The 57,671-nt window shown below is 68.7% G+C and carries 33 protein-coding genes and 1 tRNA gene (2 of these 34 running past the window's edge); 15 read left to right on the top strand and 19 right to left on the bottom strand.

All coding sequences use genetic code 11. The annotated features are described in order from the left end of the window. The 3 genes from EEB19_RS01470 to metH all read right to left on the bottom strand — a co-directional run. Positions 1-1,452 carry the 5' portion of an MFS transporter gene (locus EEB19_RS01470; protein ID WP_187582450.1) on the bottom strand. 12 nt of this gene lie to the left of the window's left edge, so the window shows 1,452 of its 1,464 coding nt (coding positions 1-1,452); its start codon is at positions 1,450-1,452; its stop codon lies beyond the left edge, outside the window. Further along, the gene (locus EEB19_RS01465) at positions 1,449-1,904 is read right to left on the bottom strand and encodes a MarR family winged helix-turn-helix transcriptional regulator (RefSeq protein ID WP_187582449.1); all 456 of its coding nucleotides are present in this window, start codon (positions 1,902-1,904) and stop codon (positions 1,449-1,451) included. The genes EEB19_RS01470 and EEB19_RS01465 overlap by 4 nt, the downstream gene beginning before the upstream one ends. Positions 1,905-1,990: 86 nt before the next feature. Continuing rightward, the gene (gene metH, locus EEB19_RS01460) at positions 1,991-5,632 is read right to left on the bottom strand and encodes a methionine synthase (protein WP_187582447.1); all 3,642 of its coding nucleotides are present in this window, start codon (positions 5,630-5,632) and stop codon (positions 1,991-1,993) included. A gap of 51 nt (positions 5,633-5,683) precedes the next feature. Between metH and EEB19_RS01455 the strand changes: the two genes are divergently transcribed. Next, on the top strand, positions 5,684-6,583 hold the full coding sequence (locus EEB19_RS01455; RefSeq protein ID WP_187582446.1) for a PAC2 family protein: 900 nt from the start codon (positions 5,684-5,686) through the stop codon (positions 6,581-6,583). Between the two features lie 64 nt (positions 6,584-6,647). On the opposite strand, the gene EEB19_RS01450 is transcribed toward EEB19_RS01455, so the two are convergent. The 6 genes from EEB19_RS01450 to EEB19_RS01425 form a co-directional block, all read right to left on the bottom strand. After that, the gene (locus EEB19_RS01450; RefSeq protein ID WP_187582445.1) at positions 6,648-6,956 is read right to left on the bottom strand and encodes a hypothetical protein; all 309 of its coding nucleotides are present in this window, start codon (positions 6,954-6,956) and stop codon (positions 6,648-6,650) included. Between the two features lie 42 nt (positions 6,957-6,998). Then, entirely contained in the window at positions 6,999-8,246 is a 1,248-nt protein-coding gene (gene mshC / locus EEB19_RS01445; RefSeq protein ID WP_187582444.1) for a cysteine--1-D-myo-inosityl 2-amino-2-deoxy-alpha-D-glucopyranoside ligase, read from the bottom strand. A 112-nt stretch (positions 8,247-8,358) separates the two neighbouring features. Further along, entirely contained in the window at positions 8,359-9,177 is an 819-nt protein-coding gene (locus tag EEB19_RS01440) for an SCO1664 family protein (RefSeq protein ID WP_262365393.1), read from the bottom strand. An 85-nt stretch (positions 9,178-9,262) separates the two neighbouring features. Then, on the bottom strand, positions 9,263-9,985 hold the full coding sequence (locus EEB19_RS01435; RefSeq protein ID WP_187582443.1) for a DUF3090 domain-containing protein: 723 nt from the start codon (positions 9,983-9,985) through the stop codon (positions 9,263-9,265). A 25-nt stretch (positions 9,986-10,010) separates the two neighbouring features. Continuing rightward, positions 10,011-10,814 (bottom strand): MSMEG_4193 family putative phosphomutase, encoded by an 804-nt coding sequence (locus tag EEB19_RS01430; protein ID WP_187582442.1) that lies wholly within the window; start codon positions 10,812-10,814, stop codon positions 10,011-10,013. Positions 10,815-10,831: 17 nt separating this feature from the next. Further along, entirely contained in the window at positions 10,832-11,674 is an 843-nt protein-coding gene (locus tag EEB19_RS01425; protein WP_187582440.1) for an undecaprenyl-diphosphate phosphatase, read from the bottom strand. Positions 11,675-11,857: 183 nt separating this feature from the next. On the opposite strand from EEB19_RS01425, the gene EEB19_RS01420 reads away from it, so the two are divergent. From EEB19_RS01420 to EEB19_RS01410, 3 genes are read left to right on the top strand one after another with little or no spacing between them, the layout of a single operon-like run. Beyond that, positions 11,858-12,925, top strand: a complete 1,068-nt coding sequence (locus tag EEB19_RS01420) for a YncE family protein (RefSeq protein ID WP_187582438.1) — start codon at positions 11,858-11,860, stop codon at positions 12,923-12,925. A gap of 2 nt (positions 12,926-12,927) precedes the next feature. Next, entirely contained in the window at positions 12,928-13,242 is a 315-nt protein-coding gene (locus EEB19_RS01415) for a DUF5703 family protein (protein ID WP_187582437.1), read from the top strand. Further along, on the top strand, positions 13,236-14,348 hold the full coding sequence (locus EEB19_RS01410) for a quinone-dependent dihydroorotate dehydrogenase (RefSeq protein WP_187582436.1): 1,113 nt from the start codon (positions 13,236-13,238) through the stop codon (positions 14,346-14,348). The genes EEB19_RS01415 and EEB19_RS01410 overlap by 7 nt, the downstream gene beginning before the upstream one ends. Before the next feature lie 247 nt (positions 14,349-14,595). On the opposite strand, the gene EEB19_RS01405 is transcribed toward EEB19_RS01410, so the two are convergent. Then, the gene (locus EEB19_RS01405) at positions 14,596-15,144 is read right to left on the bottom strand and encodes a YbhB/YbcL family Raf kinase inhibitor-like protein (protein WP_187582435.1); all 549 of its coding nucleotides are present in this window, start codon (positions 15,142-15,144) and stop codon (positions 14,596-14,598) included. A 73-nt stretch (positions 15,145-15,217) separates the two neighbouring features. Next, entirely contained in the window at positions 15,218-16,564 is a 1,347-nt protein-coding gene (locus tag EEB19_RS01400; protein ID WP_187582434.1) for a M20/M25/M40 family metallo-hydrolase, read from the bottom strand. A 68-nt stretch (positions 16,565-16,632) separates the two neighbouring features. Between EEB19_RS01400 and EEB19_RS01395 the strand changes: the two genes are divergently transcribed. Then, a tRNA-Leu gene (locus EEB19_RS01395) sits at positions 16,633-16,718 on the top strand. 50 nt (positions 16,719-16,768) lie between these two features. On the opposite strand, the gene EEB19_RS01390 is transcribed toward EEB19_RS01395, so the two are convergent. Next, positions 16,769-17,713, bottom strand: a complete 945-nt coding sequence (locus tag EEB19_RS01390; RefSeq protein ID WP_187582433.1) for a mechanosensitive ion channel family protein — start codon at positions 17,711-17,713, stop codon at positions 16,769-16,771. A gap of 74 nt (positions 17,714-17,787) precedes the next feature. On the opposite strand from EEB19_RS01390, the gene EEB19_RS01385 reads away from it, so the two are divergent. Together EEB19_RS01385 and EEB19_RS01380 are read left to right on the top strand one after the other, a co-directional pair. After that, positions 17,788-18,900, top strand: coding sequence for a nucleoside hydrolase (locus EEB19_RS01385; RefSeq protein WP_187582431.1), 1,113 nt, complete (start codon positions 17,788-17,790; stop codon positions 18,898-18,900). 9 nt (positions 18,901-18,909) lie between these two features. Further along, positions 18,910-19,860 (top strand): LLM class F420-dependent oxidoreductase, encoded by a 951-nt coding sequence (locus tag EEB19_RS01380; RefSeq protein ID WP_187582429.1) that lies wholly within the window; start codon positions 18,910-18,912, stop codon positions 19,858-19,860. Positions 19,861-19,888: 28 nt separating this feature from the next. On the opposite strand, the gene EEB19_RS01375 is transcribed toward EEB19_RS01380, so the two are convergent. Together EEB19_RS01375 and EEB19_RS01370 are read right to left on the bottom strand one after the other, a co-directional pair. Next, the gene (locus EEB19_RS01375) at positions 19,889-20,743 is read right to left on the bottom strand and encodes a siderophore-interacting protein (protein ID WP_262365362.1); all 855 of its coding nucleotides are present in this window, start codon (positions 20,741-20,743) and stop codon (positions 19,889-19,891) included. Beyond that, positions 20,740-22,074: a lysine N(6)-hydroxylase/L-ornithine N(5)-oxygenase family protein gene (locus tag EEB19_RS01370; protein ID WP_187582427.1), complete on the bottom strand. Its 1,335-nt coding sequence runs from the start codon at positions 22,072-22,074 to the stop codon at positions 20,740-20,742. The genes EEB19_RS01375 and EEB19_RS01370 overlap by 4 nt, the downstream gene beginning before the upstream one ends. A gap of 92 nt (positions 22,075-22,166) precedes the next feature. On the opposite strand from EEB19_RS01370, the gene EEB19_RS01365 reads away from it, so the two are divergent. Continuing rightward, positions 22,167-23,318 (top strand): isochorismate synthase MenF, encoded by a 1,152-nt coding sequence (locus EEB19_RS01365; RefSeq protein WP_262365361.1) that lies wholly within the window; start codon positions 22,167-22,169, stop codon positions 23,316-23,318. Between the two features lie 58 nt (positions 23,319-23,376). Here EEB19_RS01365 and EEB19_RS01360 read toward each other — a convergent pair whose 3' ends face one another. The 3 genes from EEB19_RS01360 to EEB19_RS01350 are packed head-to-tail and all read right to left on the bottom strand — an operon-like array spanning position 23,377 to position 26,448. After that, complete coding sequence (locus EEB19_RS01360; protein WP_187582426.1) at positions 23,377-24,645, bottom strand: cation:proton antiporter; 1,269 nt, start codon at positions 24,643-24,645, stop codon at positions 23,377-23,379. Between the two features lie 13 nt (positions 24,646-24,658). Next, positions 24,659-26,170 (bottom strand): tryptophan 7-halogenase, encoded by a 1,512-nt coding sequence (locus EEB19_RS01355; protein ID WP_187582425.1) that lies wholly within the window; start codon positions 26,168-26,170, stop codon positions 24,659-24,661. Next, positions 26,167-26,448, bottom strand: coding sequence for a phosphopantetheine-binding protein (locus tag EEB19_RS01350; RefSeq protein ID WP_187582424.1), 282 nt, complete (start codon positions 26,446-26,448; stop codon positions 26,167-26,169). The genes EEB19_RS01355 and EEB19_RS01350 overlap by 4 nt, the downstream gene beginning before the upstream one ends. 283 nt (positions 26,449-26,731) lie before the next feature. Here EEB19_RS01350 and EEB19_RS01345 point away from each other — a divergent pair, with 283 nt between their 5' ends. From EEB19_RS01345 to EEB19_RS01330, 4 genes are read left to right on the top strand one after another with little or no spacing between them, the layout of a single operon-like run. Then, a complete protein-coding gene (locus EEB19_RS01345; RefSeq protein ID WP_187583063.1) occupies positions 26,732-29,860 on the top strand; it encodes a non-ribosomal peptide synthetase in 3,129 nt (1,042 codons plus the stop codon). Further along, positions 29,857-37,509, top strand: coding sequence for a non-ribosomal peptide synthetase (locus tag EEB19_RS01340; RefSeq protein ID WP_187582423.1), 7,653 nt, complete (start codon positions 29,857-29,859; stop codon positions 37,507-37,509). Before EEB19_RS01345 ends, EEB19_RS01340 begins: the two co-directional genes overlap by 4 nt. Further along, the gene (locus tag EEB19_RS01335; RefSeq protein WP_262365360.1) at positions 37,506-50,810 is read left to right on the top strand and encodes a non-ribosomal peptide synthetase; all 13,305 of its coding nucleotides are present in this window, start codon (positions 37,506-37,508) and stop codon (positions 50,808-50,810) included. The genes EEB19_RS01340 and EEB19_RS01335 overlap by 4 nt, the downstream gene beginning before the upstream one ends. Next, complete coding sequence (locus tag EEB19_RS01330) at positions 50,807-52,150, top strand: MFS transporter (protein ID WP_187582421.1); 1,344 nt, start codon at positions 50,807-50,809, stop codon at positions 52,148-52,150. The genes EEB19_RS01335 and EEB19_RS01330 overlap by 4 nt, the downstream gene beginning before the upstream one ends. Positions 52,151-52,159: 9 nt before the next feature. Here EEB19_RS01330 and EEB19_RS01325 read toward each other — a convergent pair whose 3' ends face one another. Next, entirely contained in the window at positions 52,160-53,737 is a 1,578-nt protein-coding gene (locus EEB19_RS01325) for a (2,3-dihydroxybenzoyl)adenylate synthase (protein WP_187582419.1), read from the bottom strand. A 24-nt stretch (positions 53,738-53,761) separates the two neighbouring features. Between EEB19_RS01325 and EEB19_RS01320 the strand changes: the two genes are divergently transcribed. Genes EEB19_RS01320 through EEB19_RS01310 form a run of 3 tightly spaced genes read left to right on the top strand, consistent with a single transcriptional unit; the run spans position 53,762 to position 56,203 of the window. Continuing rightward, a complete protein-coding gene (locus tag EEB19_RS01320; protein ID WP_187582417.1) occupies positions 53,762-54,445 on the top strand; it encodes an isochorismatase family protein in 684 nt (227 codons plus the stop codon). Continuing rightward, the gene (locus EEB19_RS01315) at positions 54,442-55,161 is read left to right on the top strand and encodes an SDR family oxidoreductase (protein WP_262365359.1); all 720 of its coding nucleotides are present in this window, start codon (positions 54,442-54,444) and stop codon (positions 55,159-55,161) included. Before EEB19_RS01320 ends, EEB19_RS01315 begins: the two co-directional genes overlap by 4 nt. Positions 55,162-55,207: 46 nt before the next feature. After that, the gene (locus EEB19_RS01310; protein ID WP_262365358.1) at positions 55,208-56,203 is read left to right on the top strand and encodes an ABC transporter substrate-binding protein; all 996 of its coding nucleotides are present in this window, start codon (positions 55,208-55,210) and stop codon (positions 56,201-56,203) included. Between the two features lie 591 nt (positions 56,204-56,794). On the opposite strand, the gene EEB19_RS01305 is transcribed toward EEB19_RS01310, so the two are convergent. Continuing rightward, a protein-coding gene (locus tag EEB19_RS01305) for a lipase family protein (RefSeq protein ID WP_262365357.1) crosses the window boundary here: on the bottom strand, positions 56,795-57,671 show its 3' portion. The gene runs 278 nt beyond the window's last position; the window shows 877 of its 1,155 coding nt (coding positions 279-1,155); its start codon lies off the right edge, out of view; its stop codon occupies positions 56,795-56,797.

The raw sequence follows: 57,671 nt of genomic DNA, 5'->3' as shown, positions 1-57,671 counted from the left end.
GTCCGCGGCGATCCGCTCCCGGGTGCGCTCCGCGGTGGCCAGCGCCCACCGACCGGTCGAGATGACGCCCACGCCGATCAATCCGAGCCCGCAGCCCGCCATCAGCACCCACGCGGGGTGAGCCGCCGAGGCGAGGCCGTCGGCCACCGGGCCGTCGATCCCCGCGAAGGCGACGGCGCCGAACACCGCGACACCGAGGGAGATCCCGACCTGTCGGCTGGTGGAGGCGATGGCCGATGCGACCCCGGCCTGCGCCCGGGGCATCCCCGACACGGCCGCGTTGGTGATCGGTGCATTCACCAGACCCATTCCGATGCCCAGGGCCAGATAGGCCACCCCGAGGTACCACATGCTGGTGTCGTGGCCGGCCTGGGTCAGCATCAGACCGCTGGCCAGCACCATCGCGCCCGCCCCCACCATGGGGAGCCGGGCTCCGCGGTCGCCGACGAGTCGGCCAGACAACGGCGAGAAGACCGCGTTGGCAACGGCCATCGGCAAGGTCATCAGCCCCGCCTCCAGGGGGCTCAGACCGCGTGCCTGCTGCAGGTACAGGGTGTTGAGGAACAGGAATCCGCCCATCGCGCTGAACGCGAGAACGGCACCGGCGACCGAGCTGCTGAAGGGCACGCTGCGGAAGAAGCGCAGATCCAACAGTGGTTCGCGCCTGCGTGATTCGACGACGAGGAACGCGACCAGCGACACCGCAGCCGCATGGAACGCGCTGACGACCGGTGCCGAATCCCACCCGAGACCGCGTCCCTCGATGATGCCGAAGGTGAGCGTGGCGAGGAAGACCAGGATCAGCAGCTGGCCGGCCGGATCGGGTCGACGTGCACGCGGTGCGCGCGACTCCGGCACCAGGATCGCGGTCAGGATGCACGCGGCCAGGCACACAGGAACGTTGAGCCAGAAGATCGCCTGCCATCCGATGCCGTCGACGAGCGCGCCGCCGACGAGCGGACCCAGGGCCATGCTCACACCGATCGCGGTGCCCCACATGCCGATTGCGCGCGCCCGCTCGCGCGGCTCGGTGAAGACATTGGTGATGATCGACATCGCCACCGGGTTCATCATCGCCCCGCCGACGGCCTGCAGCATCCGTGCGCCGATCAGCATCTCCGGCGACACCGACAGCGAGCACAGGATCGACCCGAGTCCGAAGACCGTGAGACCCACCTGGAACACCCGTTTACGACCGAGCCGGTCCCCCAACGATCCGCCGAGCATGAGCAGACTCGCGAGCACGAGAGTGTAGGCGTCGATGACCCATTGGAGTTGCGACGCCGACGCGCCCAGTTCCGAGCCGATGGCGGGTAATGCGACATTGACCCCGGAGGTGTCGATGCCGACGATGAACAGGCTCAGGCAGCAGGTGGCGAGGATCGCGAGGCGCCGTCGCGACCCCAACTGTGAGAGGTCGCCGGCGGGTGCGGACATCGTGGGTGTGTTCATGATTCGGCCGCCTCACGCAGTGTGTCGAGCAGGACACCGAGCTGACGACGACGCTCGTCGTCGAGCGCCGCGAACATGTCTGGAGCCGCACTCTGATCGGCCACCACCGATTCCACGACTTCACGACCTTGCTCGGTGATGGTGACGACCTTGAAGCGACGGTCGCTGGGGTGCTCCACCCGCGTGACCAGTCCTCGCTCGACGAGGTCGTTCACGATGACACTGGTCGCCGGCGCGTCGATGCCGAGTCGTCGAGCCAGGTCGCTCTGGGTCATGTCGCGCACCGCGATTCTGCGGAGGGCACGGAACCGACTGAACGGCATGTCGATGCGGTCGTCGATCCGAGCACGCGATTCGGCGGCGTGGTCACGGACCAGGCTGTTCATCGCGAACCACAGCTCGGTCGCCGTCGGGATCCGGGTCGAGGATCCCGACGAGTCAGTTGTAGTCATACAACCATTGTATGACTACAACTGAAATTCGGCCAGTGTGATCGGCGCTTCGATCCATCGGGCATCCGACATCGACCGTGCGTGTGTCAGGTGTTGAAGTACTTCGCTTCCGGATGGTGCAGCACGAAGGCGTCGGTCGACTGCTCGGGATGCAGCTGCAGTTCCTCGGACAGTTCGACGCCGATCCGCTCCGGCTCCAGGAGCTCGACCATCTTCGCCCGGTCGTCGAGGTCCGGGCATGCGCCGTAACCGAAGGAGAACCGGGCGCCGCGGTACTCGAGATCGAAGAACCCCTGCGCATCGGCCGGATCGTCACCGGCGAACGACGCACCCTCCACGGTCAACTCGCTGCGGACACGCTGATGCCAGTACTCCGCGAGCGCCTCGGTCAGTTGCACGCCGATACCGTGCACCTCGAGGTAGTCACGGTAGGCGTCGTCGGCGAACAACCTGTTGGCGAAGTCGGCGATGGGTTGGCCCATCGTCACCAGCTGGAACGGCAGTACGTCGACCTGACCGCTCTTCTCGCACTCCTCGCGCGAGCGGATGAAGTCGGCGACGCACAGGAACCGCGGGCGCTGCTGGCGCGGGAACGTGAAGCTGTGTCGCACATCGGCATCCGGCCGCGGCTCGGTGAGCACGTGAACCGTGTCGCCGTCGCTGACCGCGGGGAAGTACCCGTAGACGACGGCGGCATGCTGCAGGATGTTCTCGGTCGACAGGCGGTCGATCCAGTAGCGGAGCCGGGGGCGGCCCTCGGTGTCGACGAGCTCCTCGTACGACGGGCCCTCTCCCCCGCGGGCACCGCGCAATCCCCACTGCCCCAGGAACAGCGCGCGTTCGTCGAGCAGCTGCAGGTACTCCGCTATCGGTACACCCTTGATGATCCGGGTGCCCCAGAACGGCGGCGTCGGGATCGCGTTGTCGGCGGCCACATCCGATCGTGCCGGCACCTCCACCGGGGTCTCGGCCGCCTTGCGCTTCTCGGCGATCCGCTTCGATCGTTCGTGCCGTGCCCGGCGCTCCTGCGCCTTCTTCTTGGCCGCCACCGCCTCGGGGCTGTCGGGGTCGGGCCCCTCGCCGCGCTTGGTCGCCATGATCTCGTCCATCAGCCGCAGGCCCTCGAAGGCGTCACGCGCATAGTGCACGTCGCCGTCATAGACCTCCGCGAGGTCGTTCTCGACGTAGGTGCGAGTCAGTGCCGCACCCCCGAGCAGGACCGGATAGCTGTCGGCGACCCCACGTCCGTTGATCTCCTCGAGATTCTCCTTCATCACCACGGTCGACTTCACCAGCAGACCAGACATGCCGATGACGTCGGCACGCTTGTCGGCGGCGGCGTCGAGAATGGTGTTGATCGGCTGCTTGATCCCGAGGTTGACCACCTCGTAGCCGTTGTTCGAGAGGATGATGTCGACGAGGTTCTTGCCGATGTCGTGGACGTCGCCCTTGACCGTGGCCAGCACGATACGACCCTTGCCGTCCTCGCCGGTCGACTCCATGTGGGGTTCGAGGTGTGCGACAGCCGTCTTCATGACCTCGGCCGACTGCAGGACGAAGGGCAGCTGCATCTGGCCGGACCCGAACAACTCGCCGACGGTCTTCATCCCCGACAGCAGAGTCTCGTTGATGATGGCCAGTGGCGGCTTCTCGGTCATCGCCTGGTCGAGGTCGTCCTCGAGGCCATTGCGTTCGCCGTCGACGATCCGCCGCTCGAGTCGCTCGAACAGCGGCAGCTTGGCGAGCTCGGCGGCACGCGACTCGCGTGCCGACGCCGCCGACACTCCTTCGAACAGCTCCATGAGCTTCTGCAACGGGTCATACGCCACATCTCCCGGCGCTCCGCTCGCCCCGTCGCGTCTGCGGTCATAGATCAGATCCAGGGCGACCTCGCGCTGCTCCTCCGGGATGCGGGCCATCGGCAGGATCTTCGATGCGTGCACGATCGCCGTGTCGAGGCCCGCCTGCACGCACTCGTGCAGGAACACCGAGTTGAGCACCTGTCGCGCGGCCGGATTCAGGCCGAACGAGATGTTGGAGATACCCAGGGTGAAGTGCACGTCCGGATGGGCCTCGTGCAGTCGCCGGATGGCCTCGATCGTCTCGATGCCGTCGCGGCGCACCTCCTCCTGACCGGTCGAGATCGGGAAGGTGAGGGCATCGATGATGATGTCCTCCTCGGCGAGTCCCCAGTTGCCGGTGATGTCGGCGATGAGCCGCTCGGCGATCCGGACCTTCCAGTCGGCGGTCCGGGCCTGTCCCTCCTCGTCGATGGTCAGCGCCACGACGGCGGCACCGTGTTCGACGACCAGCTCCATGATTCGGGTGAACCGGGAGTCCGGTCCGTCGCCGTCCTCATAGTTGACCGAGTTGACCGCGCAGCGACCACCGAGGGCCTCGAGCCCGGCGCGGATGACTGCGGGCTCGGTGGAGTCAAGCATGATCGGCAATGTCGACGACGTCGCGAACCGAGTTGCCAGTGCCGTCATGTCGAGCGCTCCGTCGCGGCCCACGTAGTCGACGTTGAGGTCGAGCATGTGGGCGCCGTCGCGGGTCTGGTCCTTCGCGATGTCCAGGCACCGCTGGTAGTCCTCGGCGATCATCGCCTCGCGGAATGCCTTGGAGCCGTTGGTGTTGGTGCGCTCGCCGATCACCAGGAAGCTGGAGTCCTGGTCGAACGGCACCGCGCTGTAGAGCGACGAGGTCTCGGAGATGTGGTCGGGTCGTCGCGACGCCGGGGTGACCTCGGCGATCCGCTCGGCCACCTGCCGGATGTGTTCCGGCGTCGTCCCGCAGCACCCGCCGACGAAGGACAGACCGAAATCGGACACGAAATCGCCGAGCGCCGTGGCCAATTCGTCCGGGCGCAGCGGGTACTCGGCGCCGTTGGGCCCGAGGACGGGCAGTCCGGCGTTCGGCATCACCGACACCGGGATGCGCGCATGCTTGGAGAGGTAGCGCAGATGCTCGCTCATCTCGGCGGGGCCCGTGGCGCAGTTCAGACCGATCAGGTCCACACCGAGCGGCTCGATGGCGGCCAGTGCAGCTCCGATCTCCGAGCCGAGCAGCATGGTGCCCGTGGTCTCCACCGTCACGTGACTGATGATCGGGATGTGCCGGCCGAGTTCGGCCATCGCCCGGCGGGCCGCGACGATCGCGGCCTTGACCTGCAGCAGGTCCTGGGAGGTCTCCACCAGGATCGCGTCGGCGCCGCCGTCGAGCATGCCGGCGACACATTCGAAGTAGGCGTCGCGGATGACCTCGAACGTCGTGTGTCCGAGGCTGGGCAGCTTGGTCCCCGGCCCGATCGAGCCCAGCACGAAGCGTGCCGTCCCGTCCTCGGTGGGTCCCATCTCGTCGGCGACGCCACGGGCGATGCCGGTGCCCTTGTAGGCGAGTTCGCGGATGCGGTCGGCGATGTCGTAGTCGCCGAGGTTGGACAGGTTGCACCCGAAGGTGTTCGTCTCGACCGCATCCGCGCCGGCCTCGAAGTAGGCGCGATGGATGTCGGCGAGCACATCGGGGCGCGTGTCGTTGAGGATCTCGTTGCAGCCCTCGAGGCCGTTGAAGTCGTCGAGGGTCAGGTCGGCCGCCTGCAGCATGGTGCCCATGGCGCCGTCGCCGATCAGCACACGGCGCGACATCGCGGTGAGGAATGTCGTGTCGTAGTCGGCCGGGGGCGCGTGGTGCGGCAGGCCGGAGTCCTGGTCGGTGGCACGGGTGGACATGGATGACAGCGTAGTTCGCCCTCTCTCGGGGTTCGGTCGTAGGCTGGTTCAGTGAACGCTGAGCAGAGGTCGAACCTTCCCCAGCTGCGCAGGCCTGTTCTGTTGGCCGCATTCGAGGGGTGGAACGACGCCGGGGACGCGGCGAGCAGTGCCGTGGAGCATCTGGCACTCACCTGGGACGCCGTGCCACTGGCCGACATCGATTCCGACGACTACTACGACTTCCAGGTCAACCGACCCATCGTGAAGCAGATCGACGGAGTGACCCGCCGGATCGACTGGCCGACCACATCCATCTCGTATTGCACCCCCCAGGGTGCGGACCGTGACATCGTACTCGTCCGCGGCATCGAGCCGAACATGCGTTGGCGTGGCTTCTGCGCGGAGATCGTCGACCTCGCGCGCGACCTGGACGTCGAGACGACCGTGATGCTCGGTGCGCTGCTCGCCGACACCCCGCACACGCGGCCGGTCCCGGTGACGGGCACCGCGTACAGCAGTGAGTCCGCCGCGCAGTTCAACCTCGCGGAGAGCCGCTACGAGGGTCCCACGGGGATCACCGGTGTCCTGCAGGATCTGTTCGTGCAGGCCGGTCTGCCCGCCGTGTCGTTCTGGGCGGCGGTCCCGCACTACGTGTCGACACCGCCGAACCCGAAAGCCACCGTCGCGCTGCTCAACCGGGTCGAGGAGGTCCTCGACATCGAGGTACCGCTCGGAACCCTGCCGGAGCAGGCCGAGGAATGGGAGCGGGCGGTCACCGAGATGACCGAGGACGACGAGGAGATCGCGGAGTACGTCCGCGGACTCGAAGAGCGTGGCGACGCCGAGCTCGATGCCGACGAAGTGATGGCGAAGATCGACGGCGACGCTCTGGCAGCCGAGTTCGAGCGCTATCTGAAGCGTCGCGGTCCCGGCGATGCCGGCCGGGGGCCGGGGTCGTTCGGGAGCTGAGCACGCCCGGCACGACTTCGGGTTCGACGGCCGGGCTGTCGGACCGCCTATCCCCGCCGAACGTTCAGCCGATCCGTTCGATCGACACCACGGGTGTGGTGATGCGCCAGGTCCGCACATCCGGATCATCGGCGGCGCGGACCCAGAACTGCGCCGATTCACCGACACGGCAGGACTTCACACCGAGCAGCGGGATGTCCTCGGAATCCCGGCGCAGACGGCTCACCGCCCATTCTTCGCTCTCGGTCCCGCCCACGCCGGGCGCCCGGAGCAACGTCATCTCGTCGAAGTCCAGCAGGTAGGTCGACGTTCGGGTGACCACCGTCCATACCCCGGTGGTGGTGTCTGGGTCGATGTGCTGCGTGCGTGCCACGGGAGAACTGTACCGAGACCGTCCCGGACAGAACGGACGGAGTCACCGAGAGGCGAGTTCGACTCCCAGCAAGGCGTCGACGGCCTGTGCGATCTCCTGCGGCGCCGTGTCCGAGCGGCCGATACCGGCCTCGACGTCTCGGCACCAGCCGTCGATCGCGTCGAGGGCCTTCGGGGTGTCGAGGTCGTCGGCGAGGTGCTCGCGGACCCGCGCGATGACCGGCGCGGCATCGGGTCCGGCACCACCCGAGGTCGCGGTCCGCCATCGGTCGAGGCGGGCCCGCGCGTCGTCCAGGACGGCGTCGGTCCACATCCGGTCGGCGCGGTAGTGCGCCGACAACAGGGCCAGACGGATCGCCGCCGGATCCACTCCGTCGCGCCGCAGCGCGGACACGAAGACCAGATTGCCTCGACTCTTCGACATCTTCTCGCCGTCCAGTCCGACCATGCCGGTGTGCACGTAATGACGGGCGAAGCGTCGCGAATCGGTCAGGGCCTCACCGTGTGCCGCCGAGAACTCATGGTGGGGGAAGATCAGATCGTTGCCGCCGCCCTGGATGTCGAACTCGACCCCGAGTCGATTGAGGGCGATCGCCGAGCACTCGATGTGCCATCCCGGCCGTCCCGGTCCCTGCGGCGAGTCCCACGACGGTTCGCCGTCGCGTGCGGCCCGCCACACCAGGGCGTCGAGGGGATCGCGTTTGCCCGGCCGATCGGGATCCCCACCGCGCTCGGCGAAGAATCGCTCCATCGTGGCGCGGTCATAGCCGGATTCGTAGCCGAACTGTTCGGTCGCATCGGTGCGGAAGTAGACGTCGGGGAACTCGGGATCGTCGACGACGTAGGCGGCCCCCGACGCGAGCAGCTTGCCCACCACCTCGATGACCTCGCCCACGGACTCGATCGCGCCGATGTAGTCGCGCGGCGGCAGCACGCGCAGCGCGGTCATGTCGTCACGGAACAGTTGGGTCTCGCGGGCGCCGAGATCCCGCCAGTCGACGCCGTCGCGCTCGGCACGTTCGAACAGCGGGTCGTCGACGTCGGTGACGTTCTGCACGTAGTGGACGTCGTGCCCGAGGTCGCGCAGCACCCGGTTGACGAGATCGAACGTGACGTAGGTGGCGGCATGCCCCAGGTGCGTCGCGTCGTAGGGGGTGATCCCGCAGACGTACATCGTCGCGGTCGCCCCGGGGCTGACCGGACGCACCTGTGCGTCCGAGGTGTCGAAGAGACGGAGTGCCGGCCCGGTGCCCGGTACGGCCGGGAGGGCGGGGTCAGGCCAAGACTGCATGCGTCCACTGTATGGCCCGCTCGGTGGACGATCGCGCGGGGACCGTTCCCGCACGACTGTCAGGGATCTGCCCGAGGCGTGCCCGGCCACGGGTGCATATGACGCCGAGCGGTCAGAAGGGCGGCCACGGGATCGGCCGATGCCCCGGCGGCATCGGCATCCGGGACGTGGTCACCAGGTCGTCGACGCGTTCGGCCAGTGCCAGGACCTCGTCCTCGGTGATGTGGGCCGACAATTCCTCCGCCAGCGGATGTCCCGGCGAGACGAGATGCTCGCCGAGGTCGACGAGGTCCGCCAGCAGATGGGCCGGGATCTGCTCGCCGGCCCACCCCCAGAGCACCGTGCGCAACTTGTCGTCGGGGTGCAGGCAGATGCCGTGGTCGACCCCGTACACACCGCCGTCGAGCCCCTCGAGGACATGTCCGCCCTTGCGGTCGGCGTTGTTCAGCACGACGTCGAGTACGGCCATGCGCTGCAGTCGCGGGTCGTCGGCGTGGACCAGCACGACCGGTTCCCCACCGGCATCGATGGCCCGCAGGATGGCCTTGTAGCCGACCGGGACGGTGTCGGCGGGACACAGATCGACGAGTTCGATTCGCGGTGACGGCAATTCCGTGACTCCGCCGACGTGGACCGGCGGTTCGGAGTTGTCGGCGGTGTCGACCCAGTGCTGGACCATGCCCGGTCCGAGCGGGCCGTCGCGCAGCACGGTCGTCGGGATGACCGACCACCCCAGCGCCTCGGACACGAGGTAGGAGGCCACCTCGCGACCGGCCAGGGTGCCGTCCGGGAAGTCCCACAGTGGAACCTCACCGCGCACCGGCTTGTAGACACACCGCACCTCGGTCTCCCCGAGCACGGCGTCGCACACGAGCGTGGCGTTGCTCGCGGACGGGATTCGTCCGATGACGACCAGTTCCCCGGTGCGCAGCGCATCGCTTCGCCGGTCGTCGCGACCGCGCCGGTCGTCGGCCGACGGGCCGGAGCCGGGCACTGATGGTTCGCCGACGGTCACGTCAGTCCTGCGACGGTCCGGGCTCGGTGTCGTCCCCGGGCTCGTTACCGCGCTCGGTCCCCTCCGGCCCGGGGTCGGGCTCCGGGTCGAGATAGCCGGTGTCGTCCTGCATGGCGGTGAGGTTGCGGAACACTTCCGGGTCGACGAAGTCGAGGGACTTGCTCAGCTCGGCATCGCGTTTGTAGCCGTTCGTGCGGACGCAGAGGTGACCGTCCGGGTCGAGCGGCTCGTGGCACAGCGGGCAGGGCGGGCGACCCGCGGAGATCACTCGCGAGGAGCGTGCGGCGAACTGCCGCGCAGCCTCGGTGGTGAGGAAGACCCGGACGGCGTCCGGCCCCTCATCGGTGTCGTCGAGCACCACGCTCTCGTCGAACTCACCCTCGGTGATCGCGAGCAGTTCGACCACCACCGCCTCGGATTCGGCGTCCCAGCCCAGCCCCATCGTGCCCACTCGGAACTCGGCATCCACCGGCATGACCAGGGGACTGAGGTCGCCCACCCGATCGTCCTCCGGGGGGATGGGGGTACCGAACCGGCGATGGATCTCCTCGAGCAGGGCGCCGATCCGATCGGCGAGGATCGCCACCTGCTGCTTCTCGAGGAGCACGCTGACGATCCGGCTCTCGTGTACCGCCTGGAGGTAGAACGTCCGGTCCCCTGGCTGGCCGACCGTGCCGGCGACGAACCGATCCGGGGTCCGGAACACGTGAATCGCGCGAGACATCACACCTCCTTGTCTGTTGGGTCCATTATCCGCGTGGGAGGGGGGCGGCCGCAGCCCGGACGTCTCGATCGCGGTCGTCGACACCCGTCGATCCGCCGACGACGGCATCGTCGGCGGACGCGCCGTCGCCCGGAGCGCCGTTACCGTCGCTCTCAGGGGCACCCTGCGCCGGTTTCTCCTTGTGCGGCGGCGGCACCGAGAGCACCGCGGTGCTGTTGACGGTGTGCACGTAGGGTCGCGTGGCGCCGTAACGGATGACGCTGATCGAAGCCGGTTCGACGACGATCCGCTGGAACGAGTCGAGATGCATGCCCATTGCATCGGCGATGATCGCCTTGATGACGTCGCCGTGCGAGCACGCCACCCAGACGCCGCTGCCGTCGGCACCCCCGAAACGCCGATCGAGGTCGCGCACGGCGGCGACGGCCCGCGCCTGGACGTTCGCCAGGCCCTCCCCGTCCGGGAAGACCGCGGCCGACGGATGCTGCTGCACCGTCTTCCAGAGCGGTTCGGAGAGCAGGTCCTTGATCGGCCGGTTCGTCCACGCGCCGTAGTCGACCTCGGCCAACGCATCCACCACGAGTTCGGGGACGTCGCGATCGGGGTCGGCGTCGAGGGCGGCCATCAGCGGGGCCACGGTCTGTGCACAGCGGTCCAGCGGCGAGCGGGCGACGGCGCTGATCTCGCCGATGCAGACACCGAGGCGTTCGAGCAACGCGGAGGCCTGCTCCCGCCCCTTCTCGTCGAGTGAGACACCCGGTGTCCGGCCGGCGAGCACACCCGATGTGTTGGCCGTGGAACGTCCGTGCCGCACCAAAATCACGGTCATGGGTCCAACCTTACGGCTCAGGTCGCGCTGATCACGCCCGCGGAGAGCAGACCGATGACGGTCAGCCCCAGGATCACGCGGTACGCGCCGAACCAGTTCATCGAGTGGGCGCTGACGAATCGCAGCAACCAGGCGATCGAGGCGTACCCGATCACGAACGCGATCAAGGTGGCGATCAACAGCTGGGATCCGGTCGCCTCCATCCCCTCACCGCTGGGATCGAAGGCATCGGGAAGGCTGAACAGACCCGATGCCGTGACGGCCGGGATGGCGAGCAGGAACGAGAAGCGGAACGCGGCCTCGCGCTCGAGACCGAGGAAGAGCCCGGCGCTGGCGGTCGCGCCGGATCGAGACACACCGGGCACCAGCGCGAGGCACTGCGCGAGACCCATGACCAGGCCGTCGCGCAGGGTCAGCTGATCCATCGACCTTTCCTTGCGGCCGTACCGCTCCGCGAGCCAGATCACGCCGGCGAAGACGATGAGCACCGTCGCCACCAGCCACAGGTTGCGACCGGTGGTGCGGATCTGGTCCTTGAACAGGAATCCGAGCACACCGATCGGAACGGTCGCGAAGATCACGTACCAGCCGATGCGGTAGTCGAGACCGCGATCCTCGCGATGGAACAGACCGCGGAACCACGCCGTCACGATCCGCACGATGTCCCGTGCAAAGTAGACGAGGACGGCGGCCTCCGTACCGAGTTGGGTGACCGCGGTGAACGATGCGCCGGCGTCCTCTCCGAACATCAGCTCCGACGCGATCCGCAGGTGACCCGACGACGAGATCGGCAGGAACTCGGTCACGCCTTGCAGGGCACCGAGCACGATCGCCTGGGCCCACGTCATGGTGTCGCTCACGGCCGCAGATGCTACGTGCAATCGCAGTGTCTCACCGCATTCCCGCCGGCGGCGTTTCCCGGCATCCGCGGCAGATCCGGCGTGGTCGCGACCCACCGACCCCGATCCGTCGCCACCGGTGACGTGACGCAAGATGGTGGCATGCACGTGGCCAGATCGAAGCACCCGACCAGCCTTTTCGACATGGTCTCGCGGTCCCGTCCGCTTGCCGCCGGGCTGGGTGTGATCGCGATCGCGCTGGCGGTGGCCGCATGCGGGTCGTCGGACGCGCCGTCGGCCCCCGATGTGCCGACTGTCACACCAGCCACCGCGTCGCCTGCGCCGCCCGGCCCGGCCGCGACGCCTGCCGGCATCGTCGTGCCGACACCCGCGGGCAGCCGCGGACTGGCCGTCGACGACGGTGTCGTCGCGGTGCTCGATCCCGCCGGCACGACCGTGCTCCGCTATCGCGACATCGTCCCGGGTGCCGAACCGCAACGATCCACGACGCCGCCACTGAACCGGCTCGTCGGCGCCGGCGGCGGTTCGTTCGTCGGGGTCGGACCGGGCGTGATCGCACGCATCTCCCCCGACGGCACGGTCGCCACGACCCCGGTCGACGTCGCCGACCCGACGGCACTGGCCCGCACGGGCGCCGGTGAGATCCTGGTGGGCACGGCCGACGGTCGCGTCCTCGTCTTCGACCGTGATCTCCGGCCGGGCCGGGTCATCGACGGTTTCGTGCGGGTCGACGACATCACCGTCTCCCCGAAGGACGCGGACCTCCCCGGCGAACAGGTCGTCGTCCTCGACCGGGCGCAGTCGTCGGTCACCCCGATCACCCTGTCCGACGGCAATCTCGGACCGGCGTTGCGGGCGGGCAACGGCGCCACCACCGCCACGGTGGACCGCTACGGCCGCGTCCTGGTGGCCAACACCCGCGACGACGAGCTCATCGGATTCTTCGGGTCACCGCTGGTGATGCGGTTCCGCTACCCCGTGGCCGACGGCCCGTACGCCGTAGACTACGACGACACGCGCAACCTGGCGTGGGTGTCGACGACGGCGAACAACGAGGTGGTGGCCTATGACCTGTCCGGTGGCGAGCCCGAGGAGAAGCATCGGTTCCCGGCGGTCGCACAACCGGACAGCATCGCCGTCGATGACGCGACCGGCACGGTCTACGTGTTGTCGGAGCGCGGCGGGCTGCAGGTCGCCACGCCGGACAACGCACTGCGCGGCGTCGTCACCGTCGGTCCGTCGGGAGGGTGAGCATGTCGCCTGATCCGACTGCCGACGCCGGAACGACCCGGCTTGGTCGCGCCGGCTCACGATTCGGTTCGCGCCACCCCCGCGGCTGGGAGGTCACCACCGACGATCACGAGTGCGTGCTGCTCACGCTGCCCCCCGACGTCACGCGGGTGACCGCCTCGATGCGGCTCTCCATCGAGGCGGAGTTCGGCGGCTGGGAGCTCAAACGAGTCAGGCTGTACTCGGACGGCACTCGAAAGGTGTTGCTGCGCCGCAAGAAACCGCCACGAATGCGCCGCTACGGCGGCGATACGGAAGCGGGTGCGCAGGCGTGCTGAACCGGGTCAACCGCAGTGTGTATCCGGTGCTGTTGCGGGTGATGTTCCTGCTCGCACCCGAACGCATCCATGGGATCGCCGCCCATGTCCTGCGCCTCATCGGCCGGAACCCGCTGCTGCGATACCTCGCCGCGAAGGTCCTGGCCTCGCACGATCCCGTTCTCCGACAACGCGTTTTCGGCGTCGACTTCCCGGCACCCCTCGGTCTCGCCGCCGGCTTCGACAAGTCCGCCTCGGCGGTCAACGCATGGGGTCAGGTCGGCTTCGGGTACGCCGAGATCGGCACGATCACCGGCGCACCGCAGCCAGGCAATCCAGCCCCGCGATTGTTCCGCCTCCCCGCCGACCGCGCACTCGTGAACCGCATGGGCTTCAACAACCCCGGCGCGACGGTCGCCGCCACGCATCTGGCGGCATTGCGCCCCGGCCCGGTCAGCGTGCCCATCGGTGCCAACATAGGCAAGACCAAGATCGTGCCCGTCGAGGACGCCGTCGACGACTACCGGTTCAGCGCACGGACACTCGGGCCTCTCGCCGATTTCGTGGTGGTGAACGTGAGTTCGCCGAACACCCCCGGGTTGCGTGATCTGCAGGCAGTGGACTCACTGCGCCCGATCCTGCGGGCCGTGCTCGACGAGGTCTCGGTGCCGGTGCTGGTGAAGATCGCACCCGATCTCGCGGACGACGACATCGACGCAGTCGCGGACCTGGCCGTGGAACTCGGTCTGGCGGGGATCGTGGCCACCAACACGACCATCGGCCGCGACGGCCTGACGACACCGGCCGGTGAGGTCTCGGCGATGGGTGCGGGCGGATTGTCCGGGCCGCCTCTCGCCGACCGCTCGCTCGTCGTGTTACGACGCCTGTATGCCCGGGTGGGCGGACGCCTCGCCCTGGTGAGCGTCGGCGGCATCGAGACCGTGGATCAGGCGTGGGAACGCATCTGCGCGGGTGCCGACCTGCTGCAGGGGTACACCGCGTTCATCTATGGCGGACCGTTGTGGGCCAAGCAGATTCACGACGGCATCGCGGACCGGGTCCGTGCCGGGGGCTTCGCGAGTCTGGCCGATGCCGTCGGGTCCGACGCCCGGCCCGTCGAGCCCTGAGTCGCGGCGCGCCGTCGCTGACCAGCGAGGTATTCGACCCATGAGAAGCGACGCGCCGTAACCCCTGAGGAGCGAAGCCTCTTTCGACCCCTGAGGAGCGAAGCGTCGTCGACCCCTGAGGAGCGAAGCGTCACGAAGGGGCCCTTCGTGACGCTCGGCCAGGGCCTCGCTCCTCAGGGGCCGGGGCGCCCTCAGGGCCGGGGCGCGCCTCAGGCGCCCGCGCGATCTGTCGTCGGAGCGACGGAGCTCAGATGTTCTCCGAGGCCTGCTCGTAGGTGCCGACGATGCTCGCGCGCGCGATCGCGTGCGAGAACAGGTTGAACCCGAGGTAGGCGGGCGTCGCCCCGTCGGGCAGGCCCAGCGATTCGACATCGACGGCATGGACGACCACGTAGTAGCGGTGCGGTCCGTGTCCGGGCGGTGGCGCCGCACCGATGAAACGCTTGGCCGACGCGTCGTTGGCAAGTGTCACCGCGCCCTCCGGGAGGCCGGCCCCGGTCTCGTCACCGGCACCTTCGGCCAGCGTCGTCACCGACGCCGGGATGTCGGCAACCGCCCAGTGCCAGAAGCCGGACGCGGTCGGCGCATCCGGGTCGTAGACCGTGACGGCGAAACTCTTGGTGTCCGAAGGAAACCCGGACCAGCTCAGCTGGGGCGAGAGATCCTCGCCTCCGGCGCCCATGATCCCGCTGACCTGGGCGTTGCGCAGGCCCTGTCCGTCGGTGAGGCTCTCCGAGGACAGGGTGAAGCCTGGCAGACTCGGCAGCGGATCGTAGGGGTTGAACGACGACGACATCAGATCACCTTTCTCCTGTGGGCACGAGGCGCCTGGCACGAGGCGACGGCGTCGCGCCCATGATCGGGGTACATCAACTGTGTAACAGAAAGTGCTCGAAGACCTTCGTCCCGAACACGACGGCGTCGACCGGGACACGCTCGTCGACACCATGGAACAACGCGGCGAAGTCGAGGTCGGGCGGCAACTGCAGTGGCGCGAAGCCGAAGCATCGGATGCCGAGCTTGGCGAAGGCCTTGGCGTCGGTACCACCGGAGAGCATGTACGGCACCGTCTTGCCCTGCGGGTCGTGCGCGAGGATGGCGTCGTTCATCGCGTCGACGAGATGGCCGTCGAAGGTCGTCTCGTACGAGTCGAGGTGGGTGATCCACTCACGGGTCACGTTCGGCCCGAGCAGTTCGTCGATCTCCTTCTCGAACTCGGCCTGCCGTCCGGGCAGGACTCGGCAGTCGATGACGGCCTCGGCCTTCTGCGGGATGACGTTGGCCTTGTATCCCGCCTTGAGCATCGTCGGGTTGGCCGTGTCGCGCAGCGTCGCACCGATGATGCGCGCGAGGTTGCCCAACTTGAACAGCGTGGTGTCCAGGTCGGGCGCGTCCGGGCGGAGATCGAGACCCGTTTCCTCGGACACCGCGGCCAGGAACTCGCTCACCGACTCGGTCATCACCAGCGGGAACGTGTGGCGACCGATCCGGGCCACCGCCTCCGCCACCTCGGTGACGGCGTTGTCCTCGTGCAGGAACGAACCGTGGCCGGCGGACGCGTTCGCCGTCAGCCGCATCCACGACAGGCCCTTCTCCGCGGTCTCGACCAGGTAGAGCCTGCGCTGTTCCCCGTCTGGCCGGTCGACGGTGAGCGAGAAGCCACCGACCTCGCCCACCGCCTCGGTGATGCCCTCGAACAGGTCGGGACGGTTCTCGACCAGCCAGTGCGAGCCCCACGTGCCGCCCGCCTCCTCGTCGGCGAGGAAGGCGAAGACCAGTTCGCGCGGTGGAACAGTGCCGTCGCGCCGGAATTGGCGGGCCAGCGCCAGAGCCATGCCGACCATGTCCTTCATGTCGACGGCGCCGCGGCCCCAGATGTATCCGTCGGACACCGATCCGGAGAAGGGGTGGACGCTCCAGTCCGACGGTTCGGCCGGCACCACGTCGAGATGAGAATGCACGAGCAGTGCGCCACGGTCGGAGTCGGGAGGCCCGGCGAGACGGGCGAACACGTTGCCCCGACCCGCCCGGCCGGACTCCACGTACTGCGTCGTGTACCCGACCTCCTCGAGGACCTGCGCCACCCACTTGGCGCACTCCTCCTCCCCCTTCGTCGTCTCCGGTTCGCCGGTGTTGGTCGTGTCGAATCGGATGAGACGACTGACGATGTCGACGACCTCGTCGACCGCGTTCGGAGCCTTGGGCTGGGAAGTCACCCCCCACTCCTACGGGATTTGGGATAGACGGGCAACCTCGGTTAAGGTTGTGCCCGCTACGAACGCAGGTCCGAGTGGCGGAATGGCAGACGCGCTAGCTTGAGGTGCTAGTGCCCTATTAACGGGCGTGGGGGTTCAAGTCCCCCCTCGGACACACGAGCAGGACCCCGGCCGATCGGCCGGGGTCCTGTTTTTCTGTGTCGGTCACTCGCCGCGGGTCGCGCCGACCAGCCGACTGAGCGGGTGCGGCAGGGAGATCCCGTTCTCGTCGTAGGCCGCGAGGACGGCGCGCCGCAGCAGGCGCTGGGTGGCCCATTGGGCGTTCGGCTTGGTCTTGACCGTCATTCGCAGGGTGACCTGGTCGGGACCGACCTCCTGGATGCCGAGCATCTCGGGGACGCCGAGTACGTCGGCGGCCGCGGCGTCGTCGGCGAGCGCCTCGTTCGCAGCCTCCAGTGCCACCGCCTGAGCCCGGTCGAGGTCCGCGCCGAGAGCCACGGGCAGTTCCACACGCGCCACCGCATACTCCTGGCTCATGTTGCCGACCCGGATGATCTCGCCGTTGCGCACGTACCAGAGCGTGCCGTCGATGTCGCGCAGCGTGGTGATCCGCAGACCGACGGACTCGACCTCGCCCGAGGCCTCCCCCAGGTCGACGATGTCGCCCACGCCGTACTGATCCTCGAGCAGCATGAACACGCCGGACACGAAGTCGCGGACCAGGTTCTGCGCACCGAAACCGATTGCCAGACCGACGATGCCGGCCGAGGCGATGAACGGTGCGATGTTGACGCCGAGCACACTGAGCACCGACAGCACGACCCACACCAGCAGAATGATCGACACCGTGGACTTCAGCACGGAACCGATGGTCTTCGCGCGTTGAGCGCGACGTTCGGCGACCGCGGCACTGCGCGCGGTCGACGGTGTCTTCTCCCGAAGATGCCTCAGCAGGGCCGGCTTGCGGGTCTCGACCTCACTGCCCACCGCGGATGGTTGTGGGCGCCTGGTCGCCCGGTCGATGGCGCGGTGGAGCAGGAATCGCAAGATGAGTGCGACGATGATGTAGGTCGCGATGCGGATCGGGTTCTCGATGATCCACTCGCGATTCGTCTCCGTCCATTCGAAAGCGATGTGTTGAGCCGTCATCCTCCCGACGGTACAAACCTGACCGCACATGTCCAGTTCGGCGTCACACGAAGGGGACTTGTCACAATGGCGGTGTGACCCGTCTCTTCTTCGACTGCGACACCGGGATCGACGACTCGCTGGCGCTGCTGTACCTCCTCGCTCGCCCCGACGTGGATGTGATCGGGATCGCATCCACCGCCGGCAACGTCCCGGTGGACACGGTGACCGCGAACAATCTCGCCTGGCTGGAACTCTGCGGTCGCACCGACATCCCGGTCCACACCGGGTCACCGGTGCCCCTGGTCGCCGAGCTCATGACCACCGAGGACACCCATGGCCCGGCCGGTGTCGGTTACGCGGAGCTGCCGCCGGCGACCACCAGCGAAAGCCAGGTGGACGCCGCGGACGCCTGGATCGACGCGTCGCTCGCACACCCCGGGGAGCTGATCGGCCTGGTCACAGGCCCGCTGACGTCACTTGCGACAGCAATTCGGCGCGATTCGGCACTTCCGGGCCGGCTCGCTCGCCTGGTGATCATGGGTGGCGCGTTCCACGTGCACGGAAACACCACGCCCGTCGCGGAATGGAACGTCGCAGTCGATCCCGAGGCCGCCGCGGAGGTCTTCGCCGCGTTCGGCGCCGAGGACGCGACACCTCCCATCGTGTGCCCGCTCGACCTCACCGAGTCGGTCGCCCTCACCCCGGACCATCTGGTCCGTCTCGCCGCCGCAGCGGGTAGCAGCCCGGTCGAATGCCCCGATCCCGGAGACGAGCCGGGGCTGCGCTCGGTGGCCGCCAATCCCCTGATCCGTCACGTGGTCGACGCCGTGCGCTTCTACCTGGAGTTCCATCACGCGCACGACGAGGGATACATCGCCCATCTCCACGATCCATTCGCGGCCATGGTCGCGCTCTCCCCCGGCATCGTCACCACCATCGCGGCCCGGGTCGACGTCGAGGTGACCGGACGGCTGACGAGGGGCATGACCGTGGCCGACGAACGGTCGATGACCGGCGCCCCGAATGCACGGATCACGACGTCCACCGACGTCGACGCGGTCTTCGACGAATTGCTCGACCGGATCGCCACACTGGCGAGAACGCTTGCCTCATCGGACAATTCGGACAGCGGCCTTCTTGCGTCAGGGGATCGCGTCGGCGAGACGGTCAGGAGATCCCCTGCGGCCCAGGCACGGCGAGCGTAGCGTCGGGGTGTGACGAAGCTCGGTTACCAGATCCCCAATTTCACCTATCCCGACACCACCCCCGACCGACTCTTCCCGACGATCGTCGGGCAGGCGGTGGAGGCCGAGGAGTCCGGGTTCGACACCGTCCTGGTGATGGACCACTTCTACCAACTGCCGATCCTGGGCGCGCCCGACGAACCGATGATCGAGTGCTACACGTTGCTCTCGGCCCTGGCACAGCACACCTCGACGGTGCGGCTGTCCTCGCTGGTCACCGGGAACACCTACCGCAACCCGACGCTGCTCGCGAAGACGGTGACCGCACTCGACCTGGTGTCCGGCGGTCGCGGACAGCTGGGGATCGGCGCGGGATGGTTCGAACTCGAACACGACTCGCTCGGATACGAATTCGGCACCTTCACCGACCGGTTCGAGAAGCTCGAGGAGGCCCTTCAGATCGTGCTCGGCATGCTGGCGGGCACGGCGCCGAGTCTCGACGGCAAGTGGTACCGGGTGAGCGAGGCCCTCAACGTTCCGGCACCTCTGTCGAAGATCCCGGTGATGATCGGCGGCGGCGGCGAGAAGAAGACCCTGCGCATGGTCGCCCAGTACGCGGACGAGTCGAACCTCATCTGCCCGGTCGAGGACATCCCACGCAAACTCGATGCGCTGGCAGAGCACTGTGAGCGCTTGGGGCGCAACCGTTCCGAGATCACGGTGAGCCTTCAGACCTCGGCATGCATCGCGCCGACGCACGATCAGGCGGTCGCCGAGTTCGAGGACTATCTACAGCGGAATCCGGCCGCCGAGGTGCGTCGCGCGTCGACGATCGTGGGTGATCCGGACGAGGTCGGCGCGCACTTCACCGACCTGCTCGCGACCGGTGTCGACGGCGTCACGGTCAACGCGCCCGCGAATGGTCATGTGCACGGGAGGGTCTCGCTCCTGGGCCGTACGCTGGCACCGCTCGTCGGCTGAGCCGCCGACGCTACGGTGCCCGCAGCGCTCACTCGTCGTCGGCCTCGTGATGGTCGAGGTTGACGGTGCCGGCGCGCCAGTAGCCGTCGACCTTGACCCGCTCCTTCGGCAGCCCCAGTTCACGTCGTAGGTGTCGTCGGACCGGTTTGAGGGAGTTCGCCTCACCGGCCACCCAGGTGTAGAAGTCCCCGGGCGGCAGATCGAGGGAACGGATCGCCTCGTACAGCAGGGTGCTGTTCCCGGGAGCCGCATCGCCACGGTGGAGCACATGGATTCGGGCACCTGGCCGGGCGGGCAGATCGATCTCGGACTCCGGTCCCGACACCTCGACGACGGCGATCACCGGCTTGCCGTCAGGCAGCTCCTCCAGCCAACGGGCCAGCGCCGGAAGAGCCGTGTCGTCGGCGCCGAGGAGGTACCAGTCGTAGCCCACCGGGTAGATGTGCGAGCCACGTGGACCCAGCATGCCCAACCGGTCGCCGGCGACCGCACGCATCGCCCAGGAACCCGCGACGCCGTGCGTGTGCAGCACGAAGTCGATGTCGAGCAACGCGGAATCACGGTCGTAGGAGCGGACGGTGTAATCCCGGTAGATCGGATGGCGGCCGTGCGCCGGTAGCCGCATGCCTTCCGGCCCGACCCCGGGCATCACGATCTCGCCGGTCTCATCGGCAAAGAACAGCTTGACGTGGTCGTCCGGCGCCATCTCGACGAACCAGAAGTCGTCCGGGGAGGTGATCCGGAACGTCACGCGGCGCATCTCGGCGCTCAGGTCCCTGGAGGCCACGACCTCGACCGTGCGGGGGACGAGGTCGTACATGGTCAGCCGGAGGTCGGAGGCGTGCGGCGTCAGATCCACAATTGCCGAGTCGGAGTGCGTCACCGATGCCCGTCCCGACCCGACAGTGGTTCGCCGGCGATGTCCGCGAACCCGTTCGACACCGCGGACGCCGCGACGAGCGAACGGTTCTCCGCCAACGCGCGCACGATCTCACCGGACCGGACCGCCACATTGGACAGCAACGTGGAGGTCAGTCCGTGGGTGTGCTCGGAGTTGCCCTGCACGAAGATGTCTCCGGTGATGTCGTCGGCAGTCTGCACCCGGTAGAGGCGGTCCAGGACGGGCCGGCCGTGCCGGTCCTCGCCACAGCTCTCGGCGAGGTCGCCGAGCATGTCCGACAACGGAGTGGGCTCGAATCCAGTGGCGAACACCACTGCGTCACAGTCGAGTTCGGTCTCCGTGCCGGTGAGCCGATGCGCGACCCGGATGCGGACCGAGTCCGCACCCTCGACGATGTCGACCAACTCGGTGGCGCCGTGGACGAACAACCGACGATGACCGTTGACGTGCTCGGTGTACTCCCGCTGGTAGAGATCCTGGATCAGCTCCGGATCGACGGCGGAGTAATTCGTACTGCGGTGATACTGCAGGAGCCTCTCACGCCACCCGTCTCCTGCCGCGAAGTACTCGTCGACCGCCTCGGGATCGAAGATCCGGTTCGCGTACGGGCTGTCGTCGGCGGGCGTGTAGCCGTACTTCGCAAACACCGCGTGCACGTCCGCATCGGTCTCGTCGTGCAGGTAGGCGGCCACCTCCGCCGCGCTCTGCCCCGCGCCGATCACCGCGTAGCGGCCGTTGGACCTGCTCGGCAGGTCGGCGAAGTGGTGGAGCATGCGATGGTTGTGGAACACCCGGGGACCGGCGGTGACCCCCGCAGGCAACTTCGCTCGGAGTCCGCCACCGAGGACCAGGTTGCGGGCACGGACCACACCGGAATCGGACACCACCTCGAAGTGGTCACCATCCCATCGCACAGCTGTGACATCCGTCGAGTACTCGACAGGGATCCGGACCCGGTCGGCGGCCCAGCACAGGTAGTCGTGGAACTCGGCACGCAGCGGAAAGAAGTCCTGCCGGTTGATGAAATGAGTCAGCCGACCACGTTCCGTCAGATAGTTCAGGAACGTGTACTCACTGCGCGCATTACGTTGCGTGGCAAGGTCTTTCAAGAAGGACACCTGCATGGTCGTGCCGGGCAGCAACATGCCGGAGTGCCAGCCGAAGGCATCCTTTTTCTCGAAGAACTTCGCGGTGACCGCCTGCTGCGGCCCGGCGGTCAGATTGTGCTCCTCGATCGCGATCGCCAACCCCAGATTCGACGGTCCGAATCCGATGCCGACCACGTCGACCAACGGAGAAAGATCACTGCACAAGCGTTGCTCCTCTACGTCGTTCTGCGACTGTGCTGACCGATGGGGAAGGCGCACTCGTTCTCCAGACGAAAGGTAAGTCTATCCTAAGCAACGTGCTCGTGCCGCATCCCCCTCCGCCGCATCCGCAGACCCCGTCGTTCGTCCTGTCCCGACCTGATCGCCACGTGGTCACCACCGGTGTGAATGCATCATTCGACGATGTCGCGGCGGCGCAGCGAGCTTTGTCGGCGCGTCGCCACCGATGGCTGGTCGGCGCGCTGCCGTTCGATCTCCGCGATCCCGCGGCACTGATCGCACCGGAGACGCTGAACTGCGAGACCGGTCCGTGGCGGCCGCCGACGATCGGCGGCCACGACCGGGTGGTGACGATCGACCGAGCCGATCCGCAGCCTGCCGATCATCGTCGCCGGGTCGCCGACATCGTCGCCGAACTCCGCGGCAATCCCGCGATGGAGAAGGTGGTCCTGGCTCGAAAACTGCTCTTGCGCTGCGACTCTGCGATCTCTGCGCACGATCTCGCGGCACGGCTGTGTGCCGCCGACCCGGGGGGTAACGCCTTCCTGACCGACCTCTCCCCCGCTGGAGCAGACCGTGACGGACATCATCTGGTCGGCGCGAGCCCGGAAGTCCTCGTCCGCAAAGAAGGCCGGGTGGTGACCTGCCACCCCCTGGCCGGGTCGGCCGCTCGCGACGTGGATCCGGTGCAGGACGCGCACCGACGAGACCTGCTGGCGATCTCCGGCAAGGATCGGCACGAGCATCGCCTGGTGGTCGATGCCATCCGCGCCGTGCTGACACCACTGTGCACCGATCTCCGGGTCCCGGCGGAGCCGACGATGGTGGCGACGCCGGCCATGTGGCACCTCGGCACACCGATCCGAGGTGTCGTCGACGACCCGGACCTGACCGCGCTCGATCTCGCACTCGCGCTGCACCCGACCCCCGCAGTCTGTGGCACACCCACCGGGGCGGCCCGCGACCTCATCCGCGAGGTCGAGGGCGACCGTGGCTTCTATGCCGGTGCTGTCGGCTGGACCGACGCCTCCGGTGACGGCGAATGGATGGTCGCGATCCGTTGTGCGGAGATCGATGGCGACGGCCGCGGGGTGACCACCTGGGCCGGTGGCGGCATCGTCGCAGCATCCGACCCGGACGACGAACTGCGCGAGACGGAGTCGAAGTTTCGCACGATCCTCGACGCGCTCGACGTCGCCGACGACACGGCCTCCTCGCCCGTCGGCTGAAAGTGGCGACGGGCGAGGACGTCGTCGATCGCTCCACGTGCCCGGCAGCGCCGGACCCTCAGCCCCGTCCCACTCCGGCATCCACACCGGCATCCGCGCCGACCGAGGCCGGACGAACCGCCGGGATCGATTCGGATTCGAAACGGCGCGTGGCGAATACGAGCATGGGACCGGCCATGATGGAGGTGGCCAGAGCCAGCAGGACGACGATCGCGTAGACCGACTCGGAGAACACGCCGATCTGCAGCCCGATGGTGGCCAAGATGATCTCGACGACGCCGCGGGCGTTGAGCCCCGATCCGAGCGCCAGCGACTCCCAGCGGGACACGCCGACCAGACGCGCACCCAGGTATCCACCGATCAGCTTCCCGGCAACAGCCACGACGAGCACGACGACCGCGAGGACTGCGACACCCGGCCGCCCGAGTTCGGCAAGGTCCAGGTGCAGGCCCGCGGTGGCGAGGAACACCGGCGCCAGCACGGCGGCTGTGACCGTCTGCAGCGGCCCGAGCACCCCGTGTCCGCGGCGGCCGACCATCAACCCGGCGAGGAAGGCTCCCAGCGCGGCCTCCAGGTGCAGTGCGTCGGTGGCGGCGGCCCCGGCGACGATCAGCACCACGACGATTCCGTTGACATACACGGCATTCGACGATGTCTCGACGCGATCGAGTGCTTTGCGCACCCACGGACGGAGCAGCCAGGTGACGGCGATGGCCGCGCCCAGGTACGCCGCGGTCAGCGGGACCTGCCAGCCTCGCAGGCCGACGGTCGTCATCGCCGACACGACCGCGAGCAACATCCATGCGCCGACATCGCTGAGGGTGCCGGCGCTCAGGATCACCTGACCGATCTCCTTGCGCAGCAGATCGAGGTCGGTGAGGATCTTGGCGATCACCGGAATTGCGCTGACCGACATCGCGGTTCCGAGCAGCAACGCGAATTCCACGGCCGTCGAGTCGCTCCCGTGGAACCGATCGGGCACGCCGAAACCGACGCCGATCCCGAAGGCGAGCGGTATCGCGAACGACCACACGCTCACCGATGCGATGACCTTGCCGCGCCGGCGTAACACGGTGAAGTCGAGCTCGGCGGCGGCCAGCCCGACGAGGAGCAGCACACCGAACTGTCCGATCCCGGCGACCAGCGCCGACGGGCCGTCGTCGGGGAAGAGTCGGTCATGCGCCGCCGGGAGGAGCCAACCGAGCAGCGACGGACCGAGAACGACACCGGCGAGTAGTTCGCCGACCATCGCGGGCAGCCCGAGCCGCCTCGCGATCATCCCCAGCACCACCGCGGCGCCGAGGATGATCGCGAGCTGGGTCAGCATCGTCGGCGGTGGGTCACGCGTCGACGGTCGCGGGCTCGGCCCACGCCAGACCATCGGCCGACGGCACCAGCCCGCCGTCGAGCAGCGGCGGCTCGATCGCTCCGTCACCGCTGGCGCCGCGTGCCTGGAAGGCGTTCATCTCCTCCATCACGTCGCGGACGACCGGCGCACTGAACATGTGGCCCATCCGCTGACCGGAGTCGGTGTCCATACCGCCGGTCTTCTCGGTCGCCTCGGTCAGTGCCTTGGTCGATGCGCTGAACTTCTCGACGATCTTCTCCGGATCGGTCAAGACGTCCTCACCCGAGTACCCGCCGGCGACGAGCGAGACGAATGCCGCGAGGTCGGTGCGGTCGAAGTTGGTGACCTTGCGCGCTTTCCAGAAATACGAATCCTCGGACTGCTCCATGTCGTAGAACGCGGACAGGAACTCGTAGAACACCGCGTACTCCCGGCGGTAACGTCCCTCGAATTCGTCGAAGGCACGCTCCTCGGTCATCGCGCCCGACAGCACGCTGTTGATCGACCGTGCCGCGAGGACGCCTGAGTAGGTGGCGAGGTGAACACCGGTGGAGAACACGGGGTCGATGAAGCAGGCGGCATCCCCGACGAGGACCATCCCGTTGCCCCAGAACCGGGTGTTGGCATATGAGTAGTCTTGGCGGATACGGATCTCGCCGTAGGTGCCCTCGGTGACCCGGCTGGCGTCGCTGAGCATGTCCTTCACGATCGTGCATCGATCGATGTAGTGGTTCAGCGTCTCTTCCTGCGCGTTGAGCACGTGCTCGGCCTTGTCCTTGGAGATGACCGCGCCGACACTGGTGAGGGTGTCCGACAGCGGGATGTACCACATCCATCCCTCGTCGAACGCCGCGCACAGGATGTTGCCGGAGTCGGGTGCCGGCAGGCGCTTGCCACCCTCGAAATAGCCGAAGACGGCGACATTCTGGAAGAAGTCGGAGTAGATGCGCTCGCCCCCTGCATATTTCGAGAGCCGCGTGGTGTTGCCCGATGCGTCCACGACGTACTTCGCCCGCACGTGGTGCTCACCGCGGTCGGCGTCGAGGTACCGGACTCCGACGACGCGCCCGTCCTCGTCCTGTTCGGTTCCGTTGACGCGGCAGTTCTGGCGCACGTCCACACCGCATTCGGCCGAGTTCTCCAGCAGGATGTTGTCGAACTTCATCCGCTCGACCTGATAGGCGTAGGACCCCTCGCCGGCGAACTCCGGCGAGATGGCGAACAGGAAGTTCCACGGCACCGGGTTCTTGCCCCAGCGGAAGCTGCCACCCCGCTTGTGCATGAAGCCCGCATCCTTGATCTTCTGATCCACGCCGAGCAGCCGGCACACCCCGTGAATCGTCGAGGGCAGCAACGACTCCCCGATCTGGTAGCGGGGGAAGGTCTCCTTCTCCAGCTGCACGACGCGGTGCCCACTCTTCGCGAGAAGCGTCGCCACGGTCGACCCACCCGGCCCACCGCCGACCACGACGACGTCGACATTCTCGATCGTCGGTGCGCTCATCGGCGGGCCTCCTCGGTGACGTCGGCGGTGCCCGCGGCGTCGGCGGTCAGTTCGCGCACCCAGGACCCGACAACCGGATCGGATGCGAGCGCGACCAGGTCGGCCTTCACCGCACCGGCCGCCCGCCATCGTTCGATCAACGACATGAGCCGGACGGAGTCCAGTCCGACGTCGAGCACATTGGTCTCGTCTCCGATCTCGGCCGCGGGAACCTGCAGGATCTCCGCGATGTCGCCGATGATCTGCTCCCTGGTCAAGGTCGAGCTGGTCGTCGCCATATGGTGATGTCCCCTTTTCCGCCGTCCGGTCAGGGACGGCCTCTGGTGCAAGACCCCCGACAGACGTCGCGCGAGTGCGATGGACCGACGCTGACGGAGCACAGTAACCTTACTTAGCCTAACCTTGCTTTGCGACCGATGGTCGGGCAGCCCCCGCCCGTCGACCCGGGCCGCGCCGGATTCGGCCGGACCAACAAGGTTGGGTAGGCTAAGCTACCGTGCGCATCGTCCGTCGTGAACTCCCCAGCGATCTGTTTCGTCGTGTCGCGGGTTCGCGACCGTGATGCGGGCGTCTGCAGCGCAGCGCGGATTGTGGTTCGCCCAGTCGGTCCTGCCCACGTCGCCGGCCTTCACCGTCGGTCAGCTGCTCCGATTCGACATCGAGCCCGACCCGGCGCGACTCCTGGCCGCCGCCCGCCGTGTCGCCGACGAGTCCGACGGTCTCCGTAGTCGATTCCGCGCGGACGCCGACGGCGACGTCACCGTTCAGATCGGCGATGCGATCCCGGTGACCCGGCTCGAGATCCCGGCTGACGGTGACCCCGATGATGGTGTCGCCGATGATGGTGTCCCTGATGGCAGGGGCGAGGACGCACTGGACCGCCATGCTCGGGCCGCCGTCCGCTCGGTGATCGATCCCGCTGCCGGGCCGTGCGCCTCGATCACCGTGCTGACCTCCGGTGGCCGTACCGCGTTGCTGCTGATCGCGCATCACATCGTTCTCGACGCGTACGGTCTGGGCCTGATCGGCCGGCGCATCGCCGCGGTGTACGCCGACCCGGACGACGATCGTGTCCTGCGATCGATCACCACGCTGCCGGCCGACTTCGACGTCGCGCCGGATTCCGATCGCGACTTCTGGTCGTCCGAGTTGTCCGGTGTCACCGGACAACTCACACTCTCGAATCGCCCTCGCACGCATCGCCTGGCCGCCGCGGTCCACACCGTCCGCACCGTCGTTCCGCGCGCGGGTGCGATCACCCGCTCACCGGCCCGGCTCACTGCGGCGATCGCCGCCTTCTGTGCGAGGGAGGCCGAGACGCACGACGTCGTACTCGGTTTTCCGATGATGAACCGGCTCGGTTCGCCGGCGGCCAATGTCCCGTGCTCGACGGTGAACGTGATCCCGCTGCGCGTCGAGGTCCGGCACAGCGACACCGTCGGCGACATCTCCGATCGGGTGTCGGCCCGACTACGCACGGTCACCGGGCACGCGCGCTATCGCGGCGAGGACATCGTGCGCGACCTCCGGCACATCGGCGTCGACGGCGCGGTCGGACCGACGGTCAACATCAAGCCGTTCGGCTCCACGATCGGTTTCGGGTCGACGACGGCGCGGGTCATCTCCCTCGCCCGCGGTCCGGTGGTGGACATGTCCGTCACCGCCCTCGACCTGGGCGGTTCGGAGGCCGGGGATCTCGAGCTGGTCCTCGACGCGGATACCGCTCTGTACGACCGGGATCGGCTCGAGCAGATCGCCCGCGGGCTCGGTGACTTGGTCGCGATCGCGATGTCCGACGACGGGCGACCGATCGCGGCGATCGATGCCGACGGTCGCGACGCACGACGAATGGCGATCCGCGCGGCCGACGACCGGGCGCAGACCGCGATCGACCCGACTCCTCTCGTCGACCGGGTCCTCCGTCAGCCCGGACACCTCGGTGCCGTCGCCTGCGGAGAGGAACTCGTGACGTTCGCCGAGCTGCGACGGCGAGTCGACATCCTCGCCGAGCGACTCGGCCCGTGTGATGCCGAGGACGTGGTGGCGGTCGCACTCCCGCGCAGCGTCGACCTGATCGTGGCCCTGCTCGCCGTGTTGCGCCGTGGTGCAGCGTTTCTGCCGCTGGATCCAGGCTTCCCCGACGACCGCCTCCGGGCAACGCTCGACGACGCGCGGCCGGTGGCCACGATCGTGACCGGCGACGACGGCCCCACCATCCGGCGACATCGGGTCACGAACGAACACCGGCCCGGCGCACACCCCGTCCCGTCTGCACACTCGCCCGCCTACCTCATCTACACATCGGGGTCGACCGGTACACCGAAGGGTGTCGTCGTCGGCCACGGTGCCTTGCAGAACTTCACCGGGGCCATGATCCGCCGGCTGGATCTGCACATCGGCCGGACGATGCTCGCGGTGACGACCATCTCGTTCGACATCTCGATCCTGGAGACCCTCGTCCCGCTCGCCGCGGGGTCGTCGGTCGTCCTGGCGACGACCGAGGAGGTCCACGACCCTGCGCGCCTGGCCGCGCTCATCGGACGCCACGACGTCGACCTGATGCAGGCGACACCGTCACTCTGGTCCGCGGTCCTCGACAGCGGCCACGGCAGTGCGCTGACCGGCGTCGACGTCCTCGTCGGCGGCGAACAGCTCCCGCGCGCGGTGGCCGATGGTCTCGTCGCATGCGCGCGGTCCGTGCGCAACATGTACGGCCCGACGGAGACGACGATCTGGTCGACGACCGCTCCCGTCGACGCCGCCGGGATCCGGATCGGCGCACCCGTCGACAACACCGGCGTGCGGATTCTCGATGCCGCGTTGAATCCCGTGGCGCAGGGGCGGATCGGCGAGCTCTACCTCAGCGGCGACGGACTCGCCCGCGGCTATCGCGGACTCACCGCGCTGACGGCCCAGCGGTTCGTCGCTGATCCTTTCGGCCGACCGGGTGCACGGATGTATCGCACCGGCGACCTCGCGCGAACGGACGCCGACGGGACGCTGGAGTGCCTCGGTCGGATCGATCACCAGGTCAAGGTCCGGGGTTTCCGGATCGAACTCGGCGACATCGAAAGCACACTTGCCGATCATGTTTCGGTCGCACACGCGGTCGCCTCGACGATCGACGGACGGTTGATCGCGCACGTCGTCCCGGCCGACGACGCGACGGTCGATGTGTTCGCGCTCCTCGACCATGTGGCATCGCGGCTGCCCGACTACATGGTGCCCGCGGCAGTCGTCGTGGTGCCCGTCCTGCCCCTCACGCCCAACGGGAAGGTCGATCGCCGGGCTCTGCCCGCACCCGACTTCGCCGCCCGTGCCGGTCACGGCCGGGCGCCGCGTACGCCCGCCGAACATGCGTTGGCCGACGTGTACGCCGCGGTCCTGCGGCTCCCTCGCGTCGGGATCGACGAGAACTTCTTCCACCTGGGCGGTGACAGCATCAGCGCGGTACGACTCGTCGCCGGCGCGGCCCGCCGGGGACTGGGGATCACCGTTCTCGACGTCTTCGACGGTCCGACCGTCGCTGCGCTCGCGACCCGTGCGCGTCCGGTCGACGGTCCGGTCGCCGGTCCTGTCGCATCGGCCCCGGCCACCGTGGACCCGACCCCCGGCGTAAGCGACCGGATGACCACTGCGGGAATCGATTCCGATGAGATGGACGAACTGATGGACGGGAACCTGCTGTGAGTGCCGCGCGTGAGGGGGGCCTCGACGACATCCTGCCCCTGACGCCCCTGCAAGAGGCGATCGTCTATCACTCGACGCGACCCCGCGCGGTCGGCGAGACCGACCCCTACCTGATCCTGGCCGATCTCGACCTCGGACCCGCGGCCGGGCTCGACGCCGACGCCGTGCGCCGTGCGATCGACACCGTCGTCGGGCGCCACGCCTCCCTGAGGACCTCGTACACCCGTCGCCGCACCGGGCAGCCCGTCGCGCGGGTTCATGCCGAGGTCACGGTCCCGTTCGCTCACCTCGAGTTCGACGGTCCGTCGGACATCGCCGCGGTACACGCGGACCAACGGACGCAAGGGGTGTCCCTCACGTCGCCACCGCCGGTGCGGTTCGTCCTCGTGACGGAGCGGACGTCCGAGCGGCCATCCACCTCCACCCTGGTGATGGTCGCACACCACGTCGCCGTGGACGGGTGGTCGATCCATCGCGTCCTCGACGAGATCGTCGGCGTCCTCCGCGGCGTCGAACTGCCACCCGCGCAACCGATCAGCACATTCCTGGACTGGCTGACAGCACGTCCCACCGACACCGAGGTCTGGACCCGGGCCCTGGCCGACCTCCGTGGCCCCACCCGGGTGCCAACCGTCGACCGGCACACCGATCGACCGGTCTCGGGAGGACCACTGTCAGGCGGAGCCCTGTCGGACGATCCGGTCCGGTCACGATGGACCGACCATCGGCTCTCCACCGAACAGTCGTCGGCGCTGCGCGCTCTCGCCCACCGTTCCGGTGCGACGCTGAACACCCTGATCCAGGTGAGTTGGGCACTGGTCCTGGCCGATCTGACCGACAGCGACGACGTGGTCTTCGGCGCCGTGGTCTCCGGTCGTCATCCGGCGGTCCCGGGTGTGGACGAGATGGTCGGGATGCTCATCAACACCGTCCCGGTCCGCATCCGGCTGGACCCGACGGAGACACCGACCGGGCTGCTCACCCGCGTGCAGCGCGAGCAACTCGCGCTCCTCGATCATCACCACACACCGCTCGGCGACATCCAGTCGGCGATGGGTATGGGCGAATTGTTCGACTCCGTCGTGGTGTTCGAGAGTTTCCCGCGGGGCGGGGTCCGACCCGTCATCGATGACGAGAACTCGTATCCGGCAACCCTCATCGTCGAGGACGATCCGCAGGTCCGGGTGGTGTTCGAACGCCGCGGTGCCGACCCCCGGCTTCTCGATGCACTGGTCGCCCTGCTCCAGACGCTCGCCGACGGTGTCGACGTGCCGGTGGGTCGACTGCCCCGGGTCGACTCACACCGCGATGACCTCCACGCCGACGACGCGACCACGAAGCTCCCCGCCATCGGGCAGGATGATCCGGTACCGGCACTCCCCTTCCACCCGGTCGCCGAACAGATCGCCGAGACAGCCGCGCGGACCGGCCGGCGGCTCGCCGTGATCGCCGGTGACACCCGGCTCGGCTATCGCGAATTCGACGCCATGACAGCCCGATTCGCGGCCGCACTGCACCGTCGCGGTATTCGCGACGAGTCGGTGGTCGCGCTCGCCGTGCGTCGCAGCCCGGAGGCAGTGGCCATGCTGGTGGCCATCACGCGTGCCGGAGCCGCCTATCTGCCCATCGATCCCACGTATCCGGCCGACCGCGTCGCCGTCATGCTGGCCGATGCGAATCCGGACCTGCTCGTCGACGACGCCGCGCTCGCCGACATCGTCGCGGAGACGACCGCCGACACCTCGACTCTGCCCGTCGCCGCCGTCCACCCCGACGCCGCCGCCTACCTCGTCTACACCTCCGGCTCGACCGGCGTCCCCAAGGGTGTCGTCGGCACGGCCGGCGCCCTCGCGAACCGGATCGGCTGGGCCGCACGGCAGTGGGACGGCACCACCGTGCTCGCCAAGAGCTCGTTCGCGTTCATCGACGGCACCACCGAACTGTTCGGCGCACTCGCGGCCGGGGCGACGGTCGTCCTCGCCGACGACACGGCCGCGCGGGACGCCGGGCAGCTCGCGGAGCTCGCCGCCGCCTGTGGTGCCGACCAGATCACGGCGGTCCCCTCGCTCGCGCTCGCGATGGTCGATGCGGCCGAGGCGACCACGGGGCCATTGCGACCACACCGCTGGATCGTCTCCGGAGAACCGTTGCCGCCCTCCGTCATCGAGCGTTTGCACGCATCCGCGGACACGATCGTGAACTCGTATGGGTCCTCGGAGGTCGCGGGAGACGTGGCCACCGGTGTCGTCACCGGCCCGGTGCACATCGGCACGGCCGTACCCGGGGCCCGGTTGTGGGTGCTCGACCGCCGCCTGCGGCCGGTGCCGCCCGGTGTACCCGGGGAACTCTATGTCGCCGGTGTCCAACTCGCCCGCGGCTATCACCGTCGTCCGGATCAGACGGCCGCCCGATTCGTCGCGGCCGCGGACGGTTCCGGCGCACGCATGTATCGCTCCGGGGATCGCGCCGTCCTCGACGGAGACGGAACGCTGCGGCTGCTCGGCCGCAGCGACGACCAGGTGAAGATCCGCGGTCACCGCGTGGAACTCGGCGAGGTCGAGTCGGCGCTCGTCGCCGTCGACGGCGTCGATGCCGCCGTCGTCGTCGCGGGCAGGCCCGCGGACGGGCGAGGCGAGGGGGTCGTCCGGCTCGACGCCTACCTCACCGGCACCGCCGACATCCCCGACATCACCGACCGACTCCGCGAGCGTCTACCCGGCCACATGGTGCCGTCGACGTGGACTCGGCTCGACACCCTGCCGCTGACGCCCGGCGGAAAGATCGACCGCCGCAGGCTCCCCACACCCGACACCGTCCGCCGGACCGAACGACGGCTGCCCACGACCGATCTCGAACGTGACGTCGTCGGCATCGTGGCCGATGTCCTCGGCGTCCCGGAGCCCGGACTCGACGACGACTTCTTCGATCTCGGGGGTCACTCGTTGTCCGCGACCCGGGTGCTGACCCGCCTCCGGGTCGCCACCGGCGCCGTCCTCACGGTCGCCCAGGTTTTCGACCGTCCCGTGTTGTCACAACTCGTCGACCTCGTCGCCGATGCGACGGGCGCGGCGACAACGGCGACCACGACGACCGACAGTGCCTCGACACCGGACGAGCCGACCGTCCTCGATGTGCGACCTGATCCGCTGCCCCTCTCGCCGGCGCAGCGCAGGCTCTGGTTCCAGAGCGGGATCGACGACGCCGCCTACACCATTCCGTTTGCCGTCCGACTGACCGGCGAGCCGGATCGGGACCGGCTCGTGACGGCACTGCGTGGGATCGTGCGTCGTCACGAGGCGCTGCGGACCAGGATCGTCGACGGTGCCCAGATCGTCGATCCACCCTCGGCCGCAGACGATCTCGGACTCGGCGAGATCATGGTCGGCGAGATCGCCGGCGAACCCGACACGACTCCGGCGATCGACGCCCTCATCGCGCGACCGTTCGATCTGGCCGCCGACCTGCCCGTGCGTGCCGATCTGCTGCACACTGCGGCGTCGGAAGAGTCGGCGAACCCAGGACAGGCGACGTCGACCCTGCTGATCACCGTGCATCACATCGCCGCCGACGAGTGGTCGGCCGGTCGGCTCTTCGAGGAGCTCGCGGCGGGCTACAACGGCATCGAGGTGTCCCCACCGCCGATCCAGTTCGCCGATCACACCGTGTGGCAACTGCGCCGCCTCGGCAGCAGCGACGAACCCGGCTCACGCGCACGCTCGCAGCTGGAGTTCTGGCGCCGCGAGTTGGCCGGTGCGCCAGAGGAACTCGATCTCCCCGTGGACCGTCCGCGTGGCCATGACCGCGGTCATGGCGGTGACGAGGTCGTGCGCGTCGTCGGCGCCGACCGCCTGTCGAGGCTGCGCAGTCATGCACGGGGCGACGGCGTGACCATGTTCATGCTCACGCATGCCGCTGTCGCCGTGGCGCTCTCGGCATCCGGCGCCGGCCAGGACATCGTCGTCGGGACCCCTGTGGCCGGGCGTTCGGCCGCCGCCGCCGACCGGATGATCGGCATGTTCGTCAACACACTGACCCTGCGCACGGATCTGTCCGGCAACCCGGATCTCACCGGGGTCCTGGCGCGGGTGCGGTCCGCTGATCTCGCCGCCTACGATCATCAGGACGTGCCCTTCGACGAGGTCGTCACCGAACTCGCCCCGGACCGCTCCCTGGCACGTCATCCGTTGTTCCAGACGATGGTGCAGTACCGGGATCCCATCGTCGCGCCCCGGTTCGACGGTCTCGACGCCGTACCGCTCTTCGTGCCGACGACCACCTCGAAGTTCGACCTGACCTTCGAATTCGCGGAGCTCGCGGACGATTCCGGCATCCGGTTGCGTCTCGAATACGCCACCGACCTCTTCGATCGCCGTACCGCGGACGATCTCGCCGACCGTGTCCTCGCGGTCCTCGACCTGTTCGCCGGTGCTCCCGGCACGCGCCTGGCAGACCTGCGACTCGCCGGATCACGGAGTCTGCCCGCCACGCCCGTCGCGACGGCCGGCGGCGACCTGCGTCCCGGGCGCACGCACCGCAGCCTCGTCGACCTCGTGACCGCCACGTTCGCGCAGTTCGGTACACGAACGGCGGTCGTCGCGGGCGGCGACCGTCTCACCTATGACGAGATCGACAGGCGCAGTGCCGCACTGGCCTACCGAATGATCGCCGACGGCGTCGCGCCCGGCGACCTCGTCGCGCTCATGGTGCCCCGCTCGGCCGATCTGGTGATCGCCCTCCTGGCGATCCTGCGGGCCGGCGCCGCCTACGTGCCGATCGATCCCGACCACCCCGTCGACCGGGTCACCGGAATCCTCGAGGACGCACGCCCACGCCTGACCGTGGACGAGCGGTACCTCGCGGAAGCCGCCACCGACGGCACCGGGCCGGCGAGACTCCCGGACGTCGGCCCGGACCACCTCGCCTACGTCATCTTCACCTCCGGATCGACCGGACGTCCCAAGGGTGTCAGCGTGACCCACGGCAACGTCCTGGCCCTGCTCGACGCCACCGCCGGACTGTTCGACGTGACCGCCGACGACGTGTGGACGATGTTCCACTCGTACGCCTTCGACTTCTCGGTCTGGGAATTGTGGGGTCCGCTGTCGACGGGCGCGTGCATCGTGATCCCGGATCGGTCGGTGACACGGGCACCGGATGAGTTCGGCGCCCTGCTCGCGGCCGAACGTGTATCGGTGCTCAGCCAGACGCCGTCGGCGTTCTTCGCGCTCGACGCCGCCGACCGGACAGCCGGTGATGTCGACCTGTCCGCACTGCGGTATGTGATCTTCGGCGGCGAGGCCCTCGATCTGCGACGATTGCCCGAGTTCATGGCCCGCCACCCGCACGTGACGCCGGTGAACATGTACGGGATCACCGAGACCACCGTGCACGCCAGTCATCTCGTCGTCGACACCGAGAGCGCGCGCACGGCACCCGGCAGCGACATCGGTGCGTTGCTGCCCGGCTTCTCCGGTGAACTGCTCGACCAGTATCTGCGCCCGGTCCCTGACGGTGCGACCGGCGAGCTGTATCTCGCCGGTCCCCAGGTCGCGCGCGGATATCTGCATCGTCCGTCGCTCACGGCGTCCCGTTTCGTCGCGGATCCCGGCTCGCACGGTGGCCTCCGGTATCGCACCGGCGACCTGTTCCGCCGCACTGCCGACGGGCGGCTGCTCTACGAGGGCCGATCCGACACCCAGGTCAAGATCCGTGGCTTCCGGATCGAGCTCGGCGAGATCCGTTCTGCCCTCGCCGCTCTCGACGGCGTCGACGACGTCGCGGTGATCACGAGACCGGGGCCGGACGGCGCCGAACGGATACTCGCGTACATCGTGGGTGATGGCCTCGATCCCGCGACGGTCCGCGCCGCCTCGGCGGGCCGGCTGCCCGAGCACATGGTGCCGGCGGCGGTCGTCGTGCTCGACGCCATCCCGCTGACCGTGAACGGGAAGACCGACCCGTCGGCGCTGCCCGATCCCGACCTGAGCAGCGTCGGCGGACGCGCACCCACCAGCGAACTCGAACGCGCGCTCGCCGACGTCTTCGCCGACAGCCTCGGGATCGGGCGCGACGAGAACGGCGTCCCGGCGGTGTCCGTCGACGACGACTTCTTCGCACTCGGCGGCGACAGCATCGTCTCGACGACGATGGTCAATCGCGCCCGCAGGCGCGGACTGCAGCTGACGCCTCGAGACGTGTTCACCCACCGCACGATCGAAGGCCTCGCGGCCGTCACGCGGTGGATCGACAACGGCGCGGAGGGCGACACAGCCCGACAGGGACCCGATTCGGCCCGTCGCGACGCGGTGGCGGTACCCCTGCTTCCCGTCGTGCACCGGCTACGCGAGCTCGGGGGCCCGATCGCACGGTTCAATCAGTCGTTGGTCGTGGACACCCCCGTCGGTGCCGACCGCGCGTCGCTGCGAGCCGCGCTGCAGTCGATCATCGACAGCCACGAGGCGCTGCGGATGACGCTGACCGTCGTCGCCGGCGTCGTCTGGAGTCTTGAGGCCCGCCCGCCCGGCACAGTGGACGCCGCCGAGGTGCTCGAGGTGGTGCCGAGCGGCACGCACGACGATGTCACCACCGCGGTGCGGATCGAATCCGATCGCGCGGCGGGACGACTCGATCCGTCGACCGGCATCATGCTGGCGGCCACCTTCCTCGAACCACAAGCGGGTGATCGGGGGCGCCTCGTACTCGTCATCCACCATCTGGCCGTCGACGGGGTATCCCGCCGGATCCTGCTCGACGACCTGGCGTCGTTCCACGCCGACGCCGCGGCCGGACTCGCGCCTTCCCCCCTGCTCACCGGCACCCCTCTGCACGACGTCGCCGGCGCCGTCGCCGCGCGCGCCGAGGATCCGGCATTGCTCGGTGAGGCCGCGCACTGGGCCGGGGTCCTCGCCCCGGGGGCCGATCTGGAGCCCGGCGTGCCGCCGTCGGGTGGAAAGGTCGGAGACCAGCGCCGCCACGTCGTGACCCTCGACGCGGAGACGACCACCGCACTGATCGCCGACATCCCGGCACGACTGGGCGTGGGCATCACCTCGGTCTTCATCGGCGCGCTGCGCATGGCTGCGACTCAGGTGTTCGACACCGCAGATCTGTTGATCGACACCGAACGTCACGGTCGCGACACCGAGGGTGCGGGTCTCGGCGATCTCGATCTGTCCCACACGGTGGGATGGTTCACCACCGTTGCACCCCTGCGCCTGCCGGCGTGCCACGACCTGTCGACCGCAGTCGCCGACGCCGAACGATTGTGGAACGAGATGCCCTCGGCGGGTGCAGGTTTCGGGATTCTTCGCTACCTCAACCCACAATTGTCGACCGCGTTGGCGGGCCTGTCACGCGCATCGGTGTTGATCAACTATCTCGGCCGGTTCTCGGTCGGCGGCGGCGTCGACTGGCAGCCGGCGGCCGAGACGACGGCACTGGCCGCCACCCCCGACGACGACCTCGGTTGTGGGTACCCTCTCGAGATCGACATCGTGTGCCGCGATGAGGCCGACGGCCCGGTCCTGGCGGCCACCTTTGCCCACCTGCCCGAACACCTGAGCTCCGACTCCGTCCGTGCCCTCGCCGAGGCATGGCGCGCCGCGCTCGAATCCCTGTCGGCCCCGATCCATTCCGGAGCGCACGCGTGACCTCGACCTCCCTGCACACCCTGCCGACCCTCGCGGGCCAGCGCGACATCTATCTGGCGATGCAGGTGGCACCGGACCCCACCCTCTACAACACGGGTCTCTACGCGGAGGTCTCCGCCGACCTCGACCATGCCCGCCTGCAGACCTCGCTGGCGGCGGCGCTCGAGTCGGCAGAGGCGATGCGTGCGGTGTTCGTCGACGTCGGCGGCGAGCTGCGGCAGCGGCTGCTGCCCGCCGACCGGTGGACGCTGTCGTTCCTCGACCTGCGCGAGGGCGATGCCCACGCGTGGATGGCCGAGGACATGGCCAAGCCGATGGACATCCATGCCGGTCCCCTTTCCCAGTTCGCCATCCTGCGCGTCTCCGACGACGACATCGTCATCTACCTCAAGGTCCACCACCTCGTGTGTGACGGCGTCGGGCTGATCCATTTCCTGCAGGCCGTCCAGGAGTACTACGACGGCAAGCCCACCGCGCGGGCATGGGACGTGACGACGATCGCCGCCGCCGAGACCGACTACCGGTCGAGCGAGCGATTTCGCGACGACGAGAAGTACTGGATCGACCGGATGGGTGATCGCCCCGAGCCCGTCCGTCTGCTCGGCGCGGAACTCCCGCCGGGCAAGGGCCATGTCCACGCGCGGTTCGAGCTGCCGGTGTCCGACCTCGTGCCGCTGCGTGCGCTGGCCTCCGAGATCGGTGTGCGCCCCGCGGTGCTGATGATCGCCGCGGTCACCGCCTTCGCCCAGACCCGGACGGGGCGTGACGATCTCACTCTCGCTCTGCCCGTCACCGGGCGCCTCGACCGGGCGATGCGAACCGCTCCGTCCATGGTGACCAGCGTGCTGCCCTTGCGCGTCCGGGCGTACGGACGCGACAACCTCGCCGACGTCGCCCGCCGGGTCGATTCCACCCTGTTCTCGCTCATCGCCCACAGCCGGTTCCGTGGCGAGGACCTCGGTCGCGCACTGACCATCGCCGGCCGATCCGACGCAGCCGCCGGGACGGCCCCGTATCGGATGTTCGGACTCGGCGTGAACGTCATGTCGAACACGTCGCGGCAGATGATCGGTGGACATGTCCTCACCGCACACGCGCTGGCGTCCGGGCCGGTGTCGGATGTCGAGATCCAGATCCAGCTGCGCCGCAAGGACCGTCCTGCCGAGGTCGTGCTGCGGGGCGTCGAGTCGGTCGGACCCGAGGTGACCGCTCTCGCCCACGACCTCGCAGCATTCCTCCGGACGCTCGCCGCGCGACCGCGGGCGAGACTGCAGGTCCTCGGCGACGACACGACCGCCGACCATGACCGCGAGGACTGCGACGACGCCGCGGGTGGTCCGTCGGCCCTGACGCCGGCGTTGCATCGTCTCCGCGTGGCCGGTGTCGACCCCACCGGGTTGCCACCGCGCCTGCTGCACGCCCGGGCTGCACCGGGCACGCCGGTCGACGAGGTCCGATCGATCGTGGACGCCATCGTGGACCGGCATGGGGCACTGCGAACGACGCTCGAGCGTCCGGTCCCCGTCCTGTGGATGCTGTCCACTCTGTCTGCCGGACAGGCCCGGCCGGCCGTGAGCACGGACCCGCGCCCCGGTGCACCGCAGTCGGGGGCGATCTTCGAGCCGTCGACCGGCGAGCTCACCATCGCCGCCGACGCCGCGCTGATCGATCCTCACTCCGCCGAGGTGATCTCGTCGGATCTGCAGACCGCTCTGGACGATCTCGCCGTCGGCCGGCACATCGAGATCGAACCGACGCGGCGCACCCTCGCAGACGTCGCCGCCGATCTGAGCGCCACCGCGGCGGATCCGTCGTCGTTGCCGCGATGGCTCGAGATCCTCGCGCCCGGAGCCGAACTGCCGGTCCCGACGGAGGATCCCGGCACGGGCCGAATCTTCCATCGGGTGGACGTCGCGACGCCGCCCGACCATCGCCCGGGCCCGGCCGCACCCGCCGCGCTGGCACAGGTCGTCGTGCGCGCCCTCGCCGAGGTCTTCGGCGCTCGGATGCCCGACGAGTTGCTCGTCGATGTGGTCGTCGACCTCCGCCCGATCGGCGCCGAACGCACGACGGGTCCGCTGCAGGCCCTCTCGCCGGCGCGCCTTCGCACCGATGATCCCGTTCTCGAGGCGATCCCCGGTCCCGCGTTCGATGTGCTGCGGCATCTGTCGCCGCAGATCGGCGCAGCGATCACGGCCGCCACCGCGAGCGGGGACATCGTGGAACCATCTGTCCTCATCGGCGATCTCGGCCTGCCCACCGATCACGCCCTGACCGTGACGGTCGTCCGATCGGACAACGGATGGGCGGTCGACGTCGGCGTCGATCCGGCGCGGGTGGACGCCGCCGAGTCCGTCGCCGAGGCGATCGCCGCCGCGGTCGCGCTCGAGGCCGACACCCGGCTGGTGCCGGTGGACGAGCAGGCGATGACGGCACTGCGCGCCCGGTACGGCGACATCGACGACGTGTGGCCCCTGGCACCGTTGCAAGAGGGCCTCTACTACCAGGCCAGAGTCGACTCGGATGCGGACATCTACACCGCACAGTTCTGGTTGGACTTCGGCCATCGGATCGATGCCGACGCGCTCCGGGCGGCGGCGACCGAGTTGCAGCGCACCAATCCGGAACTGCGTGCGGCGTTCATCGAACACGACGGACGGCCGCTCCAGCTGATCATGACGACCGTCGAACCGGAACTCGCGATCATCGATCTCGCCGACACCGCTCCCGCGGTGTCGGACGGTCTCGCCATCGACGAGCGGATCGCGGCGGTCCTCGCCGCCGACCGCACCGTGCCCTTCGCGCTGGAGCGAGCACCGTTGTGGCGGATGACGCTGATCCGGCTGCCCGGGGGGCACGACAGGCTGGTCGTCAACCGCCGATTCCTGTTGTGGGACGGCTGGTCCGGCGGACTGTTCGTCTCGCGACTGCTCGCGCACCTGCACGGCACACCCGTGCCGGCGCGCGAGGCCTCGCTGCGCGACTACCTGGCGTGGATCGACCGCACCGACGACGCGGACTCCATCGCCGCCTGGCGCGATCATCTGGCCGGCTACGACGAGCCCGCACTCGTCGCCCCTCGCTCCGTCGGTCTCACCCCCCGCGCGCCACGGCGCATCGAGGTGGATCTCGGCGACGAGTTGTCCGCGCGCCTGCGCGACGACGCCCGCACGGCAGGCGTCACGCTCAACACGATCGTGTCGACGGCTTTGACACTGACCCTGTCCCGGGCGCTCGGCCGCACCGACGTCGCGTTCGGTTCCACCGTCGCCGGTCGACCGACGGAGGTCCCGGGAATCGACACGGTGATCGGCCTGTTCCTCAACACCGTGCCCGTCCGGACGGTGCTGCGGCCCGAGGAGATCGTCGGTGATCTCCTCCGTCGGTCCCAGGCCGACCGCGTCACCCTGATGTCTCACGACCACATCGGGCTGGCCCGGCTGCAACAGGAGACCGGCCACCCCGTGCTGTTCGACGTGCTGTACGTCCTGCAGAACTTCCGCACCGAAGAGGAGGAGCGGAACCAGTCGCAGCTGCACGGTCTCATCGGCGAGGGCAGCCTCGACCACACCCACTATCCCCTCGCACTCGTGGTCACCCCGGGGGTGTCGATCCGCTTCCGGCTGGAGTATCGCGACGACCTGATCAGCGACGACACGGCTGACGGTGTCGTACGCCGGTTTCGGCACCTCCTCGCCGACATCGGGCGACGGCTGACACAGCCGGTGGCGTCCCTGGACTCCGGTCTGCCCACGGATCTCCCCCTCGTCGGCCCGGTGCACACGCTCCCACGGACGACCGTGTCCGAGCTGCTCGCGCAACGCGCGGCACTCATCCCCGATGCCGACGCCCTCGTGTCCGACGAGCGTCGTCGCACCTATGCCGAACTCGAGTCCGATGTCGATCGCCTCGCCCACGTCCTGCACGACCACGGCGTCGGCGCCGAATCGATCGTGGCCCTGGCCATTCCGCGGAGCATCGAGACCGTCGTCGCATTGTTCGCGATCCTGCGCGCCGGCGGCGCCTACCTGCCGCTCGAGCTCGATCACCCTGACGACCGCCTGCACGCGATCATCGATGACGCCGCGCCGTCGCTGATCCTCACCCACTCGTCGGTCGCCGACCGCTTCCACGGTCGCGCGATCACCATCATGACGGTGGATGACCCGCCGGCACCGACCGGGCCGGAATGGACCGCGCCGCCGGTCGATCCGGACTCCCCGGCCTACGTCATCTACACGTCGGGGTCGACGGGCAGGCCCAAGGGCGTGATCACCCCGTATCGCGGACTGACGAACATGCAACTCAATCATCGGGAGAAGGTCTTCGAGCCCGCGATCGCGATGGCCCGGCGAGCCGGTGTCGACGGACGTCTTCGCATCGCGCACACCGTCTCCTTTGCCTTCGACATGTCGTGGGAGGAACTCCTCTGGCTCGTCGAGGGTCACGAGGTGCACGTCTGCGACGAGGATCTGCGACGGGACTCGGCAGCATTGGTCGCCTACTGTCTCGACCACCGGATCGACGTCATCAATGTCACCCCGACCTATGCGGCGCAACTGTTCGCCGACGGCCTGCTCGACGGCGAGCACGTCCCACCCCTGGTGTTGCTCGGGGGCGAGGCGGTGTCCGAACCGGTCTGGACCCGTCTGCGCGAACACCCACACACCTTCGGGTACAACCTGTACGGACCGACCGAGTACACCATCAACACTCTCGGCATCGGCACCGAGGAGTCCCCCTCGTCCTCGGTGGGGACACCCATCTGGAACACCACCGCGCACCTGCTCGATCCCTGGCTGCGGCCGGTACCGGCCGGGATCGCCGGCGAACTGTACATCAGCGGAGCGGGTTCGGCCCGCGGCTACCTCGGCAGGCCGGATCTCACTGCCGAACGGTTCGTCGCCGATCCGTTCGCCGTCGGCGGTCGTCTCTACCGCACCGGCGACCTCATGAAGGTCCGCGACGACGGCAATCTGGACTTCCTGGGCCGCACCGACGACCAGGTCAAGGTGCGGGGACACCGGGTCGAACTCGGCGAGATCGACGCGGCGCTGACCGCCTTTCCGGAGATCGCGTCCTCGGCGGTGGTGGCCACCGCGGATCCGTCCGCTCCGGACGTCAAACGTCTTGTCGCCTACGTCATCCCGACCGAATCGGGATCGACCCCGGACTTCGCCGACATCCGGCGCAGGCTCGCGACCCGACTCCCCGACTTCATGGTGCCGACGCTGTTCGCCGCCGTCGACGCGTTCCCGATGACGGTCAACGGCAAGCTCGACCTGGCTGCGCTGCCGCAGCCCGAACGCACCGGCACGCGCCGGGCTCCCGAGACCGACCTCGAGCGCCACCTGTGTGCGATCTTCGCCGACGTGCTCGGCATCGCCGAGCAGAAGGACGACGCCGGAACACCGGTCTGTGCCGTGGGCGTCGACGACGACTTCTTCGAACTCGGTGGACATTCGATGGCGGCGATGAAACTCGCGGCCGCGTTGCGCACCGAACTCGGCGCCGAGGTCGCCATCCGAGATCTCTTCGAGGCCCGGACCCCCGCCGAGTTGGCCCTGCGCGCGCGCATGACCGGTTCGGCCACCGACATCCAGGCCGGTCCGCGACCGGACCGGATTCCGTTGTCGCCCGCACAGGAGCGGCTGTGGGTGCTGCATGCACTGGACCCCGCCGACGTCTCCTATCACTACGGGCACGTGGTCCGGCTGCGGGCGGCCGTGGACGGTACGGCCCTGCGCACGGCGGTCCGCGACCTGCTGACCCGTCACGAGAGTCTGCGGACCGTCATCGACGAGAACGCCGCCGGTGAACCCGCGCAGCGTGTCCTCGCAGTCGAGGAGATCCCCGAGGTCGTCGAGTTCGGTGCGATCGACAGCGCCGCGTACGCGGACGAGCAGGCCGTCGTGGCCACGGTGACCGAGCGGGCACGCCGGACCCTCACCCGACCGTTCGATCTTCGGACGGAACCGCCGATCCGAATCCGCCTGGACGAGATCACCGGTGGACAAACCGATTTCGCGACCTGTGTGCTCACCATCGCACTGCATCACATCGCCACCGACGAATGGTCGGACCGTCCGCTGCTGACCGATCTGACGATCGCGTATGCGGCCCGGATCGCCGGGATGTCACCGGATTTCACACCGCTACGGGTGCAGTACGCCGACTACGCGATCTGGCAGCAACGGCGTGTTCTCGACCAGGGCGCCGCTCAACTGGACTTCTGGCAGGACACGCTGGCCGATCTGCCGGAGGAGCTCCTGCTGCCCCGCGACCGGCCCCGACCGGCCGGTTCCCCCGGCCCCGCGGCCACCGAGACGATCACCGTCGACGCGACGAGCCGGGCACGGCTGCACGAGATCGCCCGGTCCCGCCGGGCGAGCATGTTCATGCTCGTACAGGCAGCGGTCGCCACCATGCTCCACCGTGCCGGCGCCGGCGACGACATCCCGCTGGGCACACCGGTGTCCGGCCGGACGGATCCGGCTCTCGACGATCTCGTCGGGTTCTTCGTCGGCACCCAGGTGCTGCGGACCGACGTCGGTGGCCGCCCGCGGTTCGACGAACTCCTCGATCGCGTCCGGACACTGGATCTGGCGGCGTTCGACCACGCCGACGTCCCGTTCCAGCAGATCGTCGAACGGCTGGCCCCCGAACGGGTACGAGCACGCAACCCGCTGTTCCAGGTCACTGTCGGATACCTTCCGCTCGACGCCGTCCCGGGCGAATTCCTCGGCGCACCGGCCACATTCGAGCCTCTCGCGGCAGCGCAGGCGAAGTTCGACCTCGCCTTCACCTTTGTCGACATCACGGCCACCGGCGAACTGACCATCGGTCTCGAATACGCCACCGACATGTTCGACGCCGGCACCGCCCGCTCGATGCTCGATCAGCTTCGTCGCGTGCTCAGCGCGGTGGCGCTCGACCCTCAGGTCCGCGTCGACACCATCACCATGCTCGACGACGCGGAACTCGACGCCGTGCGCGTGGGCGAACGCGGACCGGAGCAGACGGATGCTGCCCCCGGTACCACCCTCGTCGATCTGCTCCGCGACGCCGCGTCGACACACCACGATCAGATCGCCCTGCGCGACACCACAGGTCGCTCACTGAGCTACGGTGCCCTCGAGCGGGCAGCGACCAGCGTCGCGTCCACGCTGCGTGACCACGGTATCGGACCCGATGACATCGTCGCCGTCGTCATGGATCGCAGCGTCGGTCAACTGGTGGCGCTGCAGGGGGTCCTGTACAGCGGGGCCGCCTACCTACCCGTCGACACCGATCTCCCCGCCGATCGGATCGCGCTCATGATCGACGACAGCCGGCCGGCCGCCATCATCGGCGACATGTCGGCGACGGCGCTGTCGGTGCCCGCGGACGTCCCGACGATCACGCTGAGCGACGACGTCGTCACCGAACTGTCGTCGGCCCCCGATCCGGTCGTCGGCACGGGCGCCGATCCCCATTCCGACGGCCCGACGCCCGACAACGCGGCCTACGTCATCTACACATCGGGATCGACCGGGCGGCCCAAGGGCGTCGTCGTCAGTCATCGCAACGTCGTCAACGTGCTGCGCTGGCGGCGGGAGACCATGCCGGGCGGTACCCCCGGGCCCGGAGACACGATCCTGGTCAAGACTCCGGTGGGCTTCGACGGAGCCGTGTGGGAACTGTTGCTGCCGTTCGTCTGTGGCGCCTCCGGACTCGTCGCCGAGCCCGGCGCCCAGCGTGACCCCCGACGCCAGGCGGAGATCATCGCCGCACACGACGTGACGACAGCCGTGTTCGTGCCCTCCCTCCTGGAGGAGTTCGTCCCGCATCTGGGCTCCGTACCCGGCCTGCGACAGATCATCGCCGGTGGTGAGGCCCTGACCACCGATCTCGCAGACCGCGTCCGGGCCGGATCGCCGGACCTGCATCTGATCAATGCCTACGGCCCCACGGAGACCACCGTGGTCGTCACCGACCACACCGCACAGCCGTCGACCACCACGCGAACGGTCCCGATCGGACGCCCGATCGCCGGGACCGACCTGCTGGTCCTCGACACCTCTCTGAGACGAGTGTCCGACGGGACCGTCGGCGAACTCCATGTGCGTGGGACATCCCTCGCCCGTGGATATCTCGCGCGCCCCGGACTCACCGCGTCGGCCTTCATCGCCGACCCGACCGGAGAGATCCCCGGCGCACGGGTCTATCGCACCGGCGACCTGGTGCGGCGACGCGACGGACTGCTCGAGTACGTCGGACGATCGGACGCCCAGGTCAAGGTGCGCGGCAACCGGGTCGAGCTCGGCGAGATCGAGACGGCCATCCGGACGCTGCCCGGTGTGTCCGGCGCCGCGGTGGCCGTCGACGGCGACCGGCTCGTCGCCTGGGTCGCCGCGGAGCCGACCGTCGCCGCCACGTACGACGAACTCGCCGAGGCCATCGCGACCGGTCTGAGCGCGACACTTCCCGCCTACATGATCCCGGCGCCCATCGTGGTGCTGGACGCGTTGCCGCTCAACCACACCGGCAAGCTCGACCGCCGAGCCCTGCCGATGCCCGCCCGGGGTTCTGACGGCGGTGTGTCGCCGCGGACCACTCTCGAGTCGGACCTCGCCGAGATCTTCGGTGTCGCGCTCGGAGCACCGGTGCTCGATGTGGACGCGAACTTCTTCTCACTGGGCGGACACTCGCTGCTCGCGATCAAGGTCGCCAACCTCGTGCGCGCGACCCTCGGCTACGACATCGGTGTGCGCGTCCTGTTCGACCATCCGACCGTCGCAGGGCTCGCGGATCACCTCGAATCAGGCGATCATGCGATCGAACCCACCGACGTCGTCGAACTGCTTCGCCGGCCCGACGACACCGGCGTCCTGTCGTTCGGGCAGGAACAGATGCTCACCCTGCACGCGGTGTCGGGGCCGTCGGCGACCTACAACGTGCCGATGCTGTGGCGTCCGGGCGGACCCACGGGTACGGCGCAGATCGATCGCGACGTCTTGCGTGCGGCGGTCGCCGATGTCGTCGGCCGACACGCGATACTGCGGACCCGATATCCCGACGGCGTCCCGGAGATCGTCGACCGGCCGCAGGTGGTCGTCGTCGACGCCGCCGACGGCGAGGAACTGTTCGCCGGCGCCGGCCACGCCTTCGACCTCGCCACGGAGATCCCGATCCGTGTCACGGCAACCGAGGACGTCGCGGTGGTGACCATCCATCACATCGCGACCGATGAGTGGTCGGCGGCACCATTGCGCGCCGACCTCGAGATCGCCTATGCCGCTCGACTGTCCGGTCGTGAACCGCAGTGGGACGCCTTGCCGCTGCAGTACTCGGATTTTGCGGCCTGGCAGCGGGAGGTCGTTGCCGGAGACCGGCGTGAGCGTCAGCTCGCCTACTGGCGCGACGAACTGACCGGGATACCCGACGAGCTCACACTCCCGTACGACCGTCCTCGTCCACCCCGCCCGACCGGTCGCGGTGACGGTGTCTTCGTGCTTCTCGAGCCCGAGCTGGGACGACGTCTGCGGGTCCTGGCGGATGATTCGGGAACCTCGATGTTCATGCTGATGCAGGCGGCGGTGGCGCTCCTGCTGTCGCGGCTGGGCGGCGGATCGGACATCCCGCTCGGCACGCCGGTGACGATCCGCACCGATCCCCGGCTCGACCGCCTCGTCGGCTTCTTCCTGAACACCCTGGTGCTGCGCACCGATGTGTCGGGCAACCCGACCCCTCGCGAACTCCTGGCTCGCGTCCGTGCCACCGATCTCGCGGCATTCGACCATCGGGACATCCCGTTCGAGCAGGTCGTGGAGACGGTGTCGGTCTCGCGGTCCGCGGCGCTCAACCCGCTGTTCCAGACCATGGTCGTCTACGTCGACGGGCGGCTGCCCGATCTCGACTCCACCGACGGCGGACCCGGACGGCCGACGACCGCCAAGTTCGACCTGTCGTTCGACTTCACCGAGGACAACACGACCGGCGCCACACGGATCGGTGGTGTGATCGAGTACAGCACCGATCTGTTCAACCGTCCCACCGTCGAGGCCATGGCGCAGCGGCTCGTCACGATCCTGGAGTTCATGGCGGGCCGGCCCGACGCAGCGCTCCGCGAGCTCGATGTACGGACTCCGGACGAACGCCGGATCCGGTTCCGGCCCGGCTCGGAACCGGCCACCTTCGGGGATCTCTTCGATGCAGTGGTCGCACGGGACGCCGATGCCCCGGCGTTGCGCGGTCCCGACGGCACCCGCACCTTCGGTGAGCTCGATACCCGGGTCCGCGGTGTCGCGGCACGTCTCGTCGAGGCCGGGGTCGGTCCCGAGGATGTGGTCGTCGTCCAGCTCCCCCGTTCGGTCGCTGCGCTCGAGACCATCTTCGCGGTGTTGTACTCCGGGGCCGCCTATCTGCCGATCGAACCGGATTCACCGGCCGAGCGGGTGACGTCGATGCTGAGCGCTGCGCGTCCCCGCCTCGTCCTCGACTCGCCGGACGATCCGCTGCTCGCACCCGTCGACACCCCCGTGCCCCCGATCCGACGTGTCCGCACCCTGCGTCCCGACCATCCCGCCTACGTGATCTTCACGTCTGGCTCCACCGGCGTACCCAAGGGTGTCGTCGTCCCGCATCGCGGACTGTCGAATCTGTTCGCGAGTCACCGGCGGATGCTGCACGAGCCGACGAAGGCCCGCACGGGACGCGACCGCCTTCGCATCGGTCATGCCTGGTCCCTGGCGTTCGACGCCTCGTGGCAACCCCAGCTGTGGCTGCTCGACGGTCATGAGGTGAGCATCGTCGATGACGACACACAGCGCGATGCCCAGGCGCTGGCCGCCCAGTTGCTCTCGGAGGCATGGGATTTCCTCGAGTTGACGCCGTCGCACCTGCGCCGGCTCGACGGGGCCGAACGCTCGATGGCGGCCATCGGTTTCGGTGGCGAGGCCGTCCCCGATGCCCAGTGGCGGGAGTTCCGGTCGCTCACCGACTCCGAGGCCTACAACCTGTACGGGCCCACGGAGGCCACGGTCGACGCCCTGGTCGCCCGTGCGTCCGACGCCGAGCGTCCCGTCATCGGCTCACCGGTGGACGGCGCCCGGGCGTACGTGCTCGACGCTGCGCTACTGCCCGTGCCCGACGGCGTCGACGGCGAGTTGTACCTGTCCGGGGCCGGACTCGCGCGCGGTTATCTCGGTCGAGGCGACCTGACCTCGGAACGCTTTGTCGCAGATCCGTTCTCGGCAGACGGTTCACGCATGTACCGAACCGGCGACACCGTACGGCGGCACGGCGACGGCAACCTCGAGTACCGCGGGCGCGGCGACGATCAGGTGAAGATCCGTGGTTTCCGAGTCGAACTCGGGGAGGTCGAGGCCGCGCTCGCAGCCGTGCCCGGGGTGCACACCGCACTCGCCGTGGCGAAGTCCGGACGACTGGTCGGCTACGTCGTCGGTCATGCCGTGACCGATGCTGTCGACCCCGGTTCCGCTGAGCGACCCGAAGCTTCTGCGGTGCGCGCCGCGGTCCGCGGTGCGCTGCCGGACTACATGGTGCCGTCGGTGGTGGTGGTGCTCGAGGAGTTCCCCACACTCGCCAACGGCAAGATAGACCGACGCGCACTTCCCGAACCCGGATTCGAGAGCTCTGTACGCACGGTGGAAACGACTGTGCAGCAGCAGATCTGCCATGCGATCGCAGACGTCCTCGGCCTACCGCGCGAGCGGGTCGGACTCGACGAGGATTTCGGTGAGCTCGGCGGTGACAGCATCGTGGCGATGCAGCTCGTGGCGCGGTTGCGCGCCGAGGGGTTCGTGGTGTCGCCACGCGACGTCATGACCGGCCGGACCGCAGGCGAACTGGCGCAGACACTCGACAGTCCGTCCGACGCCGCCGCGACGCCTGCCCTGCCGGAGATCTCCTCGGGTGCGGTCCCCGCCACGCCCATCGTCCGGTGGCTCGAGGAGCTCGTCCGCCACGCGGGGGCGGGCACCGAGGGCACCGCGGTCCACGGGGGCAGACCGGTCGATCTCATCCGCGGTTTCCACCAGTCGGCCCTGCTCACCGTGCCCGCCGACCTCGACCTGGAGGTGTTGCGGGCGACACTGGCGAAGCTCGTTGCCCGCCACCACATGTTGCGGGCGAGGCTCGTCGCCGACGACGGACCGTGGCGCTTCGAGGTACCGGAATCCGTGGCCGGGGCCCTCCTGATCCGTGAGACCGACGACGACATCACCGCCGTCGCACGACGCGCCCGCGCGCGCCTGGATCCGGAGGCCGGCGTGATGGCATCGGTGGTCTGGGTCGACCGCGGCCGGGAGGAACCCGGGCGTCTGTTGGTGGTCGTGCATCACCTCGTCGTCGACGGCGTCTCCTGGCGCACGCTCGTACCGGAGCTGGTGGCGATCTACAGCCAGCTGCGCGATGGGACCGACCAGGTCTCGCTGCCCGTCGCGCCCACCGCATTCGCGTCGTGGGCACGCGCACTGGTCGCGCTCGATCGGTCGGCGGAACTGCCCATGTGGCAGGACCTGCTGGGCGAGGCGGCACAGTCGGCCGACGCACTGTTCACCCGGCCGCTCGACCCCGCGGTCGACCTGCAGGGTACGGCGCAGCGGCATCGGGTCGAGATCGACGTCGAGGTCGCCGAGCGTCTTCTCGGACCGGTGCCGGCGGCCCTCGACGCCGCCGTCGACGATGTGCTGCTCGGTGCGTTCGGCGTCGCCGCCGGCGTTCCGACGCTCGTCGACCTCGAAGGGCACGGCCGCGAGGAGCATCTCGTGCCCGGCGCCGACCTGAACGGCACGGTCGGATGGTTCACCGCCGTGCACCCCGTGCGGGTCGGTGACGGTGGATCGCCCCGGGAACAGGTACGGGCCCTCACCGCACAGCGTGGCGGCCTGCCCGACGGCGGCATCGGCTACGGCCTGCTGCGGTATCTCGATCAGCAGGAGCTGCCCGGCGCGGCCATCGAGTTCAACTATCTGGGCCGGTACCGTTCCTTCGGGTTCGGCGACTGGGGCATGGCACCGGAATCGGCCGAGATCGGACCGGACGAGGCCATGCCCGCCGGCCACGGGCTCGTCGTCGACGTGACCACACTCGACGGCACCGACGGCACCCGGATGCAGGCGAGCTGGACCTACCAGCCCGGCCTCATCACACACGAGACGGTCGTCGCGCTCGCCGACCGGTGGGTCGCGGTACTCCGTGACCTCGCCGACGGCGACGCCGATGGCAGCGAACAGTCGGCCGGCACCGAGCCGAACGCCGGCACCGACTCCGGACAGCTGGGAGGCATCACCCCTTGAGCACGGCACGTTCCCTACTCATCGACATCTCACCACTTCGCGAGAGCGCCCCGTTCCGGCGGATCTTCGTCGCGCGACTCATCTCGCTGATCGGTATCGGTCTGCTGCTTGTGTCGGTGCCGGTGCAGATGTACGACCTGACGAAGTCGTCGGCACAGGTCGGTGCGGCCACCGCGGTCACCGGTATCACGACTTTCGTCGGGATGCTGGTGGGCGGATCGCTCGCCGACAGGTTCGACCGCAAACGGCTGATCCTGATCGGTCGATCCGGGGCGGCACTCTCGTTCGCGGGTCTGGCGATCAACGCGTTCGGTCTGATCGCCGGGACGCCGTCGGTCGCGGTCCTCTACGGTCTGGCCGGGATCGACGGACTGATCGGCGCGTTGTCGACCTCGGCGTTGATGGCAGCCGTACCGACCCTCATCCCCCGCGATCAGTTGGTGGCCGTCGGTGCGTTGAGTGCATTGACCGTGCGGATCGGCTCCGCCGTGTCGCCCGGTATCGCCGGCTTCATCATCGCGGGCGCCGGCGTCGAATGGGCCTATGTGATCGCCGCATGCCTGGCGACCACCACCGTCCTGATCCTGATCGGCCTGCCGTCGATGCCGCCGACCGCCCCGGTGGTCGGCCACACCCCGCCGAAGCCGACCGGTACGGAAGCCACCACGCCGCAGGCGACGACATCCCCACCGCAGGCAGGAAGATCCGCAGCACCGCAGGCGAAGACATCCCTGGTGCGGTTCATCGTCGAACAACGAGTCGTCGCCGGCGTGATGATCGTGGGCGTGCTCGCCATGTTGGGAGCGGGTATCGTCGCGCTGCTCCCCGCCCTGGTTGCCGAACGTTTCGACAGTGACGCGCGCGCCACCGGCCTCCTCTACGCGGCCGTCGCGGCAGGCGCCATGGTCGCTGCGCTGACCAGCGGCTGGCTGTCGGCGATACAGCGACCCGGCGTTGTCCTCGTGAGCGCGCTGACGCTGACCTTCGTGGTCCAGATCCTCTTCGGTCTCGCGCCGATCATCTGGCTGGCGCTGGCGCTGCTGGTGGTCATCGGGTTCATCGAGGCGATCCAGGAAGTACTGCGTTACGCCATCATCCAGCACCACACCCCCGGTCCCCTGCTCGGCCGGGTCAACGGGATCTGGATGGCCCAGGAAGTCGGGGGTGTCACCGTGGGCGCCGTCGTCGCCGGCGCATTCGGCACGATCTGGGTCGCGTCCGATGCGATCGTCTACTACGGCATCGTCATGGTGGTGCTGTCGGGGATCGCCGCTCTCACGCTGCGCTCACTGACCGCGGTCCGGAAAGAGCCCGCGGCGCAGGAGACGTCGGTGCGGTGAGTCCCGGGGTCAGCCCGCGAGAAGTGAGCGCAGCTTCTTGCGGCTGACCTTGCCGACTCCCGTCTCCGGGAACTCCTCGATCACCGTCACGGTGTCGGGGAGTTTCCATTCGGCCAGCCCGGCTTCGCGGACGAATCCGCGGATCCCGGCGAGGGTCGGCGGCTGGTCCGGGTCCTCGGGGATCACGTAGGCACATGTCCGCTCACCGAGATACGGATCGGCGACGGCGACGACGATCGCATCCCGGACCGCGGGATGGGCGAGCAACTGCTCTTCGAGCTGTTCGGCCGACACCTTCTCGCCGCCGCGGTTGACCCGATCGCCACCCCGGCCGCGGACGATGATGTTGCCACTCGGGTCGAACTCGACGACGTCGCCGGTGCGGTACCAGCCGTCCGGCGCAAATGAGCCCTCGCCCGCCCCCTGCCAGTAGCCGCGGATCGTGTAGGGGCCCTGTGTCTCCAGGAAGCCGGTACCGGAGTCCACCGGGTTCCCGTCGTCGTCGACCAGGCGCACCTGGTCGTCGTCGGACATGGGACGGCCCTGGGTGGTGCAGATCTCGTCGATCGGGTCGTCGAGGCGGGTGTAGCAGACCAGACCTTCGGCCATGCCGAACACCTGCTGCAGGGTGACGCCCAGAGCGGGGCCGATCCGTCGGGCGAGCTCATCCGGGCACCGGGCGCCGCCGACCTGGACCGTCTGCAGAGACGAGATGTCGAGATCGGTTCCGCGCTCGGCGGTCTCGGTCCAGAGCCGCGCCAGCGGCGGCACCAGCCCCGTCATCGTGACACGCTCGGCAGCCACGATCTGCCAGGCCACCGACGGCGTCGGGGACGCGGTGAGCGCCACCGTGCCACCGGCCACCAGTGCGCCGAGGATGCCCGGCGAACTCATCGGGAAGTTGTGTGCCACCGGCAATGTCGCGAGGTAGACGGTGTCGGCGGTGACCCCGCACACCTCGTTGCTGCGCCGCACGCTGTAGAGGTAGTCGTCGTGCGTCCGCGGGATCAGCTTGGGGATGCCGGTGCTGCCGCCGGACAGTTGCAGGAAGGCCAGGTCCGACGGGTCGGCGCGACCGTGATCGATGGGGTCGGCGAACAGCGCCTCGAGGTCGTCGACGTCGACGAGATGTCGGACCGAATCCACCTGTGCCGCCACGGTCTCGGCGAGCCCCCGATGATCGAAGCCTTCGTGGGTACGTGGCGAGACGATGGCCACGGCGCCCGCGGACCGGGCGATACCGACGAGCTCGGCCTCCCGGTGCGCAGGCAGTCCGAAGACCGGGATCGCGCGCGCACGGAACAGAGCGAACACGGTCTCCACGTAGGCGACCCGGTTCGGGATCTGCAGCAGGACCCGATCGTCGGGTCCGATGCCGAGGGCGGCGAATCCTGCTGCCAGCCGGTCCACACGCTCGTCCAGTTCGCGGTAGGTCAGTCGGCGCTCGGCGTCGACGACCGCGGTCCGCGTCGCGATGTCCGGGTCGGCGGCACGGGTTCGGATGATGTCGTCGAACGTCTCCCCGCGCCATAATCCCAGCGCACGGTAGTGGTCGACCAGATCGGGGGGCCACGGCGAAACCTTCACGACAGGTGAGGCTACCCTAACGGGGTGGCCATTCCTTCGATCAACCCTTACGAGATTCCCCGCGGACCGTTCCCTGCTCGTGTGAACTGGACATTGGATGCCCATCGGAGCGCTCTGCTCATCCACGACATGCAGCGGTACTTCATCGATGCCTACCGTCTCGACCAGGAGCCGATGGCGACCGCCCTCCCCAACATGGTGCGGATTCGCGAGGCCTGTCAGCGAGCCGGTGTACCGATCGTGTACACGGCGCAACCCGGTGATCAGCATCCGTCCCGGCGCGGCATCCTCGCCGACTTCTGGGGCACCGGACTGGTCTCCGGGCGGGACGAGGACATCGTTCCCGAACTCGAACCGACCGACGGCGACATCCGCGTCACCAAGTGGCGCTATTCGGGATTCCAGCGCACCGACCTCCGGCAGCTCCTCGCTCACCACGGGCGTGACCAACTCATCGTCGTGGGCGTCTACGCCCACATGGGATGCATGATCAGCGCGACCGAGGCGTTCATGAGCGATGTGAAGCCGTTCTTCGTGGTCGACGCGATGGGTGACTTCAGTCGTGACGAGCACCAAATGGCCGGCGAGTACATCGGCAAACGGGCGGGGCTCGTGGTGACCGCCGATCAGGTGACCGAGGCACTCTCGGCCGCCGCCGAATCCCCCGCCGACCGCGGCGACACGGTGTCGAGCGGTATCGCCCGGTGAGCGTTGCCGACGTCGAGGGCATCGCCGGGCGCCGGGCAGTGGTGACCGGCGCTGCCGGCGGGATCGGTCAGGCCGTGGTCGACGCCCTCGGTGCGGCCGGCGCCGATGTGCACGGGTGGGATCTGGGCGGCGACTCCGTCCGGGCGGTGGACGTCGCCGATCGCGAGGCCGTCGTGTCGGCGTGGAAAGCGGTCGAGAACGACGCCGGCCCGGTGGATCTGGTGGTGAGCGCGGCAGGCGTTCTCAGCGACGACTGGGATGTCTGCATGGCGGTCAACGCCGGCGGGGTGCGCAACCTCCTCGATGTGGCGGTCGAGTCGATGACGAATCGTCGGCGCGGCAGCGCCGTCGTGATCTCGAGCAACGCGGGGGCGACCCCGCGCGCCCGGATGGCGCCGTACGCCGCGTCGAAGGCCGCAGCGACGTCGTATGCGCGCAGCATCGGTCTCGCCGCCGCCGCGAAGGGCGTCCGGGTGAACATCGTCTCGCCCGGATCGACCGACACAGCGATGTTGCGCGGTATGTGGTCGTCGGAGAGCGATCGTGACGCCGTTCTCGCCGGCGACCCGGCACAGCATCGGCTCGGAATCCCTTTGCAGCGCATCGCGGAACCCGCGGACATCGCGGCCGCCGTGGTCTATCTGGCCTCGGACGCCGCACGACATGTGACCATGCACGACCTCCGCATCGACGGAGGTGCGACGTTGGACATGTGACCCGTCCCTCCGAATTCGCCTGTTCACCCGAACGATTGGTTCCGCCATGAAAGCCATGCGCACCCGAGGTCGCCGGCCGGCGCTCGTCGCCGCGTCTGCACTGCTCGTCACCCTTGCCGCCCTCGTCTCGGCGTGCTCGGCTCCCGCCGAGGACGATTCGTCGAGCAGTTCGGCCACCTACACGCCGGTCACGATCGACCACGAGTACGGTTCCACCACGATCGACAAGCGTCCCGAGCGCGTCGTCACACTGCTCACCAACTGGACCGATACCCTTGCGGCGCTGAATATCCCCATCACGGCGGAGTTCAAGGAACAGGGGTACGCCGGCCCGAACAACACATTCGAGTGGACACCGGAACACGCCTCCGAGGTGAAGGTGGTCCCGTCGATCGCCGCACTCGACATCTCCGAGCTCGCCGCATACAAGCCGGATCTGATCCTCGCCGGGTACGTCGGCGATCAGAAGAACTACGACCGGCTCAGTGCGGTCGCCCCGACCATCCCGGTGATGCAGAAGGGTGCCACGGTCGACACGTGGGAGGACATCGCGACGACGACCGGCAAGATCTTCGGCAAGGAGTCCGAGGCCGGTGACCTGATCGACAAGACCGACGACAAGATCGCCCAGTTCAAGGCCGACCATCCGAACGCGGTCGGAAAGACCTTCACCTTCGCGCAGTTCCAGCCGACCGGCCAGATCGGCGCGATCAACTCGACGAAGGACTCCGCCGCGGGCCTGCTCGCACAGCTCGGCTTCGTTCTGAATCCGAAGCTGGCAGCCGAGCACAAGGGCAGCGCGACACGGTCGCCCATCTCACCCGAGCGCGTGGATCTGCTCGACTCCGACCTCCTCGTCGCGTGGAGCCTCGGTGACGACTCGGTGTATCAGCGTGTTCCGGGATGGGACAACCTCACCGCGGTCAAGGACGATACGGTCGTCTACCTGACCAACGACAACGCACCCGCCTTCGGTGTGCCGAGCGCGCCGTCGGTCGACTACGTCATCGATCTGCTGAACCCGGTCGCCGCGCGTCTCTGACGACCGAAGCGTCACGGGCACAGCTCGTCTCACCTCTCAGGCCCGCCCGATACGATCGGGCGGGCCTGAGTCGTCGGGGCCACCCCCGCCCCTCGCCGATCGTGTCCAACTTTTCGCCGATCGTGCCCAACTCTGCGCCGATCGTGCCCGGGAGCCGGCCAGTCGTGTCTGCGGATCGGGTCGGTTGTCACGATAAGACACAGCGGGGTCGGAACTCCCCGATCTCGTCGGCGAAATCCTGCACAGCATGGGCGGATCCGCGCGCACGGTCGGCGAGAGTCGGAACACGATCGCGGAACTCGAGGACACCGTCGGCGGGATCTCGCCCCGGCCCACGCCGCCACTCCCGCCGACCGTGTCCAACTTTTCGCCGATCGTGCCCAGAATCACGCTGATCGGGCACACCACGAGGGCCGGACAGGCCGACACCGTCCGCCGGAACACCCGCCGGACACGATCGGCGACATCCAGGACACAGTCAGCGAATTCGAAGGCACGATCGGCGACATCCAGGGCACGATCGGCGACATCCAGGGCACGATCGAGCGACATCCAGGTCGGGACGGCGCGGTGGCGAGGCGGGCCCGGGCCTCAGGGCCAGCGCTGTTGATCCGCCCATCGCAGAGCGGCTGTCTCCGACCACGCACCCAGGCCGTGGCCCGCCTGCGCGGTACGGAAGTCGATCGTCGTTCCGTTCGACCGTGCCTGCGACACGAACTGCTCGGTCAGCGGTGCGAACGCCACCGGATCGAGCGTGCCCTGCTGAATCAACAGGGGCGCACGATATCCCGAGGTCGGAACCCGCGTCACATCCCGCAGCGCTGGGATCAGCGGACCCTCGGAGAATGGCCGGGCGATGAGTTGTCCGACGGTCAGGCCCTTGGTGGCGCGTCCCTGATTCGGGTAGCAGAGTGTCATCGCATCCCGGACGACCTTGCGGCCCAGCGGTGTCAGATACGAGTCGACGTCAGCGTCGGGACGCACGACCTTCAGCCCGGCCAGGACGTAGGAGAAGTAGGTGACGTAGTCGGGCACCGCAATCGGAGGAAAGCCCGGCCGCAGGGTCTCGAAGTACTCAGCGAGTCCGACCGGCGGCGAGTTGACGACACCGCCGACATCGGTGAGTTCCGGCGCGTACGAGGAGGCGAGATGCGACGCCCAGAGCGACGCATGGCCACCCTGCGACGCACCGCTGGTCACGAACCCCTTCGACACGGTCCCCGACTGCCGTGCGACCACGGTCCGCGCCGCACGCACCGAATCGAGGACATTCTTGCCGGCGACGGCCCCATCGAGGTACGCGTGGGGGCCGGGCCCACCGATCCCGGCGTATTCGGTCGCCGTGATGACGTAGCCGTCCTTCAGCCACGGTCCGAGCCAATCGTCGTATCGCCCTTGGTGACCCATCCGGTCAGTGACCGTGCAGTCATCACCCAGTCCGGCGGTGCCGTGGGCATAGCCGAGGACG

The sequence above is a fragment of the Gordonia sp. OPL2 genome (assembly GCF_003797825.1).
GTDB lineage: Bacteria > Actinomycetota > Actinomycetes > Mycobacteriales > Mycobacteriaceae > Gordonia.
Note: the sequence above shows the minus strand (reverse complement) of the source record. Positions and strands in the feature narration are given on the sequence as shown.

Bases quoted from the DNA above. Each gene is read 5' to 3' on its own strand.
- EEB19_RS01465 (WP_187582449.1), bottom strand. From the start codon at position 1,904: ATGACTACAACTGACTCGTCGGGATCCTCGACCCGGATCCCGACGGCG.
- metH (WP_187582447.1), bottom strand. From the start codon at position 5,632: ATGTCCACCCGTGCCACCGACCAGGACTCCGGCCTGCCGCACCACGCG.
- mshC (WP_187582444.1), bottom strand. From the start codon at position 8,246: ATGCAGTCTTGGCCTGACCCCGCCCTCCCGGCCGTACCGGGCACCGGG.
- EEB19_RS01435 (WP_187582443.1), bottom strand. From the start codon at position 9,985: ATGTCTCGCGCGATTCACGTGTTCCGGACCCCGGATCGGTTCGTCGCC.
- EEB19_RS01430 (WP_187582442.1), bottom strand. From the start codon at position 10,814: ATGACCGTGATTTTGGTGCGGCACGGACGTTCCACGGCCAACACATCG.
- EEB19_RS01420 (WP_187582438.1), top strand. From the start codon at position 11,858: ATGGTCTCGCGGTCCCGTCCGCTTGCCGCCGGGCTGGGTGTGATCGCG.
- EEB19_RS01415 (WP_187582437.1), top strand. From the start codon at position 12,928: ATGTCGCCTGATCCGACTGCCGACGCCGGAACGACCCGGCTTGGTCGC.
- EEB19_RS01405 (WP_187582435.1), bottom strand. From the start codon at position 15,144: ATGTCGTCGTCGTTCAACCCCTACGATCCGCTGCCGAGTCTGCCAGGC.
- EEB19_RS01390 (WP_187582433.1), bottom strand. From the start codon at position 17,713: ATGACGGCTCAACACATCGCTTTCGAATGGACGGAGACGAATCGCGAG.
- EEB19_RS01360 (WP_187582426.1), bottom strand. From the start codon at position 24,645: ATGCTGACCCAGCTCGCGATCATCCTCGGCGCCGCGGTGGTGCTGGGG.
- EEB19_RS01355 (WP_187582425.1), bottom strand. From the start codon at position 26,170: ATGAGCGCACCGACGATCGAGAATGTCGACGTCGTCGTGGTCGGCGGT.
- EEB19_RS01350 (WP_187582424.1), bottom strand. From the start codon at position 26,448: ATGGCGACGACCAGCTCGACCTTGACCAGGGAGCAGATCATCGGCGAC.
- EEB19_RS01345 (WP_187583063.1), top strand. From the start codon at position 26,732: ATGCGGGCGTCTGCAGCGCAGCGCGGATTGTGGTTCGCCCAGTCGGTC.
- EEB19_RS01310 (WP_262365358.1), top strand. From the start codon at position 55,208: ATGAAAGCCATGCGCACCCGAGGTCGCCGGCCGGCGCTCGTCGCCGCG.